Source organism: Paenirhodobacter sp. YD-8 (assembly GCF_056590935.1).
Genome location: NZ_CM152649.1, coordinates 2,649,740 through 2,706,129 on the forward strand (window position 1 = coordinate 2,649,740; position 56,390 = coordinate 2,706,129).

48 protein-coding genes, 1 tRNA gene, 1 other RNA gene and 2 riboswitches (2 of these 52 running past the window's edge) are annotated in these 56,390 nt (G+C 69.6%); of the genes, 30 read left to right on the forward strand and 20 right to left on the reverse strand.

The genetic code is table 11. The features are described from left to right. From cyoB to atzF, 14 genes are all read left to right on the forward strand, one after another. A protein-coding gene (gene cyoB / locus AC0QTQ_RS12920) for a cytochrome o ubiquinol oxidase subunit I (protein WP_480256912.1) crosses the window boundary here: on the forward strand, positions 1-894 show its 3' portion. It extends 1,101 nt beyond the left edge of the window; 894 of the gene's 1,995 nt are visible here — the last part of the coding sequence; its start codon lies off the left edge, out of view; its stop codon occupies positions 892-894. Next, complete coding sequence (cyoC, locus tag AC0QTQ_RS12925; protein ID WP_113900637.1) at positions 891-1,529, forward strand: cytochrome o ubiquinol oxidase subunit III; 639 nt, start codon at positions 891-893, stop codon at positions 1,527-1,529. The genes cyoB and cyoC overlap by 4 nt, the downstream gene beginning before the upstream one ends. Continuing rightward, positions 1,529-1,897, forward strand: a complete 369-nt coding sequence (cyoD, locus tag AC0QTQ_RS12930) for a cytochrome o ubiquinol oxidase subunit IV (RefSeq protein ID WP_480256913.1) — start codon at positions 1,529-1,531, stop codon at positions 1,895-1,897. The genes cyoC and cyoD overlap by 1 nt, the downstream gene beginning before the upstream one ends. A gap of 67 nt (positions 1,898-1,964) precedes the next feature. Continuing rightward, complete coding sequence (locus AC0QTQ_RS12935; protein ID WP_480256914.1) at positions 1,965-2,687, forward strand: SURF1 family protein; 723 nt, start codon at positions 1,965-1,967, stop codon at positions 2,685-2,687. Between the two features lie 39 nt (positions 2,688-2,726). Then, a complete protein-coding gene (locus tag AC0QTQ_RS12940) occupies positions 2,727-3,290 on the forward strand; it encodes a hypothetical protein (protein WP_480256915.1) in 564 nt (187 codons plus the stop codon). After that, positions 3,232-4,713, forward strand: a complete 1,482-nt coding sequence (locus AC0QTQ_RS12945) for a Y-family DNA polymerase (protein WP_480256916.1) — start codon at positions 3,232-3,234, stop codon at positions 4,711-4,713. Before AC0QTQ_RS12940 ends, AC0QTQ_RS12945 begins: the two co-directional genes overlap by 59 nt. Next, positions 4,710-8,195, forward strand: coding sequence for an error-prone DNA polymerase (locus AC0QTQ_RS12950; protein WP_480256917.1), 3,486 nt, complete (start codon positions 4,710-4,712; stop codon positions 8,193-8,195). Before AC0QTQ_RS12945 ends, AC0QTQ_RS12950 begins: the two co-directional genes overlap by 4 nt. Positions 8,196-8,362: 167 nt before the next feature. Beyond that, positions 8,363-8,468, forward strand: a riboswitch (guanidine-I (ykkC/yxkD leader). An 80-nt stretch (positions 8,469-8,548) separates the two neighbouring features. After that, a complete protein-coding gene (locus AC0QTQ_RS12955) occupies positions 8,549-9,616 on the forward strand; it encodes a putative urea ABC transporter substrate-binding protein (RefSeq protein ID WP_480256918.1) in 1,068 nt (355 codons plus the stop codon). Positions 9,617-9,628: 12 nt separating this feature from the next. Beyond that, the gene (locus tag AC0QTQ_RS12960) at positions 9,629-10,447 is read left to right on the forward strand and encodes an ABC transporter permease (protein WP_480256919.1); all 819 of its coding nucleotides are present in this window, start codon (positions 9,629-9,631) and stop codon (positions 10,445-10,447) included. After that, positions 10,444-11,301 carry an ABC transporter ATP-binding protein gene (locus tag AC0QTQ_RS12965; RefSeq protein ID WP_480256920.1) on the forward strand — a complete coding sequence of 286 codons (858 nt, stop codon included), beginning with the start codon at positions 10,444-10,446 and terminating at the stop codon, positions 11,299-11,301. Before AC0QTQ_RS12960 ends, AC0QTQ_RS12965 begins: the two co-directional genes overlap by 4 nt. Next, the gene (locus tag AC0QTQ_RS12970; protein ID WP_480256921.1) at positions 11,273-12,079 is read left to right on the forward strand and encodes an urea amidolyase associated protein UAAP1; all 807 of its coding nucleotides are present in this window, start codon (positions 11,273-11,275) and stop codon (positions 12,077-12,079) included. Before AC0QTQ_RS12965 ends, AC0QTQ_RS12970 begins: the two co-directional genes overlap by 29 nt. Positions 12,080-12,088: 9 nt before the next feature. Further along, on the forward strand, positions 12,089-12,685 hold the full coding sequence (locus tag AC0QTQ_RS12975) for an urea amidolyase associated protein UAAP2 (protein WP_480256922.1): 597 nt from the start codon (positions 12,089-12,091) through the stop codon (positions 12,683-12,685). A 4-nt stretch (positions 12,686-12,689) separates the two neighbouring features. Further along, positions 12,690-16,190 carry a 5-oxoprolinase/urea amidolyase family protein gene (locus AC0QTQ_RS12980; RefSeq protein WP_480256923.1) on the forward strand — a complete coding sequence of 1,167 codons (3,501 nt, stop codon included), beginning with the start codon at positions 12,690-12,692 and terminating at the stop codon, positions 16,188-16,190. Beyond that, positions 16,190-17,983 carry an allophanate hydrolase gene (atzF, locus tag AC0QTQ_RS12985; RefSeq protein WP_480256924.1) on the forward strand — a complete coding sequence of 598 codons (1,794 nt, stop codon included), beginning with the start codon at positions 16,190-16,192 and terminating at the stop codon, positions 17,981-17,983. The genes AC0QTQ_RS12980 and atzF overlap by 1 nt, the downstream gene beginning before the upstream one ends. A gap of 15 nt (positions 17,984-17,998) precedes the next feature. Here atzF and speB read toward each other — a convergent pair whose 3' ends face one another. Beyond that, on the reverse strand, positions 17,999-18,943 hold the full coding sequence (gene speB, locus AC0QTQ_RS12990; RefSeq protein ID WP_480256925.1) for an agmatinase: 945 nt from the start codon (positions 18,941-18,943) through the stop codon (positions 17,999-18,001). A gap of 100 nt (positions 18,944-19,043) precedes the next feature. On the opposite strand from speB, the gene AC0QTQ_RS12995 reads away from it, so the two are divergent. The 3 genes from AC0QTQ_RS12995 (at position 19,044) to AC0QTQ_RS13005 (ending at position 22,543) form a co-directional block, all read left to right on the forward strand. After that, complete coding sequence (locus AC0QTQ_RS12995; protein WP_480256926.1) at positions 19,044-19,952, forward strand: LysR family transcriptional regulator; 909 nt, start codon at positions 19,044-19,046, stop codon at positions 19,950-19,952. A gap of 94 nt (positions 19,953-20,046) precedes the next feature. Further along, positions 20,047-21,396: an esterase-like activity of phytase family protein gene (locus AC0QTQ_RS13000; protein WP_480256927.1), complete on the forward strand. Its 1,350-nt coding sequence runs from the start codon at positions 20,047-20,049 to the stop codon at positions 21,394-21,396. A 121-nt stretch (positions 21,397-21,517) separates the two neighbouring features. After that, the gene (locus AC0QTQ_RS13005) at positions 21,518-22,543 is read left to right on the forward strand and encodes a GlxA family transcriptional regulator (protein WP_121532991.1); all 1,026 of its coding nucleotides are present in this window, start codon (positions 21,518-21,520) and stop codon (positions 22,541-22,543) included. A 131-nt stretch (positions 22,544-22,674) separates the two neighbouring features. Here AC0QTQ_RS13005 and AC0QTQ_RS13010 read toward each other — a convergent pair. Then, positions 22,675-22,750: transfer RNA gene (locus AC0QTQ_RS13010), tRNA-Ala, on the reverse strand. Positions 22,751-22,871: 121 nt separating this feature from the next. Continuing rightward, positions 22,872-23,315, reverse strand: a complete 444-nt coding sequence (gene trxC / locus AC0QTQ_RS13015) for a thioredoxin TrxC (protein ID WP_480256928.1) — start codon at positions 23,313-23,315, stop codon at positions 22,872-22,874. Positions 23,316-23,384: 69 nt separating this feature from the next. On the opposite strand from trxC, the gene AC0QTQ_RS13020 reads away from it, so the two are divergent. Beyond that, positions 23,385-23,567, forward strand: coding sequence for a hypothetical protein (locus AC0QTQ_RS13020; RefSeq protein WP_480256929.1), 183 nt, complete (start codon positions 23,385-23,387; stop codon positions 23,565-23,567). Positions 23,568-23,713: 146 nt separating this feature from the next. Here AC0QTQ_RS13020 and gcvP read toward each other — a convergent pair whose 3' ends face one another. From gcvP to gltX, 4 genes are all read right to left on the reverse strand, one after another. Next, positions 23,714-26,539, reverse strand: a complete 2,826-nt coding sequence (gene gcvP, locus AC0QTQ_RS13025) for an aminomethyl-transferring glycine dehydrogenase (protein ID WP_480256930.1) — start codon at positions 26,537-26,539, stop codon at positions 23,714-23,716. Positions 26,540-26,543: 4 nt separating this feature from the next. Then, on the reverse strand, positions 26,544-26,900 hold the full coding sequence (gcvH, locus tag AC0QTQ_RS13030; RefSeq protein WP_121534424.1) for a glycine cleavage system protein GcvH: 357 nt from the start codon (positions 26,898-26,900) through the stop codon (positions 26,544-26,546). A gap of 18 nt (positions 26,901-26,918) precedes the next feature. After that, complete coding sequence (gcvT, locus tag AC0QTQ_RS13035) at positions 26,919-28,028, reverse strand: glycine cleavage system aminomethyltransferase GcvT (RefSeq protein WP_480256931.1); 1,110 nt, start codon at positions 28,026-28,028, stop codon at positions 26,919-26,921. A 153-nt stretch (positions 28,029-28,181) separates the two neighbouring features. Continuing rightward, positions 28,182-28,271, reverse strand: a riboswitch (glycine riboswitch). 209 nt (positions 28,272-28,480) lie between these two features. Then, a complete protein-coding gene (gltX, locus tag AC0QTQ_RS13040; RefSeq protein ID WP_480256932.1) occupies positions 28,481-29,809 on the reverse strand; it encodes a glutamate--tRNA ligase in 1,329 nt (442 codons plus the stop codon). Positions 29,810-29,895: 86 nt separating this feature from the next. Between gltX and AC0QTQ_RS13045 the strand changes: the two genes are divergently transcribed. The 3 genes from AC0QTQ_RS13045 (at position 29,896) to AC0QTQ_RS13055 (ending at position 32,329) form a co-directional block, all read left to right on the forward strand. Beyond that, positions 29,896-30,303 (forward strand): metallopeptidase family protein, encoded by a 408-nt coding sequence (locus tag AC0QTQ_RS13045; RefSeq protein WP_128150790.1) that lies wholly within the window; start codon positions 29,896-29,898, stop codon positions 30,301-30,303. 66 nt (positions 30,304-30,369) lie between these two features. Beyond that, positions 30,370-31,287 carry an MBL fold metallo-hydrolase gene (locus AC0QTQ_RS13050; RefSeq protein ID WP_480259234.1) on the forward strand — a complete coding sequence of 306 codons (918 nt, stop codon included), beginning with the start codon at positions 30,370-30,372 and terminating at the stop codon, positions 31,285-31,287. Positions 31,288-31,381: 94 nt separating this feature from the next. Further along, entirely contained in the window at positions 31,382-32,329 is a 948-nt protein-coding gene (locus AC0QTQ_RS13055; RefSeq protein WP_480256933.1) for a 1-phosphofructokinase family hexose kinase, read from the forward strand. A 115-nt stretch (positions 32,330-32,444) separates the two neighbouring features. Here the strand turns inward: AC0QTQ_RS13055 and AC0QTQ_RS13060 are convergent, their stop codons facing one another. Continuing rightward, entirely contained in the window at positions 32,445-32,993 is a 549-nt protein-coding gene (locus tag AC0QTQ_RS13060; protein WP_121534410.1) for a cupin domain-containing protein, read from the reverse strand. A 159-nt stretch (positions 32,994-33,152) separates the two neighbouring features. On the opposite strand from AC0QTQ_RS13060, the gene AC0QTQ_RS13065 reads away from it, so the two are divergent. After that, the gene (locus AC0QTQ_RS13065) at positions 33,153-34,523 is read left to right on the forward strand and encodes an aminotransferase family protein (protein WP_480256934.1); all 1,371 of its coding nucleotides are present in this window, start codon (positions 33,153-33,155) and stop codon (positions 34,521-34,523) included. A 77-nt stretch (positions 34,524-34,600) separates the two neighbouring features. Here AC0QTQ_RS13065 and AC0QTQ_RS13070 read toward each other — a convergent pair whose 3' ends face one another. Next, positions 34,601-36,259 carry an NAD+ synthase gene (locus AC0QTQ_RS13070; RefSeq protein WP_480256935.1) on the reverse strand — a complete coding sequence of 553 codons (1,659 nt, stop codon included), beginning with the start codon at positions 36,257-36,259 and terminating at the stop codon, positions 34,601-34,603. Positions 36,260-36,441: 182 nt separating this feature from the next. Here AC0QTQ_RS13070 and AC0QTQ_RS13075 point away from each other — a divergent pair, with 182 nt between their 5' ends. Then, complete coding sequence (locus AC0QTQ_RS13075) at positions 36,442-37,914, forward strand: MORN repeat-containing protein (RefSeq protein ID WP_480256936.1); 1,473 nt, start codon at positions 36,442-36,444, stop codon at positions 37,912-37,914. 33 nt (positions 37,915-37,947) lie between these two features. Here the strand turns inward: AC0QTQ_RS13075 and AC0QTQ_RS13080 are convergent, their stop codons facing one another. Then, positions 37,948-38,343, reverse strand: coding sequence for an acyl-CoA thioesterase (locus AC0QTQ_RS13080; RefSeq protein ID WP_480256937.1), 396 nt, complete (start codon positions 38,341-38,343; stop codon positions 37,948-37,950). Positions 38,344-38,724: 381 nt separating this feature from the next. On the opposite strand from AC0QTQ_RS13080, the gene AC0QTQ_RS13085 reads away from it, so the two are divergent. The 7 genes from AC0QTQ_RS13085 (at position 38,725) to AC0QTQ_RS13115 (ending at position 47,169) form a co-directional block, all read left to right on the forward strand. Then, entirely contained in the window at positions 38,725-40,284 is a 1,560-nt protein-coding gene (locus tag AC0QTQ_RS13085; RefSeq protein ID WP_480259235.1) for a 2-isopropylmalate synthase, read from the forward strand. A 322-nt stretch (positions 40,285-40,606) separates the two neighbouring features. After that, positions 40,607-41,644: a rod shape-determining protein gene (locus AC0QTQ_RS13090; protein WP_113900799.1), complete on the forward strand. Its 1,038-nt coding sequence runs from the start codon at positions 40,607-40,609 to the stop codon at positions 41,642-41,644. A 43-nt stretch (positions 41,645-41,687) separates the two neighbouring features. Continuing rightward, entirely contained in the window at positions 41,688-42,584 is an 897-nt protein-coding gene (gene mreC, locus AC0QTQ_RS13095; protein WP_480256938.1) for a rod shape-determining protein MreC, read from the forward strand. Then, positions 42,577-43,116, forward strand: a complete 540-nt coding sequence (locus tag AC0QTQ_RS13100; RefSeq protein ID WP_121534405.1) for a rod shape-determining protein MreD — start codon at positions 42,577-42,579, stop codon at positions 43,114-43,116. The genes mreC and AC0QTQ_RS13100 overlap by 8 nt, the downstream gene beginning before the upstream one ends. A gap of 22 nt (positions 43,117-43,138) precedes the next feature. Continuing rightward, positions 43,139-45,085, forward strand: a complete 1,947-nt coding sequence (gene mrdA / locus AC0QTQ_RS13105; protein WP_480256939.1) for a penicillin-binding protein 2 — start codon at positions 43,139-43,141, stop codon at positions 45,083-45,085. 9 nt (positions 45,086-45,094) lie between these two features. Continuing rightward, on the forward strand, positions 45,095-46,234 hold the full coding sequence (rodA, locus tag AC0QTQ_RS13110; RefSeq protein ID WP_480256940.1) for a rod shape-determining protein RodA: 1,140 nt from the start codon (positions 45,095-45,097) through the stop codon (positions 46,232-46,234). Then, positions 46,234-47,169, forward strand: a complete 936-nt coding sequence (locus AC0QTQ_RS13115) for a 2-hydroxyacid dehydrogenase (RefSeq protein WP_480256941.1) — start codon at positions 46,234-46,236, stop codon at positions 47,167-47,169. Before rodA ends, AC0QTQ_RS13115 begins: the two co-directional genes overlap by 1 nt. A 3-nt stretch (positions 47,170-47,172) precedes the next feature. Here the strand turns inward: AC0QTQ_RS13115 and AC0QTQ_RS13120 are convergent, their stop codons facing one another. The 10 genes from AC0QTQ_RS13120 to gatA all read right to left on the reverse strand — a co-directional run. Further along, the gene (locus AC0QTQ_RS13120) at positions 47,173-48,240 is read right to left on the reverse strand and encodes a DUF1513 domain-containing protein (RefSeq protein ID WP_480256942.1); all 1,068 of its coding nucleotides are present in this window, start codon (positions 48,238-48,240) and stop codon (positions 47,173-47,175) included. Positions 48,241-48,253: 13 nt separating this feature from the next. Continuing rightward, the gene (locus AC0QTQ_RS13125) at positions 48,254-49,264 is read right to left on the reverse strand and encodes an imelysin family protein (RefSeq protein ID WP_480256943.1); all 1,011 of its coding nucleotides are present in this window, start codon (positions 49,262-49,264) and stop codon (positions 48,254-48,256) included. Next, a complete protein-coding gene (locus AC0QTQ_RS13130; RefSeq protein ID WP_480256944.1) occupies positions 49,264-50,700 on the reverse strand; it encodes a di-heme oxidoredictase family protein in 1,437 nt (478 codons plus the stop codon). The genes AC0QTQ_RS13125 and AC0QTQ_RS13130 overlap by 1 nt, the downstream gene beginning before the upstream one ends. Before the next feature lie 25 nt (positions 50,701-50,725). Continuing rightward, complete coding sequence (locus AC0QTQ_RS13135; protein WP_480256945.1) at positions 50,726-51,994, reverse strand: imelysin family protein; 1,269 nt, start codon at positions 51,992-51,994, stop codon at positions 50,726-50,728. An 865-nt stretch (positions 51,995-52,859) separates the two neighbouring features. Continuing rightward, positions 52,860-53,027, reverse strand: a complete 168-nt coding sequence (gene rpmG / locus AC0QTQ_RS13140; protein ID WP_011750518.1) for a 50S ribosomal protein L33 — start codon at positions 53,025-53,027, stop codon at positions 52,860-52,862. A 128-nt stretch (positions 53,028-53,155) separates the two neighbouring features. After that, on the reverse strand, positions 53,156-53,866 hold the full coding sequence (locus AC0QTQ_RS13145; RefSeq protein ID WP_480256946.1) for a tellurite resistance TerB family protein: 711 nt from the start codon (positions 53,864-53,866) through the stop codon (positions 53,156-53,158). Positions 53,867-54,000: 134 nt separating this feature from the next. Then, positions 54,001-54,410, reverse strand: an RNA gene (rnpB, locus tag AC0QTQ_RS13150) — RNase P RNA component class A. Between the two features lie 190 nt (positions 54,411-54,600). Further along, entirely contained in the window at positions 54,601-55,278 is a 678-nt protein-coding gene (locus AC0QTQ_RS13155) for an N-acetylmuramoyl-L-alanine amidase (protein ID WP_480256947.1), read from the reverse strand. A 4-nt stretch (positions 55,279-55,282) separates the two neighbouring features. After that, positions 55,283-55,966: a hypothetical protein gene (locus AC0QTQ_RS13160; protein WP_121534394.1), complete on the reverse strand. Its 684-nt coding sequence runs from the start codon at positions 55,964-55,966 to the stop codon at positions 55,283-55,285. A gap of 12 nt (positions 55,967-55,978) precedes the next feature. Next, positions 55,979-56,390, reverse strand: partial view of an Asp-tRNA(Asn)/Glu-tRNA(Gln) amidotransferase subunit GatA gene (gatA, locus tag AC0QTQ_RS13165; protein WP_480256948.1) — the 3' end only. 1,067 nt of this gene lie beyond the right edge of the window; only the last 412 of its 1,479 coding nucleotides appear in the window; its start codon lies off the right edge, out of view; its stop codon occupies positions 55,979-55,981.

Here is a 56,390-nt window from a genome sequence, read left to right on the forward strand (position 1 = left end):
ATCATCTCGGTACCGACGGGGGTGAAGATCTTCAACTGGCTGTTCACCATGTACAAGGGCCAGGTCCGGCTCGAAGTGCCGATGCTGTGGACGATCGGCTTCCTCGTGACCTTCACCATCGGCGGCATGACGGGCGTCCTGCTGGCGGTTCCGCCGGTCGACTTCCAGCTCCACAACACGCTGTTCCTGATCGCACACTTCCACAACGTCATCATCGGCGGCGTGGTCTTCGCGGTCTATGCCGCGGTCAGCTACTGGTGGCCCAAGGCCTTCGGCTTCAAGCTTGACGACCGGCTCGGCAAGGCGACCTTCTGGTTCTGGTTCATCGGCTTCTGGTTCGCCTTCATGCCGCTCTACGCGCTTGGCCTGATGGGCGTGACGCGGCGGATGAACTCCTATGCCGACGCCGCCTGGCAGCCCTATTTCATCGTCGCGGCCTTCGGCGCGCTGCTGATCCTGTGCGGCATCCTCTGCACCTTCGCGAACTTCGGCTACTCGATCCTGAACCGCAAGAAGCTCGCCTGCGGGAACGACCCGTGGAACGGCCGCACCCTCGAATGGGCGATGCAGTCGCCGCCCGCGCCCTACAATTTCCCGCAGGAAATCCATGTGCGCGGCCGTGACGAGTTCTGGCGGATGAAGCAGGAAGGCTTCACCTGGGCGGAAAGCTATGCGCCGATCCACATGCCGAAAAACACCGCGACCGGCGTTCTGCTGGCGGCCTTCGCCCTCGCCTTCGGCTTCGCGATGGTGTGGTACATCTGGTGGCTGGCCGGCCTTGCCTTCCTCGCGATGATCGCCATCGGCATCGGCCATACCTTCAACTACAACCGCGACTACTTCATCCCGGCGACCACCGTTGCCGCGACCGAAGCGAAAGGAGCGACGGCATGACCCCGTTCGACGCCACCCGGGCCGGGGCGATCCCCGGCCTCGCCGCCGCGCAGGCCCATGACCATGACCACGGCGCCGGCCATTCCAGCCCGACCGCGATCGGGTTCTGGATCTACCTGATGAGCGACTGCATCATCTTCGGCTGCCTGTTCGCGACCTATGCGGTGCTCGGCGGCAACTATGCCGGCGGGCCCGGCCCGAAGGACCTGTTCGAGCCCGGCTTCGTCGCGGTGGAAACCGCGCTGCTGCTGATCTCGTCGGTCACCTTCGGCCTTGCGATGCTGAAGGCCGAGGCCGGCGCGCGTGGCGCCACCATGGCCTGGCTGGTGGTCACCGCGCTCTTCGGCGCGGGCTTCATCGGCATGGAAGTCTACGAGTTCCGCCACCTCGTGCATATCGGCGCGGGGCCGGACCGCTCGGCCTTCCTGTCGGCCTTCTTCGCGCTTGTCGGCACCCACGGCCTGCACGTCACCGCGGGCCTGATCTGGCTGGTCACCCTGCTCGTTCAGGTCGGCCAGCGCGGTCTGGTGCCGGCGAACATGCAGCGGCTCTCGACGCTCAGCATGTTCTGGCACTTCCTTGACCTCGTCTGGATCGGGGTCTTCTCCTTCGTCTATCTGGTGAGGCTGATCTGATGAGCGCACATACGCAACACGGCAGCCACGGCAGCATGGGCACGCTGATGACGGGCTTCGCCCTCGCGGCGCTGCTCACCATCGTTCCCTTCGCGCTGGTGATGGGCGAGGTGCAGATCAGCCGCATCGCGATGATCGGCCTCATCATGGGGCTCGCCGCGGTGCAGATCCTCGTGCATCTGGTGTTCTTCCTGCATGTGAACCGCTCGGCCGAGGGAGGCTGGACGCTCGCCGCCTCGATCTTCTCGGTGATCATCCTCGTGATCGTGCTCGCGGGCTCGCTCTGGGTCATGCACAACATGAACGAGAACATGATGCCGATGCCCGACATGGATCACATGATGAACCTGCAGTCGCAGCAGGGCTGAGCCCCGCCTGCGTGATGCACCCCGACGGGGCCGGTCTTCCGGCCCCGTTTGCACGAGGAGAAAGACGATGTCCCGCCCCCGCCGCCCTGCCCGCCTGATCCTGACCGCCCTTCTTGCCGCCCTCGGCATCGCCGGCTTCTCGGCGCTTGGCCTGTGGCAGATCGAGCGCCTGCACTGGAAGCTCGACCTGATCGCCCGTGTCGATGCCCGCATCCATGCCGATCCGGTGCCCGCTCCCGGCGCCGCCGACTGGCCCGGGATCAGCGCCGAAAGCGCCGAGTATCGCCGTGTCACCCTGTCCGGCCAGTTCCTCGCCGACAAGACCGTGCTGATCTACACCCCCTCCGATTACGGCCCGGCCGACTGGGTACTGACCCCGCTCGCGCGCGACGACGGCACGGTGGTGATGGTCAACCGCGGCGTCGTGCCCGAGGACATCGCGCGTGCCGGCGGGGTCACCACGCCCGAGGGACCGGTGACGGTGACCGGCCTGCTGCGGATCTCGGAAGATCGCGGCTGGCTGTTCTCGCGCGAGAACGATCCGGCGGCGCGCAAGTGGTATCGCCGCGACATCGGCTCGATCACCGCGACGCTGGGCCTGAGCCCGGCCGCGCCCTATTTCGTCGATGCCGAGCTCGGCGATCCCGCCGCCTGGCCGCGCGGCGGGCAGACCGTGGTGGCCTTCCGCAACGCCCATCTGAGCTATGCGCTGACCTGGTTCGCGCTCGCCGCGGTGGTGGCGCTTGGCGCCGGGCTCGTCTTCCGGCACGAGCTGCGCGGCCGCGGCTGAGCCCTTCCCCGTCGCGCCGCGCGCAGCTATCCTGCACGCATGAGTGACACCCCGATCCCCGGTTACCCGCTGCGCCCCGGCCGCGTCCACGAGGTCTGCGGCCCCGGCGCCCCCGCCTTCGCCGCGATCTGCGCCGCCCCGGGCACGGGGCCGGTGCTGTGGATCCGCGAGGCCCACAGCCGCGAGGCGCTGACCCCGCAGGGCCTGCTGCCCTTCCTCGACCCCGCCCGCCTGCTGATCGCCCAGACCCGCACGCAGGCCGACAGCCTTGCCGTGGCCGAGGAGGCGCTGAAGGACGGCACCGTGCCGCTGGTCGTGCTGGCCGTCACCCGCCCGCTCGATCTGCGCGAGGGGCGGCGGCTGCAGCTCGCCGCGGGCGCGGGCGGCGCCACCGGGCTGTGCCTGATCCCCGAGGGCATGGGCAGCAACGCCGCCGAGACGCGCTGGCGCGCCACGCCCCGCCTTGCGCCGCAACCGGGGCCGGACTCGACTCCGTTCCGCTGGGAAAGTATAAAGAACAAATCGGGAACAAATGGAGCCTGGGATGTTCTGTGGGAGACAGCGACGCATCGTCTGCGTGTGGTTTCCCCGTCTCGCGAGTGACGGGGCGCTGCGCGCGCGCCCGCTCGAGGGGCCCTTCGCGCTGACCCTGCGCCAGGGCAATGCCGAGCGGCTACATTGCCTGAACCGCGCGGCCGAGGCGGCGGGGCTGTTTCGCGGCATGGCGCTGGCCGAGGCGCGGGTGTTCTGCGCTGCGCTGCAGACCCGCCCGGCCGATCTGCACCGCGAGGCACAGCTGCTGGCGGCGCTGCGCCGCTGGGCCACGCGCTACAGCCCCTGGGTCGGGCTCGAGGGCGAGGACGGGCTTGCCCTCGACATCACCGGCGCGGCGCATCTCTTCGGCGGCGAGGCGGGGGTGCTCGCCGATCTGCGCGCGCGGCTGTCGCGGGCGGGGTTCACCGCCTGCCTCGGCCTCGCCTCGAGCCGCGGCGCGGCCTGGGCGCTGGCCCATCACGGCGAGGGGGTGGCGCCGCCCGGCGCAGATCTTGCCGCCATCGCCGTGCTGCCGGTCGCGGCGCTGCGGCTCGCGCCCGAGACGGTGACGGCGCTGCAGCGGCTTGGCCTGCGCCACGTCGGCGATCTCGCCCGCACCCCGCGCGCCCCCCTCGCGCGCCGCTTCGGTGCCGCGCTACTCGACCGGCTCGATGCCGCGACCGGCGCCGCGCCCGAGCCCCTGACCCCGGGCGCCGAACCGCCCCGCTTCGCGCTGCGCCTGACCCTGCCCGACCCGATCGGCCTTGTGGCCGACGTGCAGGCCGGCACCGCGCGGCTGCTCGCGGCGCTGTGCGAGCGGCTCGCCGCGCAACAGGCCGGGGCGCGGGTGCTGCGCCTGACCCTGCGCCGCGTCGACCGCGACACGCAGGAGGTCGAGCTGCGCCTTGCCGCCGCGCTGCGCGACCCGGCGCGGATCTTGCCGCTTTTCACCCGCGGGATCGAGGCGGTGGACGCCGGCTTCGGCATCGACCAGCTGCGGCTCGAGGCGGTACAGGTCGAGCCCCTGCCCGCCGAGCAGCTCGGCACGACCACCGCCCCGGGCGACCCGACCCGGCTTGGCGACCTGCTCAGCCGGATCGGCACCCGGATCGGGCTCGAGAACATCCTGCGCCTGCTGCCGGCCGACAGCCATGTGCCCGAGCGTGGCTTCCTCACCGCGCCGGCCGTCTTCTCGCGCCCCGCGAGCGGCTGGAACGCCCCGCGGCCGCGGCCGCTCGTCCTGTTCCCGCCCGAACCCGTCGCCGCGGCGGGCAGCACCCCGCCGCGCGCCTTCCGCTGGCGCCGGATGGCGCTCAGCACCGCCCGCGCCGAGGGGCCGGAACGGCTCGCCCCGGAATGGTGGTTCGACGATCCCGCCTGGCGCAGCGGGCTGCGCGACTATTGGCGGATCGAGACGCGGCAGGGCCGCCGGCTGTGGCTGTTCCACACCCCGCAGGAACCGGGCTGGTGGGTGCAGGGCGAATTCGCATGACCGCCCCGCCCGGGCCGTCCCGGCCGGCCGACACGCCCGCGGCCGCCGAAACCGCAGTCCCGCCCCCCCACGCCGCCACCGCCCCGCCCCCGGGCTTTCTCCTTGCCCGAAATACCTCGGGGGAGGCGCCGGCAGGCGCCGGGGGCAGCGCCCCCTCTGCCGCCCCCCTCACCGCCCCCCCGGCCTATGCCGAGCTCTGCATCACCTCGAACTTCACCTTCCTCACCGGCGCCTCCCACCCCGAGGAACTGGTGGTCCGCGCGGCCGAGCTTGGACTTGCCGCCCTCGCGATCACCGACCGCAACTCGGTCGCGGGCGTGGTGCGGGCCTGGACCGCGCTGAAGGTGCTGCGCGAGGAGGCGCAGGCGGCGGTGCGTTCGACACGGCAGGTCGACCCCTCCTCGCGGCAGGAGCTGTCGCCTGCCACGCCCTGCGCCGTGGCGCCCCCCGTCACCCTGCCGCGGCTGATCGCCGGGGCGCGGATCGTGCTGACCGACTGCCCGGTCGAATGGCTCGCCCTGCCGATCGACCGCGCCGGCTGGAGCGGGTTGACGCAGCTTCTGACCCTCGGCCGGCGGCGGGCACCGAAGGGCCAATGTGCGCTCGGGCTCGATGACCTGCTTGCCCGCGGCGCGGGGCTCGTGCTGATCGCGCTGCCGCCCGCCGACACGGCCGCCGCGCTTGCCCCCCTGACCCGGGTGCAGCGCCGCTTCCCGGGACAGGTCTTCACCGGCGCCGCGCCGCGCTATGACGGCTCCGATCAGACCTGGTTCGATGCCTGCGCGGCGCTGGCGCTCGCCGCCTCGGCGCCGATGGTGGCCGTGGGCGATGTGCTGATGCACCGCGCCGCGCGCCGCCCGCTTGCCGATGTGCTCACCTGCCTGCGCGAGGGCGTCACCATCGACACGATCGGCACCCGCGCCCTGCCCAATGCCGAGCGCCGGCTGAAGGGCGCGCCCGACATGGCGCGGCTGTTCCGCCGCCACCCCGCCGCACTGCGCCGCACGCTCGAGATCGCGGCGCGCTGCGCCTTCGATCTGGGCGAGCTCAGCTATCAATACCCCGACGAGGTCGAGAACGGCGAGGCGCCGCAGGCCCGGCTCGAACGGCTGACCCGCGAAGGCCTGGCCCGGCGCTGCCCCGACGGCATCCCCGAGCGCTACCACGCCCTTGCCCGCAAGGAACTCGCTCTGGTCGGCGAGCTCGCCTATGCGCCCTATTTCCTCACCGTCCACGACATCGTCGCCTTCGCCCGCTCGCGCGCGATCCTGTGTCAGGGCCGCGGCTCGGCGGCGAATTCGATCATCTGCTGGGCGCTCGGCATCACCGATGTCAGCCCCGAGATGATCGGCATGGTGTTCGAACGCTTCATCTCGCGCCACCGCGGCGAACCGCCCGACATCGACGTCGATTTCGAGCATGAGCGGCGCGAGGAGGTGATCCAGTGGATCTATGCCCGCTATGGCCGCGAGCGCGCGGGCCTGTGCGCCACCGTCATCCATTTCCGCACCCGCGCCGCGATCCGCGAGGTGGGCAAGGTGATGGGGCTCTCGGCCGATGTCACGGCGGCGCTCTCGGGCCAGATCTGGGGCAGCTCGAACGCCGGGCCCGACCCCGCCCGGCTGCGCGAGATCGGGCTGAACCCCGACGACCGGCGCCTCGCCCGCACCGTCGCGCTGATCGCCGAGATCATCGGCTTTCCGCGCCACCTGAGCCAGCATGTCGGCGGCTTCGTCATCACCCGCGACCGGCTTGATGCGCTGTGCCCGATCGAGAACGCGGCGATGGAGGGGCGCACGGTGATCGAATGGGACAAGGACGACATCGACGCGCTCGGCATCCTCAAGGTCGACGTGCTCAGCCTCGGCATGCTCAGCTGCCTGCGCAAGGCCTTCGCGCTGCTCGCCGGGACCGGCGGGCCCACACTCACCCTTGCCAGCGTGCCGCAGGAGGACGGCGCCACCTACCGGATGCTGTCGCGCGCCGATGCCGTGGGGGTGTTCCAGGTCGAAAGCCGGGCGCAGATGAACTTCCTGCCGCGGATGAAGCCCGCCACCTTCTACGATCTGGTGATCGAGGTGGCGATCGTCCGCCCCGGCCCGATCCAGGGCGGCATGGTCAAACCCTATATCCGCCGCCGTCAGGGGCTCGAGGCGCCCGAGCCCTTCGGCCCGGCGCTGGCCGCGGTCACCGCAAAGACCCTCGGCGTGCCGCTGTTTCAGGAACAGGCGATGCAGATCGCGGTGGTCGGCGCCGGCTATACCGCCGAGGAGGCCGACCAGCTGCGCCGCTCGCTCGCCTCGTTCCGCCGCATGGGCACGATCGGCGCCCATCACGCCCGCTTCGTCGGCGGGATGGAGGCGAACGGCTATCCGCGCGAGGTGGCCGAGGCCTGTTTCGCGCAGATCGAGGGCTTTGCCGATTACGGTTTCCCCGAAAGCCACGCCGCCGCCTTCGCGATGCTGACCTATGTCTCGGCCTGGCTGAAATGCCACCACCCGGCAATCTTCGCCTGCGCACTGCTGAACAGCCAGCCGATGGGCTTTTACGCCCCCGCCCAGATCGTGCGCGACCTGCGCGAGCACGGGGTCGAGGTGCGGCCGGTCTGCGTCAACCACTCGGGCTGGGACAACAGCCTCGAGCGGCGCGGTGACGGCCGGCTGGCGCTGCGGCTCGGCTTCCGGCAGATCCGCGGCTTTCGCGCGGAAGAGGCCGAGTGGATCGTCGCCGCCCGCGGCAATGGCTATCCCGACCCCGAAAGCCTGTGGCTGCGCGCCGGCACCCGCGCCCCCACGCTCGAACGTCTGGCCGAGGCCGACGCCTTCGCCGGCATGGGGCTCACCCGGCGCGATGCGCTCTGGGCGGTGCGGGCGATCCGGGCGCCGGCGCCGCTGCCGCTCTTTGCCGATCCGCTCGATGGCGAGGGCGGGGCCGAACCCGCGGTCGAGCTGCCGCCGATGCATCTGGGCGAGGAGGTGGTCGAGGATTACGTCGCGCTGCGCCTGACCTTGCGCGCCCATCCGATGGAGCTGTTGCGGCCCGGGATCGCGGGTCTGATCCCGGCGGCAGATCTTGCCACCGCGCCGCCGCAGCGGGTCTCGGTCTGCGGCCTCGTCATCACCCGACAGCGGCCCGGCACCGCCTCGGGGGTGATCTTCCTCACCCTCGAGGACGAGACCGGCACCGCGAATGTGGTGGTCTGGCGCGCGGTCTATGCCCGCTTCCGCCGCGCGGTGATCGGCGGGCGACTGCTGCGGGTGACCGGCCGGCTCGAGCGCGAGGGCATCGTCGTGCACCTGATCGCCGAGACGATCGAGGACCTGTCGCCGCGGCTTTCCGCGCTTGGCCATCCGCTCGACACGGTGGTCGGGCTGACCCGGCCCGAGGCGGACGATGCCCCCCGCCCCGCCCGCGTGCCGCCGCGCGCCCGCCACCCGCGCGAGCAGGCGAAACGGCTGTTTCCAAGCCGCGACTTCCATTGAGCCCCGGGCCGAGTCGCGCCCCGCCCCATGCCGGAACTGCCGCATTTTTGCCCGCCGGCCGGAAATTGCGTCGCGCAGACGGGCAAGGCGCCCCCGCCCGCGCCGCACTGCCGCGCGGGGCGGGTGAAATCCTTGACCCATCCCGCCCCGCTTGGCGTCATGGGACCAGAGTTGGCGGCTAGGGTTCCGGCAGAGATGCGTCTGGTCCGAGAGCTGCCACCGGCGGGGGAGACATCCCCGTTCGGCGCACGGCGGGATAAAAACCCGGGAGACCTCGTCCAGCCAAGGGATTGGCGGAACGATGGTCCGTTCGTCCCTTCATGTATGCAGTTTGAACGTGAAAGGAACGACCCATGACGACCCGCCGCGCCACCCTTCTCGGCTCGCTCGCAACCCTGGCCGCCTTCGCCGTCTCGCCCGCCTTTGCCGCTCCGAAGACCGATTTCAAGGTCGCCTGGTCGATCTATGCCGGCTGGATGCCCTGGGGCTATGCCGCCGACCATGGCATCGTGAAGAAATGGGCCGACAAGTACGGCCTGACGATCGAGGTCACGCAGTTCAACGACTATGTCGAGTCGATGAACCAGTACACCGCCGGCGCCTATGACGCGGTGACGCTGACCAACATGGACGGGCTGTCGATCCCGGCCGCAGGCGGCGTCGACACCACCGCGGTGGTGATCGGCGATTTCTCGAACGGCAATGACGCGGTGATCCTGAAGGGCAAGGACAGCCTGGCCGACATCAAGGGCCAGAGCGTCAACCTGGTCGAGTTCTCGGTCTCGGAATACCTGCTGGTGCGCGGGCTCGAAAGCGCGGGCATGACCGAGAAGGACGTCAAGGTGGTCAACACCGCCGATCCGGACATGGTCGGCGCCTTCCAGACCCCGGACGTGACCGCGATGGTGACCTGGAACCCGATGGTGTCGGAAATCGCCAAGCTGCCCGACGCCCATGTCGTCTTCGACAGCTCGAAGATCCCGGGCGAGATCATCGACATGATGGTGGCGAACACCGAGGTGCTGACGGAGAACCCCGATTTCGGCAAGGCCCTTGCCGGGATCTGGTATGACACCGTGACGCTGATGCAGGCGGACAGCGCCGAGGGCGCCGCCGCGCGCGCCGCCATGGGGGCCGCCTCGGGCACCGATCAGGCCGGGTTCGAGGAACAGCTTGCCGCGACGCGCCTCTTCGACAAGCCCGCCGATGGCGTCGCCTTCGTCACCTCGGCCGAGCTGCCGACCACGATGGACCATGTGCGCACCTTCCTCTTCGACAAGGGGCTGCTCGGCACCGGTGCGACCTCGGCCGATGCGATCGGCATCGAGATGCCCGGCGGCGCCGTGCTGGGCGACAGAGCGAACGTCAAGTTCCGCTATACCGACGCGTTCATGAAACTCGCCCGGGACGGCAAGCTGTAAGCGGGTCGGGCGATGCGGCTCATCAATGTCAGACCGCGACGGGGGACGGCAGTCCTCCTCGCCTGCCTGCCCTTCGTGGTGCTGGCGCTCGCCTATCTGGTGGGCTCGGCGGTGCGGCTGGCGGAAAACCCGAGCGACAAGCTGCTGCCGGCGCTGTCGACGATCGTGCAGACGGTGAAGCTCTACGCCTTCACCGCCGATCGCCGCACCGGGCTGTATCTGCTGTGGTCGGACAGCGCGGCAAGCCTTGGCCGGCTGTTCGCCGGCATCGGCATCGCCACGGCGCTCGCGCTGGTGCTGGGCCTACTGAACGGCATCCTGCCCGTGGTGCGCGCGGTGCTCGCGCCCTTCGTCGCCGTCGTCTCGATGGTGCCGCCGCTCGCGCTCTTGCCGATCCTGTTCATCGTGCTGGGCCTTGGCGAGGTGTCGAAGGTCACGCTGATCGTGATCGGCGTCGCGCCGATCCTGATCCGCGACCTTGCGCTCTCGGCGCAGGCGCTGCCGCGCGAGCAGATCATCAAGGCCGAGACGCTCTCGGCCTCGACCTGGCTCATCGCGATCCGGGTGGTGCTGCCGCAGGTGCTGCCGCGGCTGATCGACAGCCTGCGGCTGCAGATCGGCCCGGCCTTCCTGTTCCTGATCGCGGCCGAGGCGATCTCGGCCGACTCGGGGCTGGGCTACCGGATCTTTCTGGTGCGCCGCTATCTCTCGATGGACGTGATCTTCCCCTATGTGGCCTGGATCACCCTGCTTGCCGTGGCGATGGACCTGGGCCTGACCGCCCTGCGCCGGCGGATCTTCCCCTGGTCGGAGCTGGAGCGCGGCAGATGAGCGGCATCGAGATCCGGAACCTGTGGAAGGAATACGGCGATCAGGTCGTGCTGCAAAATGTCGATCTGACGATTGCGCCGCGCGCCTTCATCGCCCTCGTCGGCCCCTCGGGCTGCGGCAAGACCACCTTCCTGCGCATGCTCCTGGGACAGGAGGCGCCGACGCGCGGCACCATCACCCTCGATGGCGCACCGCTGCCGCACGAGCCCGGCCCCGACCGCGGCGTGGTGTTCCAGCGCTATTCGGTCTTTCCGCACATGACGGTGCTCGGCAATGTCATGGCCGGGCCCGAGCTGCGGGCAAACCGTCTCCTCGGCCGCACCTTCGGCGCGCGCCGCCGCGCGATTGCCGAGGAGGCGCGCGCAATGCTGACCGAGGTCGGGCTTGCCGGCAGCGAAGACAAGTATCCCGCCCAGCTTTCGGGCGGCATGCAGCAGCGCCTTGCCCTTGCGCAGGCGCTGATGATGAAGCCGAAGGTGCTGCTTCTGGACGAGCCCTTCGGCGCGCTCGATCCGGGCATCCGCTCCGACATCCACCGGCTGATGAAGCGGCTGTGGAACGAGGTGCCGATGACCGTGGTGATGGTGACGCATGACCTCAGGGAGGCCTTCACCCTCGCCACCCGGATCATCGCCTTCGAGCGCACCCGCGACCGTCCCGAGGAACGGCTGCGCTATGGCGCGACGATCACCAGGGACATCCTGATCTGGCCGCCGCGCAGTGCCGGCAAGACCACAATCTGGGACGCAGATCTCCTGCCCGGTCGGGACGACCCGACCATTCCGGGGCCCATCGCCGGGACGACCTGGCCCAAGGAGGAACCCGATGCTGACGCATATCCCCCGCTCCGCTGACGCCATTGCCGCCGACCGCGCGCGCTATGAGGAGCACCAGCGCAAGGGGCTGAACGCCGCGCCGAAGGCGCTTCCGGCACCAAGCCCCCGCCCCGCCCCCGCGCCCGAAGCTGTGGCCGTGATCTGGGCCGAGACCGTGCCGGGGGGCTGGTATTACACCTGCCGGCTCGCCCGCGGCCAGAGCCTGCGGCTCGAGGCGGGCGGGCTGGGCGGCTCGGTCAGCCTGGCTGCCTGGTCCGCCGCCGACAGCTCGGAACGGCAGAACCTGCCCGACACCTGCAAGCTGCAATGGACGACCGACCTGAAGAAGGGCCGCGTGGTGTTTTCCGACATGGGGCGGGTGCTGTTCTCGATCACCGAGGATTCGGCGGGCGCCAATGATGCGCTGAGCGGCGGGATGCCGGCGCGCGCGCCCTTCACCCCCGCCTTCCGCTCGACGCGCGAGAACATGATCCTCGCCACCGCCAAGCTTGGCCTCGACAAGCGCGACCTGCCCGCCCTGCTGACCTTCTTCGCGCCGGTGCGCGTCGATGGCGAGGGGCAGTTCTTCTGGAACCCGGCGCTCTTGAACGGCGACGACTGGGTCGAGCTGCGCGCCGAGCAGGACCTGCTGATTGCGCTGTCGAACACCCGCCACCCGCTTGACCCGACGACGGGTCCGGAGGTTCCCTCCGTCCGCGCGACGCGCCTTGCCGCGCGTCCGATCGCCCAGGACGACCTGTGCCGCACCGCCACCGCCGAAGCCGTCCGCGGCTTCGAGAACAACGCACGCGCCTGAGGTCCCTCCATGGAACAGATCCACGACATCCCCGCGAACCGCCCCTGGTCGGGCCTGGTGAAACGGGGCCAGACCATCCGCATCATCGACAGCTATGGCCAGCAGGCGATCGACACGCTGCTGTACAATGCCGCCGACACCGCCGAGCGCTATTCGAGTCAGGACACGATGCGGGTGCAAAACGGCGCCTATATCGAGAACGGCACGCAGCTGATCTCGTCCGAGGGCAATGTGATGGCGACGATCATCGCCGCGACCTCGGGCCGGCACGACACCAATGCCGGCTGCTGCTCGCGCGAGAGCAACACCGTGCGCTTCGGCCACGAGACCTCGTATCTGCATGCCTGCCGCGAGAATTTCATCATGGAATTCTCGAAATACGGGATGACCAAGCGCGACATCGTGCCGAACCTGAATTTCTTCATGAACGTGCCGATCAGCCAGAACGGCGCGATGACCATCGACGACGGCATCAGCCACCCCGGCGATTACATCGAGATGGAGGCGGCGATGGACCTGCTCGTCTTCATCTCGAACTGCCCGCAGATCAACAACCCCTGCAACGGCTTCGACCCGACGCCGATTCAGGTCGTGATCCGGGGGTAAGCCGATGTTCCAGAAGGTTCTTGTGGCGAACCGCGGCGAGATCGCGGTGCGCATCATTCGCACGCTGAAGACGATGGGGATCGCCTCGGTCGCGGTCTATTCCGACGCCGACCGCTTCGCCCCCCATGTCGCCCTTGCCGACGAGGCGGTGCGGCTTGGCCCGGCGCCGGCGGCAGAAAGCTATCTGCAGATCGAGGCCGTGGTGCAGGCCTGCCGCGACACCGGCGCCGAGGCGGTGCATCCGGGCTATGGGTTTCTGAGCGAGAACACCCGCTTTGCCGCGGCGCTGGCGGCGGCGGGGGTGGCCTTCATCGGCCCGCGCCCCGAACAGATCGAGGCCTTCGGGCTGAAGCACACCGCGCGGGAGATCGCCGCGCGAGCCGGTGTGCCACTGCTTCCGGGCACCGGGCTTTTGCCCGATGCCGAGGCCGCCGCGACCGAGGCCGCCCGCATCGGCTACCCGGTGATGCTCAAATCCACCGCCGGCGGCGGCGGCATCGGCATGAGCCTGTGCGCCGACGAGGCCGCGCTGCGCGCGGCCTTCGCCAGCGTCGAGCGCACCGCACAGGCCAGCTTCGGCGACGCCCGCGTCTATCTCGAACGCTTCGTCGCCGATGCCCGCCATGTCGAGGTGCAGATCTTCGGCAATGGCCGCGGCCGGGCGGTGGCGCTTGGCGAGCGTGACTGCTCGTTGCAGCGGCGCAACCAGAAGGTGCTCGAGGAAACTCCTGCCCCGGGCCTGCGCCCCGAGATCCGCGTCCGGCTGCACCGCGCCGCCGAGGAACTCTGCGCCGAGGTCGGCTATGCCTCGGCCGGCACCGTCGAATTCATCTACGACCCGGCGCGCGAGGAATTCTATTTCCTCGAGGTCAACACCCGCCTGCAGGTCGAACACCCGGTGACCGAGGCGGTGCTGGGCATCGACCTGGTCGAGTGGATGGTGTGTCAGGCGGCGGGCGAGGACCCGATCCCGGCCACACTGCCCGCCCCGCAGGGCGCCGCGATCGAGGCCCGGCTTTACGCCGAGATGCCGCATGCGGGCTTTCGCCCCTCGGCCGGGCGGCTGACCGAGGTGCATTTCCCCGAGGACGCCCGTGTCGATGGCTGGATCGCCACCGGCACCGAGGTGACGCCCTTCTACGACCCGATGCTGGCGAAGATCATCGTCCATGGCGCCAGCCGTGCCGAGGCGATCGCGAAGCTCGGCGCGGCGCTGGCCGCCACCCATGTCTCGGGGATCGAGACCAACCTCGACTATCTGCGCGCGATTGCGGGATCGGATCTCTTCGCCTCGGGCAAGGTGGCGACGACGGCGCTTGCGGGCTTTGCCTTCGCCCCCGAGGGGATCGAGGTGCTGGCGCCGGGCGCGCAAAGCTCGGTGCAGGAGCTGCCGGGGCGGCTCGGGCTGTGGGGCGTGGGCGTGCCGCCCTCGGGGCCGATGGACCCGCGCGCGCATCGCAACGCGAACCGGCTGCTCGGCCAGCACCCCGACACCACGACGCTCGAGATGACGGTGGCCGGCCCGACGCTACGCTTCCTGCGCGCCGCCCGGGTGGCGATTGCCGGGGCGCGGATGGCCCTGGCCCTTGACGGCGTGGCGGTCGAGGGCCCGGTGCTAGAGGTGCCCGCCGGCGCGACGCTGGCGATCGGTCGGGTCGCGGGGCCGGGCCAGCGCGCCTATCTCGCCGTTGCGGGCGGGTTCAAGGTGCCCGAAGTGCTCGGCTCGCGCGCGACCTTCGCGCTTGGCCATTTCGGCGGCCATGCGACCGGCACGCTGAAGACCGGCGACGTGCTGCATGTGGGCCGCGTGGCGCAGGACGCGCCGGCAGAACTGGAACCCGCCGAACTGAGCGAAGACTGGGAGCTGGAACTGGTCTACGGCCCGCATGGCGCGCCCGACTTCTTCCGCGAAAGCGACATCGAGACCCTCTTCGCCACCGCCTATGAGGTGCATTTCAACTCTGACCGCACCGGCGTGCGGCTGATCGGCCCGGCGCCCGACTGGGCGCGCACGGATGGCGGCGAGGCGGGGTTGCACCCCTCGAACCTGCACGACAACGCCTATGCCATCGGCGCGATCGACTTCACCGGCGACATGCCGATCATCCTCGGCCCCGACGGGCCGAGCCTGGGCGGTTTCGTCTGCCCGGGTGTGGTCAGCGCCGCCGACCGCTGGAAGCTGGGTCAGCTGAAGCCCGGCGACCGGGTGCGCTTCCGCCCCGCCGCGCGCCCCGCCGACCCGGTCGCGGGCCCGGCAATCGCCCGGCTCGGCTCGCCGCTGGTCGGTGCGCTGCCCGACGCCCCGGTGCCTGTCGCCTATCGCCGGCAGGGGGACGAGAACCTGCTCGTCGAATACGGGCCGATGAGCCTCGACATCGGGCTCAGATTGCGGGTGCAGCTTCTGATGCAGGCGGTCGAGGCGGCCGGCCTGCCGGTGATCGACCTCACCCCCGGCATCCGCTCGCTGCAACTGCACTACGACACCGCGAAGATCTCGCGCCCCGACCTGCTGCGCGAGCTGGCGGCGATCGAGGCCCGGCTGCCCGCGGCCGAGACGGTGAAGGTGCCGACCCGCACGGTCTGGCTGCCGCTGTCGTGGAACGACCCGCAGGCGGAACTTGCGATGCGCAAGTATCAGGAGCTGGTGCGCCCGAACGCGCCCTGGTGCCCCTCGAACATCGAGTTCATCCGCCGCATCAACGGGCTTGCGGACGAGGCTGCGGTGCAGCGAACGATCTTCGACGCGCGTTATCTGGTGATGGGGCTGGGCGATGTCTACCTGGGCGCGCCGGTGGCGACGCCGGTCGATCCGCGCCACCGGCTGGTGACGACGAAATACAACCCCGCCCGCACCTGGACACCGGAGAACGCGGTGGGCATCGGCGGCGCCTACATGTGCATCTATGGCATGGAGGGCCCGGGCGGCTATCAGCTTTTCGGCCGCACGATCCAGATGTGGAACACCTGGCGGCGCACCCCGGCCTTTGCCGACACGCCCTGGCTGTTGCGCCACTTCGATCAGGTCCGCTTCTTCCCGGTCAGCCACGCGGAACTGACCGAAGCGCGCGAAGCCTTCCCGCATGGCCGCTACGACCTGCGCATCGAGGAGGGCACCTTCGACTGGGCGGCCGAGAAGGCCGCGCAGGACAGTGCCGGCACCGCCGCCTTCAAGACCCGCCAGCAGGCCGCCTTCGAGGCCGAGCGGGCGCGCTGGAAGGCCGAGGGGCTCGACCAGTTCGTCGCCGAAGAGGGCGGCGTCTTCGAGCAGGCCGCGGTCCCCGAGGGCTGCACCGGCGTCGAAAGCCCGGTGCCCGGTAACGTCTGGAAATACCTCGTCGAACCCGGCACCCGCCTTGCCGCGGGCGATCCCGTCGCCATCGTCGAGTCGATGAAGATGGAGATCACCGTCCACAGCCCCGCCGCGGGCCGCCTGCGCGAGACCCGCGCCGCCCCCGGCCGCACCGTTCATGCCGGCGACGTGCTGGCCATTCTGGAGACCGACTGATGCAGCTCCCCGACATGATGACGATCGCGGCGCTTCGCGCGGCCTATGCCGCCGGCGCCACGCCCCTTGAGGTGATCGAGGAGGTGATCGCCCGGCGCGACGCGCTGGCCGACCGCGCCGTCTTCATCACCGAGACGCCGGCCGAGAGCCTTCGCGCCGAGGCGAAACGTCTGGCCGAGCGCGGCCCCGAGGGCCTGCCGCTCTATGGCATCCCCTTCGCGGTGAAGGACAATATCGACGTCGCCGGGCTGCTGACCACGGCCGCCTGCCCGGCCTTCGGCACCTCGCCCGCGCGCGACGCGACGACCGTCGCGCGGCTGCGTGCGGCGGGCGCGATCGTGATCGGCAAGACCAACCTCGACCAGTTCGCGACCGGGCTGAACGGCACCCGCTCGCCCTTCGGCGCGCCGCGCTGCGTGTTCGATGCCGATTATGTCTCGGGCGGCTCGTCCTCGGGCTCGGCGGTGGCGGTGGCCTCGGGGCTGTGTGCCTTCTCGCTCGGCTCCGACACCGCGGGTTCGGGCCGGGTGCCGGCGATGTTCAACAACCTCGTCGGGCTGAAGCCGAGCCCCGGGCTCGTGCCGAACACCGGCTGCGTACCGGCCTGCCGCTCGGTCGATGTCATCACCGTCTTCGCCGGCACCGTCGACGAGGCGGCCGAGGTGCGCCGGCTGATCGAGGGCCTTGACCCCGCCGATCCGTTCTCGCGCGAGGCCCAGCCCGTCGCCCTCCCTGCCCGTCCGCGCATCGGCGTGCTGACCGCGGCCGAGCGCGAGTTCTACGGCAATGCCGAGGTCGCGGCCGCCTATGACGCCGCCTGCGCCCGCGCCGAGGCGCTTGGCGCGACGCTCGTCCCCTTCGACTATGCCCCCTTCCGCGAGGCGGCGGCGCTGCTTTACGACGGGCCCTGGGTCGCCGAACGTCTGGCCGCGGTCGAGGCGTTCCTCGCCACCAACGCGGACGACTTCGAACCCACGGTGCGCAAGATCATCGAGGGCGCGAAGGGGCGCAGCGCGGTCGAGGCCTTCCGCGGCCTCTATCGCCTGAACGAGCTGCGCCAGCAGGTCGCGCCGACCTGGGAGGCGGTGGACATGCTGCTGCTGCCGACCTCGCCCACCCGCGCGACGGTGGCCGAGATGCGCGCCGACCCGATCGGGCGCAACAGCCAGTTCGGCCTTTACACCAACTTCGCGAACCTTCTGGGATACGCCGCGATCGCGGTGCCGGCGGGGTTCGGCGCCTCGGGCCTGCCCGTGGGGGTGCAGCTGGTGGGGCCGGCCTTCTCGGACGAGGCGCTGGTGCCCTTCGCGGGCGCGATGCACGCGGCCGCCGCCTGCGGTATGGGGCGCGACCGCACGGCGCCGGTGCCCGCGCCGGCCGAGCCGCGCCTGCCCGAGGGCTGGTGCACGCTCGCCGTCGTCGGCGCGCATCTGAGCGGCATGCCGCTGAACCGCGAGCTGACCGGCCCCGGCGGGCGCGGCCTTGGCACGGCGCGCAGCGCGCCCGGCTATCGGCTCTATGCGCTGGCGGGCACGGTGCCGGCGAAACCGGGGATGGTCTTCGACCCGGCGTTTGCCGGCCCGGGCCTCGCGCTCGAACTCTGGGCGCTGCCGCCCGCGGCCTTCGGCGCCTTCGTCGCCGCGATCCCGGCGCCGCTTGGCGTCGGCAAGGTGACGCTTGACGACGGCCGGCAGGTGACAGGCTTCCTGTGCGAAGCCCATGCGCTCGCGGGCGCCGAGGAGATCACCGGCTTCGGCGGCTGGCGCGCCTATTGCGCGGCGAAGGCGGGCTGAGCCCGCCCAGCCTCTTCAGCGCGCCGCGAAGATCCGGCCGAGCGTGTTGAGCAGGATCTGCGCGGCGAGGATCGCGGTGGTGCCGGTGTGGTCGTAATCCGGCGCCACCTCGACCAGGTCGATGCCGACGATCGTGCCGCGCTTGGCCAGCCCCGCGACGATGTCGAGCACCTCGTAATACTGGAAGCCGCCATGGCTTGGCGTGCCGGTGCCCGGCGCGATCGAGGGGTCGAAGCCGTCGATGTCGAGCGTCAGGTAATAGCGCCGCCCCGCCGGGATCCGCTCGAGCACCGCCTCGATGCCGAGCCGGCGCACCATCCGCACCGAGAGGATGTCCGAGCCCATCGCCTGCGCCGCCTCGTAGCCCTCCTTCGCGGTCGACGAGACATTGCGGATGCCGATCTGGGTCATCCCCTCGACCCAGGGCTTCTCGGCCGCGCGGCGCATCGGGTTGCCGTGGCCGACCCGCACGCCATGCCGCTCGTCGACGAAATCGAGATGGGCGTCGATCTGCACCACATGCACCGGTGCCTCGTCGGAAAAGGCGTTGATGCAGGGGATGTTGATCGAGTGATCGCCGCCCAGCACCACCGGCAGCGCACCGGCGCGCAGGATCGCGCGCACCCCCGCCTCGATATTCGCGTGGCTTGCCGCGGTGTCGGTGTGGATGATGTCGGCATCCCCGATGTCGACGATGCGCACCCCGTCGAGATAGGTGGTGTCGTCGTCGAAATCATAGGCCCCGGCATGGCCGAAGGCGAAGAGCGTCGAGGCCTCGCGGATGCCGCGCGGGCCGAACCGGGTGCCGGCGCGCCATTGCGTGCCGCAGTCGAAGGGCGCGCCCATCACCGCCACATCGGCGTCGATCCGGCTCCAGTCCGGCTCGTAGGGCGATTTCGCGAAGGTGGAGATGCCGACGAAGGGCAGATTCAGCCGGCCGCTCTCGTAACCATGTGCCATCGGGGGTCCTTTCCGCAGGGCTTTGCACCAAGGGATGACACGGGGCATTGCGCCCGAAAATACGGAACATATGATCTTCACATCAGAAAGGTTGATGTGAATGAAGATTGCCAACACCGATCTGCGCGCCCTCGCCGTGTTCCGCGCGGTGGTCGAGCACGAGGGTTTCGCCGGCGCGCAGATCGCGCTTGGCCTGTCGCAATCAGCGATCAGCTTTCACGTCAAGGCGCTCGAGGAGCGGCTTGGCTTCGCGCTGTGCCGCCGCGGCCGGGGCGGTTTCGCCCTGACCGAGCGCGGCGCGCTGGTCCATGCCCGCTCGGACGCGCTGTTCCTCTCGCTCGACGCCTTCGAGAGCGAGGTCGGCCGGCTGCGCGACCGGATCACCGGCACGCTGCGGATCGGGATGATCGACAACACGGTGACCGACAGCGGATTGCCGCTGCCGCAGGTGATCGGCCGGATCGGCGCGCGGGCGCCCGAGGCGCGGCTCGACATCGCCATGGCCGACCCCGAGACGCTGGTGGCGCGGCTGGCCGGCGGTGCGCTCGATCTGGCGATCCTGCCCGAGACACGGCTCGCCGAGGGGCTGCGGCTGAGCCCGCTGCACGAGGAGCGCCACCTGCTCTATTGCGGCCGCGGCCATCCGCTGTTCCCGCGCGCGGCCGAGGTCACCGAGACCGCCGAGATCGCGCGCTGGCCCTTCGTCGGCCGGCCCTATGCGAACCAGCGCGAGCTTGGCCCCTTCCCGGGCGCGGTGATGCCGGCCAGCGCCGCGAACATGGAGGCGCAGGCGATGTTCCTGCTTTCGGGGCGCTACATCGGCTATCTGCCGGCGCATTACGCGAAGACCCATGTCGCGGCTGGAGAGTTGCGCGTCCTCGGCCCGGGCTTCCCCCTGAGCTCGCGGCTGATGCTGGCGACGCGGGCCGGGATGCGGGCGACGCCGCTTCAGGATCTGTTCCTGCGCGAGCTGGTCGCCGCCGTCGCGGCCCAGGCGAGTGCGGGCTAAGCGCCACATTTCCTTCAAGAAATCATCGCTCACGTTTTGCGTGATCGTCATTTGGCACCGCTAGCTCCTGCCTCACCAATCACAGGAGACACGGATGTCCTTCAAAATCGCCCTGCTGGCGAGCTGCGCCGCGCTTGCCACCCCCGCCCTCGCCGAAGAGGTCTTCCCGGCCACGCTTGCCGGCCACGCCTTCCTGCCGGCGCTGTCGCTCGTCGCGCCGCCCGCCGATGCGCCGCGCGATCTGTGGGTCTCGGGCAAGTTCACCGGCACCACCCGCAACGAGGTGCCGATGAGCGTGATGGGCAATGTCGGCAAGAGCTATGGCGGCCACGAGACCGGCATCGCCCTGCCCTTCATCGGCCAGCCGGTGCAGGGGATGTCGGGCTTCGCGATGAACCGCGCCGAGGATGGCAGCTGGTTCGCGCTGACCGACAACGGTTTCGGCTCGAAAGCGAACAGCCCCGATGCGATGCTGTTCTTCCACCGCATGGCGCCCGATTTCGCCACCGGCACGGTGACCCGCAAGGAAACCATCTTCCTGCACGACCCCGACCACAAGGTGCCGTTCCGCATCGCCAACGAAGGCACCGACAGCCGCTATCTGACTGGCGCCGATTTCGACCCGGAAAGCCTGCAGTCTCTCGACGGCACCTTCTGGATCGGCGAGGAATTCGGCCCCTATCTGCTGCATGTGGCGCGCGACGGCGCGATCCTGGACGTGATCCCGACGCGGCTTGACGGCGCGGTTCTGGCCGGCCCCGACACCCCCGGCGTCAAGGTTCCGGCCGAGGCGGGCAAGGATTATCAGGTGCAGCGCTCGGGCGGTTACGAGGGCATGGCGCTGCAGCCCGGCACCAACCTGCTTTGGGCGATGCTGGAAAAGCCGCTACTGGTGGCCGGTGGCGGCACCGAGGGTGACTTCCTGCGGGTGATGACCTTCGATCCGGCGAAGAAGGACTGGACCGGTGACAGCTTCAAGTTCCGCCTCTCCGAAGGCGCGACGGCGATCGGCGATTTCAACTTCATCGACGCCACCCATGCGCTGGTGATCGAGCGCGACAACGGCGAGGGCGATGCGGCCAAGGCCTGTGCCGCGGGCGCCACCGACACCTCGGCCTGCTACCCGATCCCGGCAAAGGTGAAGAACATCGTTCTGCTCGACACCGCCTCGATCGACGCCGACGGCTACATCCGCCGCATCGGCCATATCGACCTGCTGAACATCGCCGATCCCGAAGGCAAGGCGCTCGCCGGGATGAAGCCCGCCTCGGGCCCCTTCACCTTCCCGTTCTTCACCATCGAGGACGTGGCGCGGGTGGACGAGACCCACATCCTGGTGGCGAATGACAACAACCTGCCGTTCTCGGGCGGGCGCGAGGTCGGCACGGCGGCGAACAACGAGTTCATCCTGCTCTCGGTGCCGGAACTGCTCTCGGCGAAGTAAGCCTCTTCACACGCAACAGGCCGGCGGCCCACGGAGCGCCGGCCACCTCCCCCGCCCGATCCCCTGTCACCGCGCCCGCCGAGGTGCTAGAGCGGTGAGGACAGACGGAAGGGGAGCGGTCATGCCCACAGACGACACCATCGTGCCCCTCGGGGCGGCCTATTTCCCGGTGCCCGCCGGCAGCCCGACGCGCTCCTATGCCTTCCTGCTCGTACCCGGCTTCACCCTTCTCGCCTTCAGCTCGGCGGTCGAGCCCCTGCGCATCGCCAACCAGCTCTCGCAGCAGCCGCTCTACCGCTGGCAGCTGATGTCGGAAACCGGCGCACCGGTCGCAAGCTCGTCCGGAATCTCGGTCTGCGTCGATGCCCCGATCGGACCGATGGACCGCGCCACCCGCGCCTTCGTCTGCGCCGGCAATCCGCCCTCGGCCGCGGCCGCGCCGAAGGTGGTTGCCGCGATCCAGCGCCACGCCCGCTTCGGCGGCGCCGTCGGCGGGATCTGCACCGGCGCCGTGGCACTTGCCGCGGCCGGCCTGCTCGAGGACCACGCCTTCACCCTGCACTGGGAGAACCAGCCCACCTTCCGCGAGGATTTCCCCGCGCTCTGCCCCTCGGCCAACCGCTTCGAGATCTCGGGGCCGGTGATGACCTGCGGCGGCGGGGCGGCGGCGACGGACATGATGCTGTCGCTCATTGCCGAGGACCACGGGGCCGAGTTTTCCGCGATGGTCTCCGAGATGTGCCTGCGCAAGGTGATGGTCGGCATCGAGAAGGAACAGCGCAGCTCGCTTTCGGTGCTGATCCGCTCGCGCAATCCGGGCCTGCTGAACATCGTCACGCTGATGAATGCCCATATCGAGGACCCGCTGACGCTTGACGACCTGTCGCGCGTGGCGGGCTATTCGCGGCGCCATATCGAGCGGATGTTCCTGTCGGTCCTGGGCGAGACCCCGGGCGAGTTCTATCGCGGGATCCGCCTCGACCACGGCCGCACGCTGCTCTCGACCACCGACATGGGGCTGCTCGAGGTGGCGCTGGCCTGCGGCTTCGGCTCGGTCGCGCATTTCTCGAAGAGCTTCAAGGCGCGTTTCGGCACCGCTCCGACGAAGTTCAACCGCACCATCCGCGGCGCGCGCAAGACACGCTGAAACAGTGGCCCGGACGTGACACGGCCCCGGGCGGGCGGGCGTGCCGCGACGGGGCCTGAATGTCATCCGCTGAAAACACCATCAACGCCGGATGGCATTGAAATCGCTTTCTGATTTTCGGTGGAACGGCTTGGTGGAGCTGAGGGGGATCGAACCCCTGACCTCATCATTGCGAACGATGCGCTCTCCCAACTGAGCTACAGCCCCTCGCCGTGGGGGGGCTTTTCGCCCTTTGGCGGGGGAATGTCAAGCGCCCCAAAACACGGAACTGAAAGATTTTTCATTTTCCGGGTCCGGAGGCTTTTCGCCCCCCGCCACACCCCTTTTTTCAGGCCGTGACGCCAAGCTTGCCGCGCACGAAGGCCGCAAGATCGGCGGCCGGCCGGGCGCCCGCCGCACGCGCCACCTCGCGGCCACCGCGGAACAGCACGAAGGCCGGAATCCCCTGGATCCGGTAGCGCTGCGCCACCGTCGGATTCGACTCGGTGTTGATCTTCGCCAGCCGCACCTGCGGCGCGAGCATTGCCGCCGCCGCCTGGAACTGCGGCGCCATCTGCCGGCAGGGCCCGCACCAGGGCGCCCAGAAGTCGACGAGCAGCGGCAGGTCGTCCTTTTCCGCCTTCATCAGGGTCTCGGTCTCGATCTCGGTCACCTTGCCCGAGATCAGCGGCGCGCCGCAGACACCGCATTTCGGCCCCGCGACCAGCCGGTCGGCGGGAACCCGGTTCGCCTGCCCGCACTCGAGACAGGTCACGCGCATCGATTCGGCCATGTTGAGCCTCCGTTGCATTCGATTTACCGAATATATTGGAAGCAAGGCCAGCCAATGCAAGGAGAGCCGATGACACCGTTCAGGGAACTGCCGGCCGAACGGCAGGAGGCGCTGCGCGCGGCCTATGCCGCGGAGATGGCGCGGCAGGGCGGCACCTGCGAGATGGCCGAGAAGATCGCCCGTTTCGCGGCATGGCTGACCCCGCAGGGGGTGAGCTTCGGGGCCGAAGACCTGCCGCCGCGCCGGCAGTGAGGGCGCGAAGGGGGCGCTGCCCCCTCTTGGCTGCGCCAATTCACCCCCGGGATATTTGGGGCAATTGGAAGCGGGAAGGGGAGGGTTTCCCCTCCCCCTTTTTCTTGGCGCACAGACGCCGGGGGCCGCGCCCCCGGCCTGTTGTCCTACATCCAGTCCTCGACCGGCGGGCAGGTGCACACCAGATGCCGGTCGCCATAGACGTTGTCGACCCGGCCGACGGGCGGCCAGTACTTGTCCTCGCGGAAGGCGCCGGGCGGGAAGCAGCCCTGTTCGCGGCTGTAGGGCCGGTCCCAGTCGGCCACCAGGTCCTCGACCGTGTGCGGCGCGCGGCGCAGCGGGCTGTCCTCGGCCCCGATGCGGCCCGCGGCGACGTCGTCGATCTCGGCCCGGATCGCCTCCATCGCGGTGATGAAGCGGTCAAGCTCGGCCTTCGTCTCCGATTCCGTCGGTTCGACCATCAGCGTGCCGGCGACCGGCCAGCTCATCGTCGGCGCGTGGAAGCCGTTGTCGACCAGCCGCTTCGCGATGTCATCGACTGTCACCCCCACCTCGGCGAAGCCGCGGGTGTCGAGGATGCACTCATGCGCCACCCGTCCCCGGTTGCCCATGAAGAGGATCGGGTAAAGCGGCTTCAGCCGCGCCGCGATGTAATTCGCGTTCAGGATCGCGACCCGCGTCGCCTGGGTCAGCCCCGCGCCGCCCATCATCAGGCAATAGGCCCAGGAGATCAGCAGGATCGAGGCCGAACCATAGGGGGCCGCACTCACCGGCCCCTCGACGCCGCCAAGCTCGGGGTGGCCCGGCAGATGCGGCGCGAGATGCGCCTTCACCCCGATCGGGCCCATGCCCGGGCCACCACCGCCATGCGGGATGGCGAAGGTCTTGTGCAGGTTGAGGTGGCTGACATCGCCGCCGATCTCTCCGGGCTTCACCAGGCCCACAAGCGCGTTCATGTTCGCGCCGTCGATATAGACCTGGCCGCCGTGGTCATGGGTGATCTCGCACACCCGCTTCACCGTTTCCTCGAAGACACCATGGGTCGAGGGATAGGTGATCATGCAGGCCGCGAGATTGTCCCCCGCCTCGGCCGCCTTCGCCGCGAAATCCTTGAGGTCGATGTCGCCGTTCGGCGCGGCCTTGACGACGACAACCTGCATCCCCGCCATATGCGCCGAGGCCGGGTTGGTGCCATGCGCCGAGACCGGGATCAGGCACACCCGCCGGTGCCCCTCGCCCCGCGCGCGATGGTATGCGGCAATCGTCATCAGCCCGGCATATTCGCCCTGCGCGCCCGAGTTCGGCTGCATCGAGAAGGCGTCATAGCCGGTGATCTCGCACAGTTTCTGCTCGAGATCGGCGATCACCTCGGCATAGCCCTCGGCCTGGTTCGACGGCGCGAAGGGGTGGAGCGAGGAGAACTCGGGCCAGGAGATCGGCATCATCTCGGCCGCGGCGTTGAGCTTCATCGTGCACGAGCCGAGCGGGATCATCGCCCGGTCAAGCGCCAGGTCGCGGTCCGAGAGCCGGCGCATGTAGCGCATCATCTCGCTTTCCGCCCGGTTCATGTGGAAGACCGGGTGGGTGAGATAGGCGCTGTCGCGCAGCATCGTCTCGGGGATGCCAAGGCCCACGGTCTCGGGCGCCGGATCGGTGATGCCGAAGGCGTCGAGCAGCCGGGCGATGACGCCGGCGTCGGTCAGCTCGTCGACCGAGATCCCGACCCGGTCGCGTCCGACCCGGCGCAGGTTCAGCCCGCGGTGCCGCGCCGCCGCCATGATCCCCTGCTGGCCGACGCCGACCTTCACGGTGATCGTGTCGAAGAAGGCCTCGGGCGCGACCTCGGCGCCGGCGGCGACCAGCGCATCGCGCAGCCGCACCGCGTTCAGATGCACCTGCTCGGCGATCGCGCGCAGCCCGACGGGCCCGTGGAAGACGGCGTAGAAGCTCGCCATCACCGCAAGCAGCGCCTGCGCGGTGCAGACGTTCGAGGTCGCCTTCTCGCGGCGGATGTGCTGTTCGCGGGTCTGCAGGCTGAGCCGATAGGCCTTGTTGCCGCGGCTGTCGATCGAGACGCCGACGATGCGGCCGGGCATCGAGCGCTTCAGCTCGTCGCGCGTCGCCATGAAGGCCGCATGCGGGCCGCCATAGCCCATCGGCACGCCGAAGCGCTGCGCCGAGCCCACGGCGATATCGGCCCCCATCGCCCCCGGCTCCTTCAGCAGGCACAGCGCCAGAAGGTCGGTCGCGACCACCGCCAAAGCCTTGGCGGCGTGGAGCTTTTCGATCAGGTCGGTGAAGTCGCGGACATGGCCATAGGTGCCCGGATACTGGAAGATCGCGCCGAAGACCTGCTCGGGGACCAGCGCCTCGGGCTCGCCCTTGATGATCTCGATGCCCAAGGGCAGCGCCCGGGTCTCGATCACGCCGATCGTCTGCGGATGCAGGTTCACATCGACGAAGAAGGCGCGCGCCTTCGATTTCGCCGCGCGCTCGGCCATGGTCATCGCCTCGGCCGCCGCCGTCGCCTCGTCAAGAAGCGAGGCGTTCGCCACCGGCAGGCCGGTGAGATCCGCCACCATCGTCTGATAGTTCAGCAGCGCCTCGAGCCGGCCCTGCGCGATCTCGGGCTGATAGGGGGTATAGGCGGTGTACCAGGCCGGGTTTTCCAGGATGTTGCGCTGGATCGCCGGCGGCGTGACCGTGCCGTAATAGCCCTGCCCGATCAGCGAGGTCATCACCCGGTTCTTTGCCGCCACGCCGCGCAGCTTCTCGAGCAGCGCGTGTTCGGTCATCGGCGCCCAGCCGAGCGGCCGCGTCTGGCGGATCGCGGCGGGCACCGTCTCGTCGATCAGTGCCTCGAGCGAGGGCACGCCCACCGCCTTCAGCATCTCGGCCATCTCGGCCGGGCTCGGCCCGATGTGGCGGCGGTTGGCGAAATCGTAGGTATCGTAGGAGGTGGGCGTGAACATGGGATTAGCCGATGAAATCCTTGTAATCCTCTTCCGACATGAAGGCATCGAGCTGCTCCATGTCCTCGACCTTCATCTTGAAGAACCACGCGCCAAGCGGGTCCTCGTTGACCAGGGCGGGGTTGTCGGACAACGCCTCGTTCACCGCGACGATCTCGCCATCGACCGGGGCGAGGATGTCCGAGGCCGCCTTGACCGATTCGATCACGCAGATCTCGTCACCCTTGGCGACCTTGGTCTCGGGCTCGGGCAGTTCGACGAAGACCACGTCGCCCAGCTGTTCCGAGGCATGTTCGGTGATGCCGACAACCACGAGGTCGCCCTCGACGCGCAGCCATTCGTGTTCTTCGGTGAATTTGATGGTCATCTCGGGGGCTCCTCAGCGTTTGTAGGAATGGGGATGGAAGGGCATCGGGGCGATGCGGGCGGGGTGACGCTTGCCGCGCACCTCGCCATAGACGAGCGTGCCGTCGGTCAGCGTCGCGGGCAGATAGGCCATCGCCATCGGCGCGTTGATCGAGGGGCCGAAGCCGCCCGAGGTGACACGGCCAAGCGCCGCGCCGCCACTTTCCGCGGCGAAGATCTCGGTGCCCTCGCGCATCGGGGCGCGGCCCTCGGGGCGCAGACCGACACGGCGGCGGGCGGGGCCCTGCGCCAGCTCGGCAAGGATCCGGTCCGCACCCGGGAAGCCGCCCGCACGGGCGCCCCCCACGCGGCGCGCCTTCTGGATCGCCCAGGCCAGCCCCGCCTCGACGGGCGAGGTGGTGGTGTCGATGTCATGGCCGTAGAGACACAGCCCGGCCTCGAGCCGCAGGCTGTCGCGCGCGCCAAGACCGATCGGCGCGACCTCCGCCATCGCCAGCAGGGCGCGGGCGAAATCCGCGGCGCGCCCCTCGGGCAGCGAGATCTCGAACCCGTCCTCGCCGGTATAGCCCGAGCGCGAGATCCAGAGCTCGGCGCCCTCCCAGGAAAGCGTCGCGACCTCCATGAAGCGCATCGCCGCAACACCCGGCACCAGCCGCGCCAGCGCCGTCTCGGCCGCCGGCCCCTGCAGCGCCAGAAGCGCGCGGTCGGCGATCACCTCGACGCCGGGCACATGGGCGCGCAGATGCGCGATATCGGCCTCGGCACAGGCGGCATTCACCACGAGGAACAGGTGATCGCCCCGGTTCGCCACCATCAGGTCATCGAGAATGCCGCCCGCAGCATCGGTGAACATCGCATAGCGCTGCCGGTTCAGGCCGAGCCCCGCGACATCGACCGGCACCAGCGCCTCGAGCGCGGCGACGGCGCCCGCGGGCAGGATCACCTGCCCCATGTGGCTGACGTCGAACAGCCCCGCCGCGGCGCGGGTGTGCAGATGCTCCTTCAGCACCCCCATCGGATATTGCACTGGCATCTCCCAGCCGGCAAAGGGCACCATCTTCGCCCCAAGCTCCAGATGCAGATCGAAAAGCGGCGTCCGCTTCAGGCCGGTTTCACTGGCCATGTCACACTCTCTTTCAGCCGGAAAAGCCCCGGCACCGAATCCCATGGCCTTTCGGCCCGCTCGATGCCCCCTCTGTCCCAACCCGTTGCCGGGCGCCTGAGATCGTTATCCCTTCGGCGGGCTCCCGTGTCCGGGCGCCTCTCTCCAGAGTCGTTGATCAGGTCGGTCCTTTTGCCTGAGAGTTTACCGGGGCGGTTGCTCCTTCGGCACCGGCGCGTGGCCGGCTTCTCCCGTTCCTGACGTCTCTCCCGATAGCCGAAGCCCCCCGTATCTGGCAAGCAAGAAAACGGATGCGACGCTTTGCAGAAAAAAGCGACATTCCTGTCAGGAAAAATGCCATGAAAAAAGGGCGCCGACCGCACCCCTTTCATCTTGGCAAAAATACCTCGGGGGTGAGGCCCGACGGGCCGAGGGGGCAGCGCCCCCTGCCTCGCCCGCGGCCCCGCGCGGCCTCAACCCTTCGCCCGCACCCGGTACAGCAGCGGCAGCAGATCGGCCATCTCGGGCCCGTGCGCCTGCCCCGTCAGCGCCTTGCGCAGCGGCATGAAGAGGCCCCGCCCCTTGCGCCCGGTCGCGGCCTTCACCTGCGCCGTCCACTCCCCCCAGGTCTCGGGGCCGAAGGGCGGCTCGGGCAGAAGCGCGAGCGCCGTCGCGACGAACTCGGCATCCTCCGGCTCGATCACCGGCTCGGCGCCGTTCAGGCACAGATCCGCCCAATGCGCGAGATCGTCGAGCCGGTCGATGTTGTGCGAGGCGACGCGCCAGAAGGCCTCGGCCTGGGCGGCGGGAATGCCCAGCCCCGCGATTCGCTCGGCCACCGCGGCGAAGGGCAGATGCTGATTGCGCGCGCGGGTCAGCGGAATGAGCTCGGCCGCGTCGAATTTCGTCGGCGCCGCGCCGAACTGGCTCAGCTCGAACCCCTCGGCCAGTTCATCAAGCGACATCTTCAGCTCGACCGGCTGGCTCGAGCCGAGCCGCGCCATCATCGACAGCAATGCCTCGGGCGCGATGCCCTGTGCGCGCAAATCGCGGATCGACAGCGCGCCAAGCCGCTTCGACAGCTCCTCGCCCTGCGGCCCGGTCAGCAGCGAGTGATGCGCGAAGGCCGGCGGCTCCGCCCCCAAGGCACGGATGATCTGGATCTGCGTCGCGGTATTCGTCACATGGTCGGCGCCGCGCACGATATGGGTCACCCCCATGTCGGCGTCATCGACCGGCGAGGCGAAGGTATACAGCACCTGCCCCGAGGTCTTCACCAGCACCGGGTCCGAGACCGAGGCCGCGTCGATCGAGATCGCGCCGAGGATGCCGTCCTCCCATTCGATCCGCTCCTGATCGAGGGCAAAGCGCCAGTAACCCTCGCGCCCCTCGGCGCGCAGCGCGGCCTTCTCGGCCTCGCCCAGCTTCAGCGCGGCGCGGTCATAGACCGGCGGGCGGCCCATGTTCAGCTGCTTCTTGCGCTTGAGGTCCAGCTCGGTCGGGGTCTCGAAACACTCATAGAGCCGCCCGGCCGCACGCAGCTGATCGGCCACCTCGGCGTAACGGTCGAGCCGGCGCGACTGCGCCTCCTCGCGGTCCCACTCGATGCCGAGCCACTCGAGATCCGCCTTCAGCGCGTCGATGTATTCCTGTTTCGAGCGTTCCTGATCGGTGTCGTCGATGCGCAGGATGAAGGTGCCGCCGGCCTTGCGGGCGAGCAGATAGTTCATCAGCGCGGTGCGCAGGTTGCCGACATGGATGTAGCCGGTCGGCGACGGGGCGAAACGGGTCACGATGGTCATCGGGGGGCCTCCTGTGGGCCCCTGCTCTTTCACACCCGGCCGTTCTTGTCCATATCGGGGGCTGGACCGGCACGGTGGAGGACAGGATGACGGCACGCTGGAAGGATTGCGAGGCGCCCTCGCTCGACGACATCGCGGCGATGGCGGAGGCCGCGCGCGCCGCCCTGCCCGAGGCATTCCGCGGCCCGGCCGCGGCGGTGGTGCTGCGGATCGAGGATTTCGCCGCGGACGATCTGCTCGACGAGCTGGAGATCGAGGATGCCTTCGAGCTGACCGGGCTTTATGACGGCATCCCGATGACGCAGAAATCGGTGATGGATCCGGGCGGGCCCGACGTGATCTGGCTGTTTCGCCGCGCGATCCTCGACGAATGGGCGGCGCGCGGCGACGTGGCGCTTGATGCGCTGGTGGCCCATGTCTTCGTGCACGAGCTCGCGCATCACTTCGGCTGGTCAGATGGCGATATCGCCGCGATCGACCGCTGGTGGGAGTGAGCGCGGCTTGCCGCAGGCAGACACGGTCCTAGCTTGACGCGAAACTCGCCCGGAGGACCGAGAATGATGCACCCGACCCGCCGAGCCGCCCTTGCCGGCGCCGCCGCCCTGCCCCTCGCCTCGGCCCTGCCGCAACCGGCCGCGGCAGCCGAGACGCCCCCCGCCCCGCCAGCGATCGCGCCCTGGCGGCGGCTGCGTCTTGGCGAGTTCACCGTGACGCCGCTGCTGGCGGGGCAGCGACCGCTCGAGGCCCCGCATGGCACCTTCGGGCTGAACGTGTCGGACGAGGCCTTTGCCGCGGCAAGCGCCGCCGCCTTCCTGCCCGCTGAGCGCGCGCTCAATTCCTTCACCCCGGTGCTGGTCGAGACCGGCCGCGAGACCGTGCTCTTCGACACCGGGCTTGCGCCCGAGGGGGTGCTTGCCGCGCTCGCCGCCGCCGGCCACGCGCCCGAGGACGTCACCCTTGTGGTGCTCACCCACATGCACGGCGACCACATCGGCGGGCTGAGCACAGAGGGCGTGCCGACCTTCCCGAAGGCGCGCTGCGTCACCGGCCGGATCGAATGGACGCATTGGGCGGCCGCCGGCAACGAGGGGTTCGAGACCCGGGTGCGGCCGCTTGCCGACCGCTTCACCTTCCTCGAGGACGGCGACACGGTGGTGCCGGGCATCACCGCGACGCTTGCCCCGGGCCACACGCCCGGACACATGGTCTTCCGGCTTGAAAGCGCCGGGCGCGCGCTGATGCTGACCGCCGACACCGCGAACCATTATGTCTGGTCGGTCGGCCACCCGGACTGGGAGGTGCGCTTCGACAGCGACCGCACGCAGGCGATCGCCACGCGCAAGCGCGTGCTGGGCGCGATCGCAGCCGAGCGCATCCCCTTCATCGGCTATCACATGCCCTTCCCCGGCGCCGGGTTCCTCGAGGCCACGGCGGATGGTTTCCGGTTCATCCCCGTGACCTACCAGCTCGACCTGTGAGAGTTTCCGCACTGCGGCGATAGCGCTTGGAACAGGGCAGCGAACCTGCCATGATCGCCACGAAGCCCCCGCGCGATACACCCGGAGAGATTGCATGCCCGCGATCCTGACCATCACGCTCAACCCGACGGTCGACATTGCAATCACCGCAGATCATGTCGCGCCCGAGCGCAAGCTGCGCTGCTCGCGCCCCGATACCGATCCGGGCGGCGGCGGCATCAACGTCAGTCGCGCGATCTCGGCGCTTGGCGGCCATTCGACCGCCTTCGTCGCGCTTGGCGGGCCGACCGGGGACAAGGTGATGCACCTGCTGGCCGAGCAGGGGATCGGGCTGTCGCCCTTCCCCGCGCCCGGCGAGACGCGGCAGAGCCTGACGGTGACCGACGCCTCGACGGGCGAGCAATACCGCTTCGTCATGCCGGGGCCGGAATGGTCGAAGCGCGACGTGACCAAGGTGCTCGACCGGATCGGCCGGGCCGCGCCCGAGGGCGGCATCGTGGTGCTCTCGGGCAGCCAGCCGCCGGGCGTGCCCGAGGACTTCCCGGCAAGACTCGCCACCCGCATCGCCCGCACCCAGGCGCGCTTCTTCCTCGACACCTCGGGCAAGGCGCTGCATGCGCTGCTGAGCTCGGGCGCGAAGCCCGCCGATGTGCTGCGCATGGACGATCTGGAGGCCGAGGAGCTTGCCGGCCATCCGCTGCCCACCCGCACCGACAGCGCCGATTTCGCCGAAAGCCTGGTGAACCGCGGCATCGCCCATGCGGTGATCGTGGCGCGCGGCGCGGATGGCAATGTGCTGGCCACCGCCGCGGGACGCTGGGTGGCGCAGGCCTTCCCCGACGAGGTGGTCTCGAAGGTCGGCGCGGGCGACAGCTTCGTTGCGGCCTTCTCGCTTGCCCGCACCCGTGGCCTGCCGCAGCCCGAGGCGCTGCGCTGGGGCGCGGCGGCGGCGGCGGCGGCGGTGATGACCGAGGCCACCGACCTGTGCGAGCTGCACACGGTGAAGCGACTGTTGCGCTCGACCACGCTCACCGAGATCTGAGCGCGCGCGGCCGGGAGGGGGAAAGGGGGCGCTGCCCCCTCGGCCCTTCGGGCCTCACCCCCGGGATATTTGGGGCAATTGGAAGATGCCGGGCGGGGCGCCGGTCGCTGCGGGCTCAGAAGCTCGGCGGGGTGCAGGCGCTGACCACGGTGCAGGGCTCGCGCCCCGGGTTGCGGAAGCGGTGCGGCAGCGGGCTGGCAAATGCATAGGCATCGCCCGGGCCGAGGATCTTGCGTTCGCCGTCGACCGTCACCTCGAGCCGGCCGGTCAGGATGATGCCGATCTCCTCGCCCTGATGGCTGAGCGCCACCTTGCCGGTGTCGGCGCCGGGCTGGTAGGTCTCGTGCAGCATCTGCAACAGCCGCCCTGCCCCCGCCTCGCCGATCTGGCGGTAGGAGATCTTGCCCTTGCCGATCTCGACCAGCTCCTCGGCCGCGAAGAAGAAGCGCCGTTCCGTTTCCGGGGTGAAGGCGAAGAATTCCGCAAGCCCGATCGGCAGCCCGTCGAGAATGCGCTTGAGCGCCCCGACCGAGGGGTTGGCGCGCCCCGATTCGATCAGCGAGATCGTCGAATTCGGCACGCCCACCCGGCGCGCCAGCTCGCGCTGCGACAGCCCGCGCGCGGCGCGCAAGGCGCGCAATCTGCCACCGACGTCCACATCCATCGCCCCGCCCCGTTCCGCTTGTTCGACATTCGCAAAACATCAACGATCGGATACGCGAAATCAAGGACTTGGCTGTAGCGGAAAAAGGATTGTTGCAGGCACCGGAAAGTGGCTTCCTTGCAGGCAGACAGCTTTCCCCGAAATCACGGACCGAGTCCCATGAACAAGTTCACCAACGACCTTTCCCACGTCACCGAGGCCGACCGCGCCAACGTCTGGCACCACCTGCTGCAGCACAAGTCGCTCGAGACCACCGACCCGCGCATCATCGTCAAGGGCCAGGGCCTGCGGATCTGGGACCAGCACGGCGCCGAGTTCATCGACGCGGTCTCGGGCGGGGTCTGGACGGTGAACGTCGGCTATGGCCGCGAGAGCATCGCGAACGCGATCCGCGACCAGCTGATCGAGCTGCCCTATTGGGCGGGCAGCGGCGGCACCATCCCGGGCGCGCTGTTCTCGGAAAAGCTGCTGACCAAGATGCCGGGGCTGAGCCGCGTCTATTACGCGAACTCGGGCTCGGAAGCGAACGAGAAGGTCTTCAAGATGGTGCGCCAGATCTCGGCGCGGCTGCATGGCGGCAAGAAGTCGAAGATCCTCTATCGCGAACGCGACTATCACGGCGCGACGATCGGCACGCTCGCGGCCTGCGGTCAGGAAGAGCGCGCGATGCAATACGGCCCCTTCCCCGACGGCTTCGTCGCGGTGCCGCATTGCCTTGAGTATCGCGCGCAATGGGATGTCGAGAACTACGGCGAACGCGCGGCGGATGCGATCGAGGAAGTGATCCTGCGCGAGGGCCCGGACACCATCGGCCTTCTGTGCCTCGAGCCCGTCACCGCGGGCGGCGGCGTGATCGTGCCGCCGAAGGGCTATTGGCAGCGGGTGCAGGAGATCTGCAAGAAATACGACATCCTGCTGCACATCGACGAGGTCGTCTGCGGCATGGGGCGCACCGGCACCTGGTTCGGCTATCAGAACTATGGCATCCAGCCCGACTTCGTGACGATGGCGAAGGGCGTGGCCTCGGGCTATGCGGCGATCTCGTGCTGCGTGACCACCGAGGCGGTGTTCGAGCAGTTCAAGGATGCCTCGGACAAGCTGAGCTATTTCCGCGACATCTCGACCTTCGGCGGCTGCACCGCGGGCCCGGCGGCGGCGCTCGAGAACATGCGCATCATCGAGGACGAGGGGCTGCTGGCCAATACCGTCGCGATGGGCGAGCGGATCATGGCGAACCTCAATGCGCTGATGGAAAAGCACAAGGTGATCGGCGACGTGCGCGGCGCGGGCCTGTTCGCGGGGGCCGAGCTGGTCGCCGACCGGGCGACGAAAGAGCCGATGGCCGAGGCCGAGGTCTCGCGCGTGGTGGCCGAGGGGGCGAAGCGCGGCGTGATGTTCGGCATGACGAACCGCTCGCTCACCGGCTTCAACAACACGCTGTGCTTCAGCCCGGCGCTGATCGCGACGCCCGATGACATCGACGCGATCACCGATGCCGTCGATGGCGCGCTGACCGCCGTCTTCGGCTGATCCCGGCGCCACGGAAACACAAAGCCCCGGCGGAAACGCCGGGGCTTTTGCATTTCTGGCGGCGTTTCGGGGTGGCCTCAGCGCGTGTCGCGCCAGCGGTTCACCATCGGGTAGCGGCGGTCGAGCCAGAAGGCGCGCGTCGTCAGCCGCGGTCCGGGCGCCGACTGGAACCGCTTCCATTCCGAGATGTAGAGCAGATGCTCGACCCGTTTCACCGTGGCGCGCTCGAACCCCGCCGCGACGATCTCGGCCACCGACTGGTCGCGCTCGACCAGCCGCTCGAGGATCGCGTCGAGCACCTCGTAGGGCGGCAGGCTGTCCTCGTCCTTCTGGTTGTCGCGCAGCTCGGCACTTGGCGGCTTGTCGATGATCGCGGGCGGGATCACCTCGCCCGCCGGGCCCTGCATCCACGGCCGGTGGTTCGCATTGCGCCAGCGGCAGGTCTCGAAGACGCGGGTCTTGTAGAGATCCTTGATCGGGTTGTAGCCGCCCGCCATGTCGCCATAGATCGTGCAATAGCCGACCGCGACCTCGGACTTGTTGCCGGTGGTCAGCAGCATCCCCCCGAACTTGTTCGAGATCGCCATCAGCATCACGCCGCGCAGGCGCGACTGGATGTTCTCCTCGGTGATGTCGGGTTTCGTGCCCTCCATCAGATGGGCGAGCGCCCCCGCCACCGCGTCGCGCGGCCCCTCGATATGCACGGTATCGAGCCGGGAGCCGAGACGGCGGGCCAGATCGGCCGCATCATCAAGCGAGCCCTGCGAGGTGAAGCGCGAGGGCAGCATGACGCAATGCACATTTTCGGCCCCGATCGCATCGGCCGCGATCGTGGCGACCAGTGCCGAGTCGATACCGCCCGAAAGCCCGAGCACCACCTTCGAGAAGCCCGACTTGCGAAGATAGTCGCGCAGGCCGGTGACCATCGCGGCGTAATCCTGTTCCCAGTCCGACGGCGCCTCGGTCACCGGGCCGGGCAGTGCCCGCCAGCCATCGGCGCCGCGCTCGAAGTCGACATGCACCACGGCCTCCTCGAAGACCGGCAGCTGCGCGGCCAGCGCGCCATGCGGGTTCAGCACGAAACTTGCCCCGTCGAACAGCTGATCGTCCTGCCCGCCCACCATGTTCAGGTAGACAAGCGGCAGCCCGGTCTCGACCACGCGCGAGACCATCAGGTTCATCCGCAGCTCGAGCTTGTTGCGATAGTAAGGCGAGCCGTTCGGCACCAGCAGGATCTCGGCCCCGGTCTCGGCCAGCGTCTCGGCGACGTCCGTATGCCACGAATCCTCGCAGATCGGCGAACCGATCACCAGCGGGCCGACCCGATAGGGGCCGGAGATCGGGCCGCTGTCGAAGACGCGCAGCTCGTCGAACAGATCGACATGGGGCAGGTGATGCTTGAGGATGCGCGCGGCGACGCGGCCGTTTTCCAGCACCCACCAGGCGTTGTAATGGCCGCTCTCGTCCCACCACGGGCCGCCGATGCCAAGTGCCGGGCCATCGGTGATCCTGGTGGCGAGCTCCTCCATCGCCGCCATCGCATCGGCGACGAAGGCGGGCTTCAGCACCAGGTCCTGGGTCTGATAGCCGGTCAGGAACATCTCGGGCAGCGCCACCATGTCGGCGCCCGCGGCGCGGCCCTCCTCCCAGGCGGCAAGCGCCTTCGCCGCATTGCCGGCGAGATCGCCGACCGTGGCGTTGAGCTGGGCGAGCGTGAGGCGGAATCTGTCGGCCATGCGGGGCTCCTCGTTCGTCTGCCCCCGATGTAGCCTCTTGATGCAGCGGTGGAAAGCCGCAGGGGGCGAAAACCCGCGCCGATCGGTGCCGCGATGCAGCGTCAGGCGGCCGCGATGCTTGTGCGATCTGCCCCCGCGCTCTAGATTTGCCCGGCCTTCGGGCAGCCGAGTCAGGGGGAAACATGGCGCGCACACGGATTCTCGCAATCGGACTGGCAGTGTCGCTGGCGGCAGGCGCCGCCGCGGCCCAGGAGGTCGCCACCAAGCAATACGAGGACGGCGGCATCTACGAAGGCACGTTCAAGGACGGCAAGCAGCACGGCCACGGCATCTACCGCCTGCCCTCGGGCTATGAATACGAGGGCGATTGGGTGATGGGCGAGATCGTCGGCGAGGGCACGGCGAAATTCCCGAACGGCTCGGTCTATGTCGGCCATTTCTCGCGCGGCAAGCCCGACGGCAAGGGCAAGATCACCTTCGCCGACGGCGGCACCTACGAGGGGGACTGGGTGCAGGGCGAGATCACCGGCAACGGCATCGCCCATTACGCGAACGGCACCACCTACGAGGGCAGCTTCGTCAACGCGCTGCATCAGGGCCATGGCGTGCTGACCGGCCCCGACGGCTATCGCTATGAAGGGGACTGGGTGCAGGGGGTGAAGCAGGGACAGGGCAAGATCACCTATCCCGACCGCTCGGTCTACGAGGGCGACATGCTGGCCGGCGCGCGCGCAGGCCACGGCCGGCTGACGATGGCGAACGGGCTCGTCTACGAGGGGCTCTGGGCCGCCGGCCAGATGAACGGCACCGGCCGGCTGGTGCAGCCGAACGGCGACATCTACGAAGGCGAGATGGTCGACGGCAAGCGCCAGGGCCAGGGCAAGGTGACCTACGCGAACGGCGACACCTACGAGGGCAGCTTCGCGGGCGACGCGCGCTCGGGCCGGGGCGTGTTCCGCGGCACCGACGGCTATGTCTATGACGGCGACTGGACCGAAGGCCGGATCGAGGGCGCGGGCAAGGTCACCTATCCCGACGGCTCGGTCTATGAGGGCGCGTTCAGGAACGACCTGCCCGAAGGCAAGGGCAAGATCACCTACCCGGACGGCTCGAGCTATGAGGGCGACTGGTCGGCGGGCGTGATCGAGGGCACCGGCATCGCGCGCTATGCGAACGGGCTCGTCTACGAGGGGCAGTTCCTGGCCGCGCGCAACCACGGCAAGGGCAAGATGACCTACCCCGACGGCTATGTCTACGAGGGGGACTGGGCCGATGGCCAGCGCCAGGGTCAGGGCAAGGCCACCTATGCCGACGGCACCGTCTACGAGGGCGGCTTCGAGGCCGGACAGCGCTCGGGCCGGGGCCGGATCACCATGCCCGACGGCTTCGTCTACGAGGGCGGCTGGCACAATGGCGAGATCGACGGTCAGGGCAAGGCGACCTATGCGAACGGCGACAGCTACGAGGGCACCTTCGTGATGGGCAAGCGTCAGGGCAAGGGCGTGATGCGCTACAAGTCGGGCGAGGTCGCCTCGGGCACCTGGAACGAGAACGTTCTGACCGAGGAAGCGCCGGTCACCGAACCGCCGGCCGGCGATGCGCCGGCGGCGACAGCGGTGCCCGCCCCGGACGCGTCCGCCCCCGCCGCGAACTGACCCTGCCCGCCCGGCGGCGGACAGGGAAATCCGTCAGACCGCGGGCAGGTCCACCGCGCGCGGCTTGCCCTCGGCATCGACCGCGACCATGGTGAAACGCGCCTCGGTCACCTTCTCGCGCAGCGCGGTATAGGCGCGCCGGGCCCAGACCTCGATCCGGATCACCATCGAGGTGCGGCCGACCTGATCGACCGCGGTATAGACGCACAGCGTGTCGCCCACCTTCACCGGCTGCTTGAACACGATCTCGTTCGCCGCGATCGTCACCGTGCGGCCGTTGCAGCGCTCGTTCGCGCGGATCGCGGCGGCAAGGTCCATCTGCGACATCACCCAGCCACCGAAGATGTCGCCCGCCGCGTTGGTGTCAGCGGGCATCGCCAGCGTCCGCAGCGTCAGCTCCATCCCCTCGGGGGTATTCATCTCGCTCATCTCTCGTCCTTTCGGTCTCTCCCCTGCCCCGGGATGTGGCATGCGCGGGCGCGGTTCTCAACCCGGCCCCGCGTGCAAGGGAGCCCTGCATCCGGTGCATCCCCGCACCGCATGCAGATTCCGCTTTTCAAACGCGACCGGGCCGGTATAGTCGCGGCCATGACACGGATGCTGAACATTTCGACGAACCGTCCCGGGGCCTTCGCCTCCGGCCTGTCCGTCCGTGGTCTCCTTCTTCTTAGCAGCCTCTGAGCGTGCCTTCGGGCGCGACCGCTCAGGGGTATCCAGCGCCCAACCTGCCCGAAGCCCAAGCGAGCGCTGGCCTTCGGGTTTCCCTGACGCTAAGGAAGACCCCGAGGAGACATTTCCATGGCTGCGAACATGACCGACAAATCCCGTGTCCTGATTTTCGACACCACCCTGCGTGACGGCGAACAGTCGCCCGGCGCGACGATGACCCATGACGAAAAGCTGGAGATTGCCCAGCTGCTCGACGAGATGGGCGTCGACATCATCGAGGCCGGCTTCCCGATCGCCTCGGAAGGCGATTTCGAGGCGGTGTCCGACATCGCGAAGAACGCCAAGAACTCGGTGATCTGCGGCCTCGCCCGGGCGAATTACAAGGACATCGACCGCTGCTGGGAGGCGGTGAAGCACGCGCCGCGCGCCCGCATCCACACCTTCATCGGCACCTCGCCGAGCCACCGCGGCATCACAAACCTCGATCAGGACCAGATGATCGAGCGCATCGCCGACACCGTGAACCACGCCCGCAACCTGTGCGAGGACGTGCAATGGTCGGCGATGGACGCGATCCGCACCGAGCGCGACTATCTGTGCCGCGTGGTCGAGACCGCGATCAAGGCCGGCGCCACGACGATCAACATTCCTGATACCGTGGGCTACACCCTGCCGCAGGAATCGGCCGAGATCATCGCGATGCTGCTCGAGAAGGTGCCGGGCGCCGACGAGATCGTCTTCGCCACCCATTGCCACAACGACCTCGGCATGGCGACGGCGAATGCGCTGGCGGCCGTCGCCGCAGGCGCGCGCCAGATCGAGTGCACGATCAACGGGCTTGGTGAACGCGCCGGCAACACCGCGCTCGAGGAGGTGGTGATGGCGATGAAGGTGCGTCGGGATCTGATGCCCTACAGCACCGGCATCGACACCACCAAGATCATGAACCTGAGCCGCCGCGTCAGCCAGGTCTCGGGCTTCCCGGTGCAGTTCAACAAGGCGATCGTCGGCAAGAACGCCTTCCTGCACGAGTCGGGCATCCACCAGGACGGCGTGCTGAAGAACGTCGAGACCTTCGAGATCATGAAGCCCGCCGATATCGGCATCACCGAGACCAACATCGCCATGGGCAAGCATTCGGGCCGCGCCGCGCTGCGCTCGAAGCTGAAGGATCTGGGCTTCGACATGGCCGAGAACCAGCTCAACGATGTCTTCGTGCGGTTCAAGGCGCTCGCCGACCGCAAGAAGGAAATCTATGACGAGGACCTGATCGCGCTGATGTCGGACAGCGCCGCCAACACCGAGAACGACTATCTGCAGGTGAAATGGCTGCGCGTGGTCTGCGGTTCGGACGGTCAGGAGGCCGAGCTGAAGATGCTGGTCGACGGCGTCGAGAAAACCGCGACCTGCGCCGGCGACGGCCCGGTTGACGCCTGCTTCAAGGCGGTGAAGGCGATCTACCCGACCAAGGCCAAGCTGAAGGTCTATCAGGTGCAGGCGGTGACCCAGGGCACCGACGCGCAGGCGACGGTGAGCGTGCGGATGGAAGAGGACGGGCGCATCGTCACCGGCTCGGCCGCCGACACCGACACCATCCTCGCCTCGGTCAAGGCCTATGTCGGGGCGCTGAACCGGCTGCGCGTGCGCAGCCAGAAGACCGCGCCCGACGCCGACATGAAGACGGTCAGCTACAAGCTCTGAGCGGGCCGCGACAGGGATCGGGGGCGCCGGCATCGTCCGGCGCCCCTTTCCATCCCGCGCAAGCCCGGCAGAGCCGATTTTCCACCGCAAAATCACACGATTTCGTGAGAAGTTGCGGATTGAACATTTCGACCCCTGATGCAGCCCCATGGCCGGATCCGATGTTCGATTTCTGCAATTCACCCTCCCCCGGCCGGCGGAATGCCGCGGCTGTGACCGGGGCGGGAGGGGAATCCGCTTCCGCATTTTCGAGGCTTTGCCTATATGGGCGGAAACCGTACTCGGGGGCGAGTCGCGGGCTGTCACTCATTGGGAAGCGGAAATGGCGGGACTGGGCGGGATTTTTTCCTCGGACATGGCGATTGACCTCGGCACGGCGAACACGCTGGTCTACGTCAAGGGCAAGGGCATCGTGCTGAACGAGCCCTCGGTGGTCGCCTATCACGTCAAGGACGGCAAGAAGCAGGTCCTCGCCGTCGGCGAGGATGCCAAGCTGATGCTGGGCCGCACCCCCGGCTCGATCGAGGCGATCCGCCCGATGCGCGACGGCGTCATCGCCGATTTCGACAGCGCCGAGGAAATGATCAAGCACTTCATCCGCAAGGTGCACAAGCGCTCGACGCTGTCGAAGCCGAAGATCATCGTCTGTGTGCCGCATGGCGCGACCCCGGTCGAGAAGCGTGCGATCCGGCAGTCGGTGCTGTCGGCGGGCGCGCGTCGCGCCGGCCTCATCGCCGAACCGATCGCCGCGGCGATCGGCGCCGGCATGCCGATCACCGATCCCACCGGCTCGATGGTGGTCGACATCGGCGGCGGCACCACCGAGGTCGCGGTGCTGTCGCTTGGCGACATCGTCTATGCACGCTCGGTCCGCGTCGGCGGTGACCGCATGGACGAGGCGGTGATCTCCTACCTGCGGCGCAACATGAACCTGCTCGTCGGCGAAAGCACGGCGGAGCGGATCAAGACCACGATCGGCACCGCGCGCATGCCCGACGACGGCCGCGGCGCGAGCCTGCTGGTGCGGGGGCGCGACCTGCTGAACGGCGTGCCGAAGGAAGTCGAAGTCAATCAGGCGCAGATCGCCGAGGCGCTGTCGGAACCCGTGCAGCAGATCTGCGACGCGGTGATGCAGGCGCTTGAGGCGACCCCGCCCGATCTGGCCGCCGACATCGTCGACCGTGGCGTGATGCTGACCGGCGGCGGCGCGCTGCTGGGCGAGCTGGACCTGAGCCTGCGCGAACAGACCGGTCTGTCGATCTCGATCGCCGACCAGTCGCTGAACTGCGTCGCGCTCGGCACCGGCAAGGCGCTCGAATATGAAAAGCAGCTGCGCCACGTGATCGACTACGACAGCTGAGGCCGGCCCCTGACGGGCGTCGGGGCTGCAACCGGAGGCAGACGTGGCGAAAGACCGCGACGAAGATTACGCAGGGCCGCTGCGTCGGATTGCCATCGCGATTCTGGCGCTGGTTCTGGCCGTCAGCTTTCTGGCCTGGCGCATCGACAGCCCGCGGGTCGAGCGTTTCCGCTCGGCCTTCATCGACCGCTTCGTGCCGACCTTCGACTGGGCGATGGTGCCGGTGACGAAATTCCTCGGCATGGTCGAGGGCTTCCAGTCATATGTCCGGATCTACGAACAGAACCAGGAGCTGCGGCGCGAGCTGCAGCAGATGAAGGCCTGGAAGGAAGCGGCGGTGCAGCTCGAGCAGCAGAACGCCAAGCTTCTGGCGCAGAACCAGGTGCGCCTTGACCCCAAGCTGACCTCGGTCTCGGGCGTGGTGCTCGCCGACAGCGGCTCGCCCTTCCGGCAATCGGTGCTGCTCAACGTCGGCTCGCGCGACGGCATCGTCGACGGCTGGGCGACGATGGACGGGCTCGGCCTGGTCGGGCGGATCTCGGGCGTCGGTCACACCACCAGCCGCGTCGTGCTGCTCACCGACAGCTCGAGCCGCGTGCCCGTCACCATCCAGCCCTCGGGGCAGAAGGCGATCCTGAGCGGCGACAACACCGCCTTCCCGCTGATCGACTTCCTCGAGAATGCCGATGCGGTGCGGCCGGGCGACCGGGTCGTGTCCTCGGGCGATGGCGGGGTGTTCCCGGCCGGGCTTCTGGTCGGCCAGGTGCTGCAGGGCCAGGACCGGCGGCTGCGGGTGCGGCTGTCGGCCGATTACGAACGGCTCGATTTCCTGCGCGTGCTGCGCTCGCACCCGGCCGAGCAGCTGCAGGACGCCGGCCCCCTGATCCCGCCGCCGCCGCAGGTGCTCGAGGAGGAGGCGAAGGGGGGCAAGGATGGTTGACCCGCTCACCACGCGCCGGCTTGCGCATCGCGCGCTCTATGTGGCGCTGGCGGCGGTGATCCTGTTCCTGCGCCTGCTGCCGGTGAACCCGATGGCGCATGGCATCCCCGGCCCGGACCTGATGCTGGCCTTCACCCTCGCCTGGGTGCTGCGCCGACCCGATTTCGTCCCTGCGCTGCTGATCGTCGCCGTGGCCTTCGTCGAGGATCTGATGTTCTGGCGCCCGATCGGGCTGTGGCCGCTGATCCTGCTCGCCGGCACCGAGTTCCTGCGCGCGCGCCAGTCCGCGGCCCGCGGCATGCCCTTCGTGCTCGAGATGCTGCTGGTCAGCGGCGTGATGCTGGCCATGCTGCTCGCCAACCGGCTGGTGCTGGCGCTGGCGATGGTCGATCAGCCGCCGCTCGGGCTTGAACTTCTGCGTTACCTGATGACGCTTCTCGCCTATCCTTTCGTCGTCGCGCTGTCGCGTCTGGCCTTCGGGTTGCGCCGCGCCGCGCCCGGAGAGGTCGACGCCTTCGGGCACCCGCTGTGAGCCGCGCGGAAAGGAGGCCGGCATGAAGAAGACCGAGAAGAACGTCCGCGCAAGCCGCTCGTCGATCACCCGGCGCGGGCTGATGCTGGGCGTGGCGCAGGCGGGCATCATCGGCGTGCTGGCGATGCGGATGCGCAAGATGCAGCTCGAGCAGGCCGACGACTATCGGCTTCTGGCCGAGGGCAACTCGGTCAAGATCCGGCTCATCCCGCCCGCCCGCGGGCTGATCTATGACCGCAATGGCGTGCTGCTGGCCGGCAACGAACAGAATTACCGCGTCACCATCACCCGCGAGGATGCGGGCGATGTCGATACCGTTCTGGCCGATCTGCGCCGGCTGATCCCGGTGAGCGACGGCGACGCGGCCGATGTGATGACCGAGATCCGCCGCCAGCCGCCGCATGCGCCGGTGACGGTCGCCGACCGGCTGAGCTGGGAGGAATTCTCCCGCGTCGCGGTGAACGCCCCGGCGCTCCCCGGTGTCTCGCCCGAGGTCGGGCTGTCGCGCAACTATCCGCATGGCATCGATTTCGCCCATGTCCTGGGCTATGTCGGCCCGGTCTCGGATTACGACCTCAGCCAGATCGAGAACCCCGATCCGCTGCTGCGCATCCCGAAGTTCCAGATCGGCAAGACCGGGGTCGAGGCAAAGATGGAGGACGTGCTGCGCGGCCGCTCGGGCCAGCGCCGGGTCGAGGTAAACTCGGCCGGTCGCGAGATGCGCGAGCTCGGCCGCAAGGAAGGCGAGCCCGGGGTGAACCTGCAGCTCACCCTCGACACCCGGTTGCAGAACTTCGCCCATGAACGGCTGAAGGGCGAAAGCGCCGCCGCGGTGGTGATGGACGTGACGAATGGCGACATCCTCGCCATCACCTCGGTTCCCTCCTTCGACCCGAACCTCTTCGTGCGCGGCATCTCCTCGACCGACTATCGCGCGCTGATGGAGGACGACCACCGGCCGCTCGCCGACAAGTCGGTGCAGGGGCTTTACCCGCCGGGCTCGACCTACAAGATCGTTACCGCGCTCGCGGCGCTCGAGGCGGGCGTGATCGGCCCCGAGGACACGGTGCGCTGCCCGGGCTACATCGAGGTCGGCGGCCGGCGCTTCCACTGCTGGAAGCACTCGGGCCACGGCCGGGTGAACGTGATCCAGAGCCTCGAGCAGAGCTGCGACGTCTTCTATTACGAGGTCGCGCAGAAGGTCGGCATCGACAAGATCTCGGCGATGGCCAAGCGCATGGGCGTGGGCGTGCGGCACGACCTGCCGATGTCGGCCGTGGCCGAGGGGGTCGCCCCCACCAAGGCCTGGAAGCAGGAGCGCTATGGCAAGGACTGGCGCATCGGCGACACGATCAACTCCTCGATCGGGCAGGGCTATGTGCTCGCCTCGCCGCTGCAACTTGCGGTGATGGTGTCGCGGCTCGCCTCGGGCAAGGCGGTGAAGCCGCGGCTGATCCGCTCGATGGACGGGGTCGAGGTGCCGGTGCCCGAGACCGAGCCGCTCGGCCTGGAAGAGGCCTGGCTCGACCATGTCCGCAAGGGCATGATCGCGGTGGTGAACGGCTCGCATGGCACCGCCGGCAAGGCGAAGATCGTGCTGTCGGAATGGAAGATGGCCGGCAAGACCGGCACCAGCCAGGTGCGCAACATCTCGGCCGCCGAACGTGCGCGCGGCGTGATCTCGAACAACCAGCTGCCCTGGAACCGGCGCGACCACGCGCTGTTCGTCTGCTTCGCCCCGGCCGACAACCCGAAATACGCCGTCAGCCTGATCGTCGAGCACGGCTCGGGCGGCTCGACCACCGCCGCGCCGATCGCCCGCGACATCCTCCTGTTCGCGCTGAACGACGGGCTGCCGCCGCTCGAGGCCTATCCGGCAAGCCAGCGCAAGGAGGTCCAAAGCCGCTTCGACGCGCTCGACCTCGTCGATCCCGAGACGGTCGGCTCCGGCGCCAAGAGCCGGGCCTGAGGAGGCGTCATGAGCTATCTCGAAAGCAACCTGAAGACCGTGCCCACCGGGCTGCGCAAGGTGCTGTACCTGAACTATCCGCTGATCTTCCTGCTGACCGCGGTGTCCTGCGCCGGCTTCCTGATGCTCTATTCCGTCGCCGGCGGCGACCTGACCACCTGGGCCGAGCCGCAGATGAAGCGCTTCGCCATCGGCATGCTGGCGATGCTGACCGTCGGCTTCACCCCGATCTGGTTCTGGCGCAACATTTCGGGCGTGGCCTATTTCATCGCGCTGATGCTGCTGGTCGCGGTCGACCTGTTCGGCGCGATCGGCATGGGGGCGCAGCGCTGGCTCGAGGTCGGGCCGGTGCGGATCCAGCCCTCAGAGCTGATGAAGATCGCCCTCGTGATGCTGCTTGCCGCCTATTACGACTGGCTGCCGGTCGAGAAGGTGTCGCGCCCGCTGTGGGTGCTGATCCCGGTGGTGCTGATCCTGCTGCCGACCTTCCTCGTGCTCGAACAGCCCGACCTCGGCACCGCGGTGATGCTGGTGCTGGGCGGCGGCTTCGTGATGTTCGCGGCCGGCGTCAGCCTGTGGTATTTCGGCACGGTGATCGCCCTTGTCGTCGCCCTCGTCTTCGGCGTGCTCGAAAGCCGCGGCACCGACTGGCAGCTCTTGCACGAGTATCAGTTCAAGCGCATCGACACCTTCCTCGACCCGACCGAGGACCCGCTGGGCGCGGGCTACAACATCACCCAGGCGCAGATCGCGCTCGGCTCGGGCGGATGGGCGGGACGCGGCTTCATGCAGGGCACGCAGTCGCGGCTGAACTTCCTGCCCGAGAAGCACACCGACTTCATCTTCACCACGCTGGCCGAGGAATTCGGCTTCGTCGGCGCCTTCGGCCTGTTGATGCTCTATGCCGCGATCATCGGCTTCAGCATCTATGCCGCGCTGATCAACAAGGACCGGTTCTCGAGCCTGCTGACACTGGGCGTCGCCGGCACCTTCTTCTTCTTCTTCGCGATCAACATGGCGATGGTGATGGGGCTGATGCCGGTCGTCGGCGTGCCCCTGCCGCTTGTCAGCTACGGGGGAACACAGATGATGATCCTGCTCAGCGCCTTTGGCCTTGTCCAAAGCGCCAACGTGCACCGGCCGCGCTGATGGTCGTTGCGCTTTATGCCGGGGCCATCGCGACGGCCGATGTCTGGATGCCGGCGCTGGCCAAGGCCTTTGCCGAGGCGGGACTGGCGGTCGATCTGGTGCGGCCGGGCGATGTGGCGCCCGAGGCGGTCGAGTACATCGTCTATGCCCCCTCCGGCCCGGTCACCGACTTCTCCCCCTACACCCGGGCGAAGGCCGTCCTCGGCCTCTGGGCCGGGGTCGAGCGGGTGGTGGGCAACCCGACGCTGACCCAGCCCCTGTGCCGGATGGTCGACGAGGGGCTCGAGCGCGGCATGGTCGAATGGGTGGCGGGACAGGTGCTGCGCGCCCATCTCGGGCTTGACCGTTTCATCGGCCGGCACACCCCGCATTGGGAGCAGGTGGCGCCGCCGCTCGCGCCCGAGCGCTCGGTCGTGGTGCTGGGCCTTGGCGCGCTTGGCGCGGCGGCGGTGCGGATGCTGGTCACCCTCGGCTTCCGGGTGACGGGCTGGAGCCGCTCGCCGAAGGCGATCGAGGGCGCCACCTGCCTCAGCGGCGCCGAGGGGCTCGAGGCCGCGCTGGCCCGTGCCGAGATCCTGGTGACGATCCTGCCGAACACGCCCGAGACGACGGGCCTGCTGAATGCCCGCACGCTCGCCCTGCTGCCGCATGGCGCGGTGATCCTGAACCCGGGCCGGGGCAACCTGATCGACGACGAGGCGCTGCTGGCGGCGCTGGATGCGGGTCAGGTGGCGCAGGCGACGCTCGATGTCTTCCGCACCGAGCCGCTGCCCGCCGAGCACCCCTATTGGCGCCACCCGCGGGTGACGGTCAGCCCCCATGTCGCGGCCGAAACCCGCCCGGCCTCGGCCGCGAAGGTGATCGCCGAGAACATCCGCCGCGGCGAGGCGGGCGAGCCGTTCCTGCACCGCGTCGACCGCGCCCGCGGCTACTGAGGTTTACAGCGCGACCAGGTGGTTATCCCAGGCGAGCGGCGCGGTGCCGAGCGGCTCGAGCACGCCCGCCTGCACCCGCATCACCGCCCCCTGCCCGTCCGTCGCGACAAAGCCGCCCGCGGCGCAGGGGCCAAGGCCGCAGACATCGGCGCGCGCCACCGACCACAGCGGTGCGCCCTCGACCGAATAGGCCTCGATCCGGCCGCCACGGGGCGAGGTGATCGCCACCTCGCCACCGCCCGGCGCAAAGGCGACCGAGCCGGCATAGCCCTTCATCGCGAACATCTCGCTGTCCTTCGGTTCGGCCAGCACCACCGCCCCGCCGCGCCGGTGCAGGCCCAGAAGCGGCATCGGCTCGGCCAGATCGCCCTGCCATTGCATGGCGAAGGCGACGAGCCCGTCCGATTTCAGCGCGAGGTGACGGATCGAGTTCTGCGCCATCTCGGGCAGCTCGACGACCTCGAGCACCGCGCCCTCGGGGCTGAGATAGCTCAGGTTCGGGCGCATGCGGTCGAGGTTCAGCGGCGTGCGGTCCGAAGGATCGGTCTCGATGCCTCCGTTCGCGATCACCAGATCGTCCGAGCCCGGCAGGCGGCGAATCTCGTGCGGGCCGATACCGTTCGAGGCGAACTCGCCCAACCGCCTGTATCCGCGCGCCGCGTCCCAGATCCCGATCCGGCCGGCCGAGCCCTCGGCCACCACTTCGGAGGTGTAGAGCACCGCGCCATCGAGCGAATAGGCGCCGTGGCCGTTGAACTGCCGGCCCTCGGGCGGGGTCAGCCGCGCCGTGGTGGCGCCGGTGACGCAATCGATCACCAGCGCGAAGGTGCCCGGACGGCGGGCGAAGGCCACGGCCTCGGGCCGGGTCGGATGGGCGGTTGCGGCATGCCCGCGCGCCGGCATCGGCTGCGAGAAGAGCCGCGCGCCGGTGGCCGACAGCCCATAGAGCGCATGCGCGCCCGAGGGCTCCTGCGCGGCGGCCAGATAGGCGGGGCTGCCCGCATCGGCCCAGCTCAGCCGCGGCACGGCGGTCGCGGCGGCCAGCGAGGCAAGGAAAGCGCGGCGTTTCATCGGATGTCCCTTCTCAGTCGCCATCGGCGGAGTTGAAGCCCGAGCGCACGCCCAGAAGCGCGCCGATCTCGGTCTCGGCCGTCTCGCGCGTGGCCTTGATCGCCTGTTGCAGGATCTCGACCTTCAGCCGCGTGCCGGGATCGGCGACGCCCGCGAAGACCGGATCGTCAAGCCTTGCCGCCAGCGTCTCGGCGCGGTCAAAGGCCGCCTCGGTCGCGGGGATCGGGCCGATGCCCTGCGCCAGCGCCCCGGCATAGGCCCGCAGCGCCTTCAGCGACAGCGCCACATCGCGCAGCGAGCGGCCCGAGGCGCGGGCCTCGGCGCGTTCGGGGCGCGGGTGGTCAAAGCTGCCCAGCGGCCGGCCGATGCGGGTGTCGGCGTCGAACTCGAGCCCGGCGATCAGCTGGGTGAAGAGCGCCTGCCGCGCCTCGGCCGCGCTCAGATAGGTGGTGTTGCCCGGGCTACCCGCACTCAGCACGGTTTCGGCAAAGCCATCCTTCCAGCCCGCCTCGATCGCCTGCGCCATCGCCGCGAGATCGGTGGCAAGCGCGCGGCGCAGATCGCAGGCATAGGCGGGATTGGTGTCGGAAGCGGCGCCATAAAGCAGCCGCTCGAGCCCGAAGAGCCCGCGCGCCGCGACCGACAGTTGCGCCGCCCCCTCGGGGGTGACCAGCGCCGGGTCGGCGCCTTGCAGCATCGCCTCGGTCTGCCGGCCGCCGATGTTCTTCGGATCGGGCCAGAACGCGATGGCAAGCGCGCGGCCGTCTTCCTCGGCCGGGCCGATGTGGACGTGCTGCACGCCCAGCCAGGCGTCGAAGGCGGCGTTCCAGGGCGCGCGCAGCGCCTCGGGCGTGCAATCGGTCGCCGCCGTGGTGGCGAGGTCCTGCGTTGCGCGGGCAAAGCCCGCATAGCCCGGCAGGATCACCTTGGCGACGGTCTCGGGCACATCGGCGCGTGCGGGCGCCGCAAGGGCCAGCGCGACAGCCGCCGGGGCAAGGACAAGGGAAAGGGCAGTGCGGCGCATCAGAGGCTCTCCAGATAGCGGATCAGGGCGGCGCGGTCGGCGGGCGGCATCGCCACCACGCGCGCCTGCGCGGCAGCGGCTTCCCCACCATGCCACAACACCGCCTCGAGGGGCGAGCGGGCGCGGCCATCGTGCAGGAAGCTGGTGCGCCCGGTGGTGCCGATCCCCCAAAGCGGCGCGGTGCGCCACTCTGCGCCGGTGGCCACGCCCTCGGGCAGGGTCGCGGCAAGCTCGGGCCCCATGTCATGGAGCAGGAAATCCGAGAACGGCCAGATCAGCTGAAAGCTGCGGGCGGGGTCGGCGGCGGTGCGGGCGGTGACGAATTTCGGCCGGTGGCAGGCCGGGCAGCCGGCGGCGGCGAAGACCGCCTTGCCGGCCAGAACCTCGGGCGCGGCGACATCCCTGCGCCCGGGCAGCGCAAGGGCCGCGACGTAATCGGCAACCGCGGTCAGCGCCTCGCCGCCCACTTCGCGCCCGTCGCGCAGCCCCGCATCCTCGCCCGAGGGCAGCGCACGGCAGGCCGTCTGCGCCGCGGTGCAATCGCCCCAGGGGTCGGGGGCAAGCGGCGTCGACAGCCCCATGTCGGTCGAGAACGCGCCCGCCACCATGTCGGCAAGGGTTGCGGCGCCCGCCTTGTGGCCATAGCGCCCGAGCCGCACACCGCCTGCGGACGCCGAGGGCACCTCGGCCACCCGGCCCGAGATCCCGTCGCCATCCGCGTCGTCGGGGTCGGCGCCCGCCCGGATCGCGGCCTCGGGGATCGCCTCGATCAGGCCTAGCCCGTAAAGCGCCGGCGGCATCCGCAGCGATGTGCGCGTGGCGGGGTCGAGCGCCGGGGTGACGCGCGGCACCGGGCGGCGCAGATGCGCGACCTCGCCGCCCGAGAGCGGCAGCTCGACCGCGTGCCAGTCGATCGCCAGCTGGCCCTCGGCCGCAAGCCCGGTGACGGCGAAATCCTGCAGCTGCCGGCCAAGGCCCGGATCCGGGGCAACGGGGTGCCAGCCGGCGATGCCGGGCGCCACCCCGCCCCCCTCCGCACCGGGCCGGCCGAGCTTCAGCACCGGCGCGCGGCCGCGCCCGCCCGTCTCGTGACAGCCCGCGCAGGCGCGCGCGTTGTAAAGCGGGCCGAGCCCGTCCGAGGCCCGCGTCGCCGTCGGCGCCGGCACCCAGAGCTTTTCGAACACCGCCTCGCCCAGCGTCGCCTGCATCCGCGCCTCGGGCGAGAGATTGGGCAGCAAGGCCCCGGGCGCGCCGCCGATCGCGGTGGCGGCGCCCAGCGGGCGGGCCTCGAAGGGCTCGGGCGTGGTGAAGTCGGCGGCCGGCGCCACCACCGCGGCGACGCGCGCCGCGTCGGGGCCATAGGCCGACGCCAGATCCCCCGCCACGGCAGGCGCGGCGAGGGCAAGGCTGGTCAGAAGGACGGGCAGACGGATCATCGCGACGGGGCCGAGCCCCCGAACCTCACTGGAAGACCGCCGCGGGGTTGTCGAGGCTGTCCGACCCCTCGACCGAAATCGAGGTGCCAAGCACCGCCACCGCACGCTCGATCTCTCGGGTCTGGGTGACCAGCGCCTCGACGACGCCGGTGATGAGCGCCGCGCCCTTGTCGTTGCCCATGGCAAGCATCTGGTCGAAGGCCATGCCGCCCTCGGCCGCGGCCTTCATCTCGGTCAGCTTGCCGACCGTCGCGTCGAGATCGGCACGCAGCTGCGCATCGACGCCCGCGTCCTTCGCCTTGACGAGATCGCTCACCGAGGGGCCCGAGACCACCGCGCCGTCGACCCGCACGTAATGGCCGGTATAGACGTTGCGGATGCCGATGCCGTCGTAATAGTGGCTCAGATGGGTCATGTCCGAGAAGCAGTCATGCTCTTCCTCGGGATCGTGCAGCATCAGGCCGAGCTTGATCCGCTCGCCCGCGAGCTCGCCATAGGAGAGCGAGCCAAGCCCGGTCAGGATCGCCGAGATGCCCTTGGCCGGGTCGGCCTCGAGCACCTTGCGCGCCTCGCCATCCGCAGTCCAGTTCCCCGCCATCTCGGTCAGGTCACTCACCAGAAGCGCGGTCGCGGCCTTCAGATAGGCGCCGCGGCGTTCGCAATTGCCATGCGTGCAGCCGTCGCCCTGCAGGTAATCGGTATAGGGCCGCGCGCCCGCGCCGGGGCCGGTGCCGTTCAGGTCCTGCCCCCAGAGCAGGAACTCGATGGCGTGATAGCCGGTCGCCACGTTCGCCTCGATCCCCTCGGCCTCGTGCAGGGTCTCGAGCAGCGCCGGGGTGATCTCGGTCGCGTCGACCTCGGCGCCGCCGATCGTCAGCTTCGGATTGGCGATGACATTGGCAAGGGCGAGGTCGTTTTCCTCGTTCACCGCCGCCGAGTCGGGATCGACATAGTCGATCAGCCCCTCGTCGAGCGGCCAGGCGTTCACCTTACCCTCCCAGTCGTCGACGATCGGGTTGCCGAAGCGGAAGGCCTCGGTCTGCTGATAGGGCACGCGCGCCGCGACCCAGGCGGCCTTGGCCGCGGCCAGCGTCGCCTCGGAGGGCGCCGCGATCAGCGCGTCGACGGCCTTTTGCAGCCCCTGCGCGGTCGCGAGGCTGTCGGCATAGCCCGCCTCGGCCAGATCTGCATAGGTCGAGATCACCGCCGCCTCGGTCGGCGCGCCAGCCAGCGCCGGAGCGGCAAGAACGGGAACAAGGGCCGTGGTGGCCAGCGCCATCAGGGTCGGTTTCATCGCAGGGTCCTTTCGTGTCGTCTCGGCCGGCGGGCGGCGCGGTCGGCCAATAGCTGACTTGTTTTGTCTGCTTTGTAAACCTGATTTTTTAGATCGGGTATTTTCTTAACCTCCCGGCAAGGGCCGGGGCGCAGGATAGGGGCCCGTCCCCGCGAGCCCGCCGATGATTCCCCCGTCGCTCCTGCCCGCCCTGCCCCGCCTGCCGCTGCCCGAAGGGGCGGCACAGCCGGGCACATCCAACAGCCCCACCCCCGCTGGCTCCGGCCCGCCACAGCCGCCACCGGCCGGTTTCTCCGCGGCCCTGCCGCTGCCCGCAACCGCCCCGCCCCCTGACGAACCGCCTGCCGCGGGCCATGAGCCGCTGCGCCTCGCCCTGAGCGGGGGCGAGACCACCGCCGCGCCGCCGGCGCAGCCCGCACCCCTGCCCGCGCCCGCACCGCCGGCACAGACGCTCGTCGCGCAGATGCTGATCGCGCAGATGGCGGCCGAGCCCCCCGCGCCCGGACGGACGGCCGCCTCCCAGGCGGCACGCAGCGAGGAACACCCCGCCTTCCCGCAGCCCGGAGCGGCGCCACAGAGCGATCTTCGCAATGAGACGGCGCAGCCCCTCCCGCCCCCGGCCGGCACCCCCACGCCCCGCGCAGAGCCTCGGGGCGCACGTCCGCGCGCCGAGCCTCCGCCGCCGGACCCGCGCCTGCTGCCCGCCCCGGTGGCCCCGATGCAAGCAGCCCTGCCGCCGGCCACGCTCTGGGTCGCGGCCGCAGCAGTTTTCGCCGCGCTCATCCTGCTCGCGGCACTGGTGGGCTGAAACGGAAAAAGCCGCGCACGGGGCGCGGCTTTTCCGATAGGGCAGGTCGGGAAGATCTTACTTGATCTTGCCTTCCTTGTACTCGACATGCTTGCGGACGACCGGATCGTATTTGTTCACGGTCATCTTTTCGGTCATGGTGCGGGCATTCTTCTTGGTCACGTAGAAGTGCCCGGTGCCCGCCGTCGAGTTCAGACGGATCTTGATCGTCGTCGGCTTCGCCATTTTCGTTCTCCTGCAGTCGGGAGCCGTCCTGAACCGACCGCGCCCGCGAATTCCTTTGAGGCCTGCCTTTTACCGAGGCGCCCCCGGGAGTCAACAGGCAAAGCGGCGGGGACGCAAAATATTCGCCCTCACGGCGCGGGCTTGCCCATCGTGTTGTGGATTTCCAGCACCTTCGACGCCTCGAGGCCGAGCGCCGCGGCGAGATTCGCGAGGTATTGCCGCTCGGCCGGCGTGTCGACGGTGATCGCCATCAGCGCGGCGGAATAGACCTGCGCCTTGGCGTGCGCCCCGACCTCGGAGGCGAGCGCGGCGACGTCGACCGGCGCATCGAGCGCGGCATTGACGAAGGCAAGCTCCTCGTCCGAGGCATCCCCCAGATGATCCATGATCTTCGCCCGCTCCTCGGCGTCGATCTCGCCATCGGCCTTCGCCGCCTGGATCATCGCGCGGATCATCAGCTTGGCGTTCTCTTCCATCAGCGCATGCGCCGGGGTGGCGGCGCTCACCGCCTGCAGCATGTCGCCCACGTCCTTCGCTCCGCTCGCCGCGGCGGCACTCATCGCGCCGAGCAGGCTGTCGAGCCCGGCCTCGGTCGCCTCGGTGGTCGAGACCGCCTGCGCGCTCATCTTCGAGACAAGGTCGCGCATCGCCTGGCCGCCGCCGGGCACGCCGATTTTCTCGGCGAACTCGCCCATCTTGTCGGCCACACCGCCGGGCTCGGCGGCGCCGCGCAGCGCCTCCTTCATGCCCGCGACACCGCCCATCTTGCGGAAGGTGTCGACGCCGCGCGCCGCGGCAAAGCCCACGGCCAGCGTCGCCAGAGTTTTCACGAAGCTCATTCGTCCTCTCCTCTCCTGATTGCGCCCATGCTGCGCCGGAAGCGGCCGGACGCCAATGGTTTTCTCGCCTCGGGGCGGGGTCCCTCCAGAAGGTCGGGCCCCGGGCCGGGCCGATCAAGGGGGAGAGCGGAAATTTGCGCGGATGGCCTGTAAGCCGGATTCTGTCCGGGGTTGCCCCCTGGATGACCATTCCTCTGGGTCTGCGCTCGCGCGCAGCCTCAAGCCGCCAACCCGGACCGCTCGGGGCGAAGCTCCCCTGCCGGGCCCCGTTGCCGGGGCGCGCGGCGCGCGATCCCTATTCGGCGTTGCTCCCGGTGGGGCTTGCCGTGCCGGTCCTGTTGCCAGTCCCGCGGTGGGCTCTTACCCCACCGTTTCACCCTTGCCGCAGCGGACTGCGGCGGTCTCTTCTCTGTGGCGCTTTCCCTGGGGTTGCCCCCGCCGGGCGTTACCCGGCACCGTTGCTTCATGGAGTCCGGACTTTCCTCGGCCCCCCAGCTGTCCGCGAAACGGAGCTATGGGGCGCCGCGGTCATCCGGCCATCCGCGCTCGGGCGGCATAGGCTGCCCGCGCGTGCGCGTCAAGCCGGTGCGAAGGGGGCGCTGCCCCCTCTTGGCCTGCGGCCAATTCACCCCCGGGATATTTCGGGCAATTGGAAGAGACAGACCCCGGGCTTTCTTCTTGGCGGAAAGACCTCGGGGGTGAGGCCGAAGGCCAAGGGGGCAGCGCCCCCTGCCTCAGGCGCTGCGCCAGCTGTCGCCATCTGCGCCGAAGCGCGCGGCGAGATCGGCCACAAGCGCCATGTCGATGCCGTCGAGCGGCCCGTCGTGGCGCGGCCGGAAGCGCAGCCGGAAGGCCGCAAGCAGCACCGCGGGCGGCGCCTCGGGATAGCCGAAGGCGCGGGCGAGCGCAGTGAAGGCCTCGTGCGAGGGCGCAATCTGCGGGCCGGGGGCGGGCCAGATCGCCAGCCCGCCGCGCGCAAGGCGGCGCCAGTCGAAGCGCGGGCCGGGGTCGATCTTGCGGTCGGGGGCCATGTCGGAATGGCCGATCACCGCCTCGGGGCCGATCCCCCAGCGGGCCATGATGGCGCCGAGAAGCGTCTCGAGCGCCGCCATCTGCGGCTCGGGGAAGGGCCGGTCGCCGGGATTGGCCAGCTCGATCCCGATCGAGCGGGAATTGACGTCGTCGCGCCCCTGCCAGCTGCCGACGCCCGCGTGCCAGGCGCGCGCCGCCTCGGGCACCAGCGCCTCGGCCCGGCCGTCCTCGGCCACCAGCCAATGCGCCGAGACCTCGGCCGCCGGATCGCACAGCCGCGCACGCGCTGCGGCACAGCTTTGCATGCCGGTGTAATGGATCACGATCAGCTCGGGGCGCGCCCCCCCGCGCCGCTCGCCGAAATTGGGCGAGTGCAACACGGGGCTACTGTCGCGCCGCCTGGAACGGGCGCGGATCCCAGCCGCAGGCAAAGCCGTCGCCATCCGGGTCGAGGTTGAGCGGATCCTTCTGCGGCCCGCCCTTCTTCAGGAAGGCCATCTGCGCCAGATCGGGCGAGATGTATTTCGCACAGGCCTTTTCCGACGAGCTCAGCCGGATCCCGCCGCGCGGCCAGACCGACTGACCGGGCGCATTGGTCGCCGAGAGCGCATAGGCGGCCAGGTTCGGGCCGGCGCCCCCCGTCGTCGGCACCGCGGCCTGCGACATCGCGTTGAGCGGGGCGCCGACGCCGCCGGTGGCGGCGGCCGGCGCCGAGCTCTCGGCCGGGCCGCTGTCGCCCGCGGGCGCGGTGGCGCGCAGGGCGGCCAGCGTGTCCGCCCCGATCGAGCCGGTGCCGCCGGTCGCGGTCGCATCGGCGCCGGTCGCCCCCTGCGCCGCCATGCCGGCGGCCGAGGTCACCGGCGTCGCACCATAGCCCGAGGCGCCATAGCCGCCATCCGCCGGCGTGGCAGACGACGCCTGCGCGCCCGAGCCCTTCAGCTGGCTCTCGCGCTGGTGCAGATAGTCCTCATAGGTGCCGAAACCGACCCCGCCTGCCGAATTCGGCACATCGGGCTGGCAGCCCGCCAGCAGCATTCCGGCCAGAACGAGCAGCGGCGCCTTGCGCATCGGTCTCTCCTCTTACCACCACTTCGACGGTTTGTGAGTGAACCCTGCCGCGCGCTCCAAGACAAGAGCGTGATTGAGCAGGTCGCCTTCCCCCCAGGGACGGCCGATCAGCTGTAGCCCCATCGGCAGCCCCTTGGCGTCGAGCCCGACCGGCACCGAGATCCCCGGCAGGCCGGCAAGGTTCACCGTCACGGTGAAGACGTCGTTGAGATACATCTCGACCGGCGAGGCATCGGCCATCTCGCCGAGGCCAAAGGCCGAAGACGGGGTCGCCGGCGTCAGGATCGCGTCGACACCGGCCGCGAAGACCTGCTCGAAGTCGCGCTTGATCAGCGCGCGGACCCGGCGGGCGCGGTTGTAATAGGCGTCGTAGAAGCCCGCCGACAGCACATAGGTGCCGATCATGATGCGGCGCTGCACCTCG

What these genes read in the sequence shown, in the direction of transcription:
- cyoC (WP_113900637.1), top strand. Translation starts at nt 891, where the DNA reads ATGACCCCGTTCGACGCCACCCGGGCCGGGGCGATCCCCGGCCTCGCC.
- cyoD (WP_480256913.1), top strand. Translation starts at nt 1,529, where the DNA reads ATGAGCGCACATACGCAACACGGCAGCCACGGCAGCATGGGCACGCTG.
- AC0QTQ_RS12935 (WP_480256914.1), top strand. Translation starts at nt 1,965, where the DNA reads ATGTCCCGCCCCCGCCGCCCTGCCCGCCTGATCCTGACCGCCCTTCTT.
- AC0QTQ_RS12940 (WP_480256915.1), top strand. Translation starts at nt 2,727, where the DNA reads ATGAGTGACACCCCGATCCCCGGTTACCCGCTGCGCCCCGGCCGCGTC.
- AC0QTQ_RS12945 (WP_480256916.1), top strand. Translation starts at nt 3,232, where the DNA reads ATGTTCTGTGGGAGACAGCGACGCATCGTCTGCGTGTGGTTTCCCCGT.
- AC0QTQ_RS12950 (WP_480256917.1), top strand. Translation starts at nt 4,710, where the DNA reads ATGACCGCCCCGCCCGGGCCGTCCCGGCCGGCCGACACGCCCGCGGCC.
- AC0QTQ_RS12955 (WP_480256918.1), top strand. Translation starts at nt 8,549, where the DNA reads ATGACGACCCGCCGCGCCACCCTTCTCGGCTCGCTCGCAACCCTGGCC.
- AC0QTQ_RS12960 (WP_480256919.1), top strand. Translation starts at nt 9,629, where the DNA reads ATGCGGCTCATCAATGTCAGACCGCGACGGGGGACGGCAGTCCTCCTC.
- AC0QTQ_RS12965 (WP_480256920.1), top strand. Translation starts at nt 10,444, where the DNA reads ATGAGCGGCATCGAGATCCGGAACCTGTGGAAGGAATACGGCGATCAG.
- AC0QTQ_RS12970 (WP_480256921.1), top strand. Translation starts at nt 11,273, where the DNA reads ATGCTGACGCATATCCCCCGCTCCGCTGACGCCATTGCCGCCGACCGC.
- AC0QTQ_RS12975 (WP_480256922.1), top strand. Translation starts at nt 12,089, where the DNA reads ATGGAACAGATCCACGACATCCCCGCGAACCGCCCCTGGTCGGGCCTG.
- AC0QTQ_RS12980 (WP_480256923.1), top strand. Translation starts at nt 12,690, where the DNA reads ATGTTCCAGAAGGTTCTTGTGGCGAACCGCGGCGAGATCGCGGTGCGC.
- atzF (WP_480256924.1), top strand. Translation starts at nt 16,190, where the DNA reads ATGCAGCTCCCCGACATGATGACGATCGCGGCGCTTCGCGCGGCCTAT.
- speB (WP_480256925.1), bottom strand. Translation starts at nt 18,943, where the DNA reads ATGGCACATGGTTACGAGAGCGGCCGGCTGAATCTGCCCTTCGTCGGC.
- AC0QTQ_RS12995 (WP_480256926.1), top strand. Translation starts at nt 19,044, where the DNA reads ATGAAGATTGCCAACACCGATCTGCGCGCCCTCGCCGTGTTCCGCGCG.
- AC0QTQ_RS13000 (WP_480256927.1), top strand. Translation starts at nt 20,047, where the DNA reads ATGTCCTTCAAAATCGCCCTGCTGGCGAGCTGCGCCGCGCTTGCCACC.
- AC0QTQ_RS13005 (WP_121532991.1), top strand. Translation starts at nt 21,518, where the DNA reads ATGCCCACAGACGACACCATCGTGCCCCTCGGGGCGGCCTATTTCCCG.
- trxC (WP_480256928.1), bottom strand. Translation starts at nt 23,315, where the DNA reads ATGGCCGAATCGATGCGCGTGACCTGTCTCGAGTGCGGGCAGGCGAAC.
- AC0QTQ_RS13020 (WP_480256929.1), top strand. Translation starts at nt 23,385, where the DNA reads ATGACACCGTTCAGGGAACTGCCGGCCGAACGGCAGGAGGCGCTGCGC.
- gcvP (WP_480256930.1), bottom strand. Translation starts at nt 26,539, where the DNA reads ATGTTCACGCCCACCTCCTACGATACCTACGATTTCGCCAACCGCCGC.
- gcvT (WP_480256931.1), bottom strand. Translation starts at nt 28,028, where the DNA reads ATGGCCAGTGAAACCGGCCTGAAGCGGACGCCGCTTTTCGATCTGCAT.
- gltX (WP_480256932.1), bottom strand. Translation starts at nt 29,809, where the DNA reads ATGACCATCGTGACCCGTTTCGCCCCGTCGCCGACCGGCTACATCCAT.
- AC0QTQ_RS13045 (WP_128150790.1), top strand. Translation starts at nt 29,896, where the DNA reads ATGACGGCACGCTGGAAGGATTGCGAGGCGCCCTCGCTCGACGACATC.
- AC0QTQ_RS13050 (WP_480259234.1), top strand. Translation starts at nt 30,370, where the DNA reads ATGCACCCGACCCGCCGAGCCGCCCTTGCCGGCGCCGCCGCCCTGCCC.
- AC0QTQ_RS13055 (WP_480256933.1), top strand. Translation starts at nt 31,382, where the DNA reads ATGCCCGCGATCCTGACCATCACGCTCAACCCGACGGTCGACATTGCA.
- AC0QTQ_RS13060 (WP_121534410.1), bottom strand. Translation starts at nt 32,993, where the DNA reads ATGGATGTGGACGTCGGTGGCAGATTGCGCGCCTTGCGCGCCGCGCGC.
- AC0QTQ_RS13065 (WP_480256934.1), top strand. Translation starts at nt 33,153, where the DNA reads ATGAACAAGTTCACCAACGACCTTTCCCACGTCACCGAGGCCGACCGC.
- AC0QTQ_RS13070 (WP_480256935.1), bottom strand. Translation starts at nt 36,259, where the DNA reads ATGGCCGACAGATTCCGCCTCACGCTCGCCCAGCTCAACGCCACGGTC.
- AC0QTQ_RS13075 (WP_480256936.1), top strand. Translation starts at nt 36,442, where the DNA reads ATGGCGCGCACACGGATTCTCGCAATCGGACTGGCAGTGTCGCTGGCG.
- AC0QTQ_RS13080 (WP_480256937.1), bottom strand. Translation starts at nt 38,343, where the DNA reads ATGAGCGAGATGAATACCCCCGAGGGGATGGAGCTGACGCTGCGGACG.
- AC0QTQ_RS13085 (WP_480259235.1), top strand. Translation starts at nt 38,725, where the DNA reads ATGACCGACAAATCCCGTGTCCTGATTTTCGACACCACCCTGCGTGAC.
- AC0QTQ_RS13090 (WP_113900799.1), top strand. Translation starts at nt 40,607, where the DNA reads ATGGCGGGACTGGGCGGGATTTTTTCCTCGGACATGGCGATTGACCTC.
- AC0QTQ_RS13100 (WP_121534405.1), top strand. Translation starts at nt 42,577, where the DNA reads ATGGTTGACCCGCTCACCACGCGCCGGCTTGCGCATCGCGCGCTCTAT.
- mrdA (WP_480256939.1), top strand. Translation starts at nt 43,139, where the DNA reads ATGAAGAAGACCGAGAAGAACGTCCGCGCAAGCCGCTCGTCGATCACC.
- rodA (WP_480256940.1), top strand. Translation starts at nt 45,095, where the DNA reads ATGAGCTATCTCGAAAGCAACCTGAAGACCGTGCCCACCGGGCTGCGC.
- AC0QTQ_RS13115 (WP_480256941.1), top strand. Translation starts at nt 46,234, where the DNA reads ATGGTCGTTGCGCTTTATGCCGGGGCCATCGCGACGGCCGATGTCTGG.
- AC0QTQ_RS13120 (WP_480256942.1), bottom strand. Translation starts at nt 48,240, where the DNA reads ATGAAACGCCGCGCTTTCCTTGCCTCGCTGGCCGCCGCGACCGCCGTG.
- AC0QTQ_RS13125 (WP_480256943.1), bottom strand. Translation starts at nt 49,264, where the DNA reads ATGCGCCGCACTGCCCTTTCCCTTGTCCTTGCCCCGGCGGCTGTCGCG.
- AC0QTQ_RS13130 (WP_480256944.1), bottom strand. Translation starts at nt 50,700, where the DNA reads ATGATCCGTCTGCCCGTCCTTCTGACCAGCCTTGCCCTCGCCGCGCCT.
- AC0QTQ_RS13135 (WP_480256945.1), bottom strand. Translation starts at nt 51,994, where the DNA reads ATGAAACCGACCCTGATGGCGCTGGCCACCACGGCCCTTGTTCCCGTT.
- rpmG (WP_011750518.1), bottom strand. Translation starts at nt 53,027, where the DNA reads ATGGCGAAGCCGACGACGATCAAGATCCGTCTGAACTCGACGGCGGGC.
- AC0QTQ_RS13145 (WP_480256946.1), bottom strand. Translation starts at nt 53,866, where the DNA reads ATGAGCTTCGTGAAAACTCTGGCGACGCTGGCCGTGGGCTTTGCCGCG.
- AC0QTQ_RS13160 (WP_121534394.1), bottom strand. Translation starts at nt 55,966, where the DNA reads ATGCGCAAGGCGCCGCTGCTCGTTCTGGCCGGAATGCTGCTGGCGGGC.